The organism is Benzoatithermus flavus, assembly GCF_037908215.1.
Lineage (GTDB): Bacteria > Pseudomonadota > Alphaproteobacteria > Geminicoccales > Geminicoccaceae > Benzoatithermus > Benzoatithermus flavus.
On record NZ_JBBLZC010000007.1, the window covers coordinates 56,147 to 111,452 of the forward strand.

Sequence of the window (55,306 nt, forward strand, 5' to 3'; positions counted from 1 at the left end):
AACGTCTACATCATCGCCGACAGCAATCACGGTTACAAGATGATCGGCGTGGGCGACCTCGTCGCCAGGGAGCTCGTCGGCGAGCGGAGCCGGCTCCTCGAGCCGTTCCGCTTCTCCCGCTACGCCGAAGGCAAGCTGCATCCGGTATCGAACAGCCCGTTCCCATGGAGCTGACGCGCGTCTTCGCGCATCGGCCGCGATCAGGGGGGAGATAGAGATGACGATGTTGCCGGTGGACGAGTACGTCAACGCGCCGGGCCGAGCCGAGCTCGTCCGCGAGGTCCGGAAGAAGATCAACGAGCTCGGCGTCACCTACATCTACTATCAGTTCATCTCGGTGACAGGCCGTATCGTCGGCAAGGGCATTCCGGCCGATCACTGGGAGCGGACGGCCGAGAAGGGCTTCCAGCTCGTCTACGGCTCGACCGCCAACCTGTTCATCGACCGCCACGGCCAGTACATCGGCTACGGCCCCGAAGCCTCGGAACTGATCGGCATCCCCGATCCCGAGACCTTCGTGCAGCTCCCGTGGGACAAGCGGATCGCGCGCGTGTTCTGCGTCTGCTTCCGGAACCGGGAGGAGGACGAGAACCCGGGTGCTCCTCTCACTTCCTGCGCCCGCGGCAACCTCAAGCGCCATCATGCCACGTTCCAGGAGAAACACGGCATGCAGCTCCGGATGGGCTGCGAGCCGGAGATGATGTGGCTGAAGCGCGACGAGGCCGGCAATCCGGCAGGCGGCGCGTCCCGACCCTACTGCTACCACATCGACCAGTTCGAGAGTCTGCGTCCCGTGTCGATGCGGGTGATCGAGTACTGCCGCGCCATGGGCCTCGACATGATCCAGGGCGATCACGAGGACGCGCCCGGCCAGCTCGAGCTCAATTTCACCTACGACGACGCGCTCAGGACGGCCGACCGGCTCGCGACCTACCGCCAGATCTGTGCCCAGGTCGCGCGCGAGTTCGGGCTCATCGCCTGCTTCATGTCGAAGCCCTTCATGGGCGTGTCGGCCAACGGCTGCCACACCAACATCAGCCTGTGGTCGGGCGGCGAGGAGGCGGTGAACCCCTTGGGCAACAGCACGCTGCCGGGCATGGAGGGCGTGTTCACCTACGTCTCGGGCGGCACCAACCACTTCATGCCGGACAGCACCCGCCACCCGAAGAAGCCGGGGCCAGTGGGTCTGCACTGCATCGGCGGCGTCATCGAGCATCTGCCGGCGCTCACCGCCATCGGCTGCTCGACCGTCAACTCCTACCGCCGTCTGTGGGACCAGGGCTTCTGGGCGCCGGTCTACGCCGACTGGGGCTACCAGAACCGCACCTGCGGCCTGCGCGTCTCCGCCCCCGGCCGGTTCGAGTACCGCGCCGTCGACAGCATGGTGAACCCCTACCTCCTGGCCTCGGCGCTGCTGATGGCCTTCGACGACGGCCTCGAGCGTCGGCTCGATCCGGGCGAGCCCGAGAGCCGCAACATCTACCAGGCCATGAAGGAGGGCAAGGACGTCAAGAAGCTGCCGCTGACGCTTGGCGAGGCGCTCGAGCGGCTTGCCGAGGACGAGGTCATCAGGCGGGCCCTGCCCGACGAGATGTTCCGCGTGTTCATGCACTACAAGGGCGACGAGTGGGCCCGCTTCAACGCCACCGTCACCGAATGGGACGTCCAGCGCTACCTGGACTGCCTGCCCTGAGATCGAGGGAGACGAAAGGATGTGCGGGATCGCTGGGCTGATCCACCGCGGCAGAAGCGGTGCGATCGGCAGGGAGATGACCGCGATGCTCCAGGCGCTGAAGCATCGCGGCCCGGATTCGACCGGCTACGCGCTTTACGGCCGGCCGGTCGGGAACGGCTACGTGATGCGCTTCAAGGTGGCCGAGCAGGAGGACACGAAGCAGGGCTTCAAGATCCGCGATCAGATCCGCGAGCGGCGGGCGGAGGTGAACCGGCGCCTGGCCGAGATGGGGGCGCATGTTACCCGCGAGGATGACGCCACCGAGTATGCATTTCGCTACTACTTCGACTACGACGGTGATCTCCGCCGGCTCGTCGATTTCATCGAGGACATCGAGGGCTGCGAGATCCTCTCGGTCGGACACGGGCTCGAGCTGATCAAGGATCTGGGCGACGCCGGCACCGTCGCGAGCCAGTACCGGCTCGAAGGCTTTACCGGCACCCACGCGCTCGGCCATACCCGCATGGCCACGGAATCGGACGTCGACATCCGCTCGGCCCATCCCTACTGGGCCTACCCGTTCAGTGACGTCGCGGTGGTCCACAACGGTCAGCTCACCAACTATTGGAACGGACGGCGCGCCCTCGAGCGGCGCGGGCACCGCTTCATGTCGAACTGCGATTCGGAGCTGATCGCGGTCTATCTTGCCGACCGCATGGACCGTGGCGACACGCTCGAGGAGGCCATGGAGCGCTCGATCGAGGAGCTCGACGGCGTGTTCACCTACCTCGTCGCCACCGCGGACGCGCTCGGCATGGCGAAGGACACGATGGCGGCGAAGCCCATGGTCCTCTACGAGAGCGACGACTTCATCGCCCTCGCCTCGGAGGAGATGGCGATCCGCGCCGTGTTCCCGCACGAGATCGACACGTTCGATCCCTACGAGGGGGAGGTCCGGGTATGGCGGAGCTGAGAGCCGCGCACATCTCCCACGAGATGGGGATGCACACCGAGCAGCTCGGTGGGCGCACGCAGCAGCGCTTCTTCACGCTCGGCGAGACCGAACGGCGCTTCACCTATCCCGGAGCGCCCGAGGTCGACTTCAACAAGCGGCACGAGTTCGATGCCGGGGGCATGGACACCCGCGCCGTCAACCTCGAGATCCGCCGCCTGATGAACGAGGGCTACGGCACGATCGTCGTCCACAATCCGGGGGCCAAGCATTCCCTGGGGGTCGGCATCCTGAACCGGCTCAACCTCTATTTCGAGGGCAGCCTCGGCTATTTCGGCTGCGGCCTGATCGACGGGCCCAACGTCCGCATCAAAGGGCGCGTCGGCTGGTCGTGCGCCGAGAACATGCTGGCCGGCACGGTCGTGATCGAGAAGAACGCCGGCTCCTGCTTCGGGGCGGCGATCCGCGGCGGCGATCTCGTCTGCAAGGGCGACGTGGGCGCGCGCACCGGGATCGACCAGAAGGGCGGGACCATCATCGTCGGCGGGCGCACCGGCGCCTTCTCCGGCTTCATGATGCAGCGCGGCCGGATGGTGATCCTGGGCGATGCCGGGCCCAACCTCGGCGATTCGATGTACGACGGCACGATCTACGTCGGCGGGCGGATCAAGAGCCTGGGCGTGGATGCGGTCGAGGCGGAGATGACCGAGCTCGACTGCGCCTGGCTCGAGCGCAAGCTCCGCCTCTACGGGCTCGAGGCGCCGAAGCCCCTCGAGCAGATGACCAAGATCGTCGCCGGCAAGCAGCTCTGGAACTACGACAATCTGGAGCCCGCCGAGAAGAAGCTGGTGCTCTAGGAGGGCCCCGACATGGCGACCAGACCCCTTCCCCACATCGCGCCGGAGCCGGCGAGGAAGCCCAAGCGCAACACGCACCGCCTGGGCCAGAGCCGGATCTTCACGCCCGAGGTGATCGACGACATCCATATCAAGGCCGAGCTCGGCCGCTACCGGATGCGCGGCTTCTCCTTGTTCAAGAAGATTCCGCACTGGGACGACCTCACCTTCCTGCCGGGTACGCTCACCCGCTTCGTGATCGAAGGCTACCGCGAGAAGTGCGTGACCAGGACGGTGCTGGGCCCGCGCGCCAAGCGCCCGCTCGTCCTCGACATCCCGGTCTACATCACCGGCATGAGCTTCGGCGCCCTGTCGTACGAAGCCAAGATCGCGCTCGCGCGCGGTGCGACCATGGCGGGCACGGCCACCTGCTCGGGCGAGGGCGGCATGATTCCCGACGAGCGGCGCTATTCGATCAAGTGGTATTATCAGTGCATCCAGAGCCGCTACGGCTTCAACCCGCACCATCTGCGCCTCGCCGACGCCTGCGAGTTCTTCATCGGCCAGGGCTGCAAGGTGGGTCTGGGCGGGCATCTCATGGGCCAGAAGGTCACGGATCAGGTGGCCGAGATGCGCTCGCTGCCGGCCGGCATCGACCAGCGCTCGCCCGCACGCCACCCCGACTGGCTCGGGCCGGACGATCTCGCGCTGAAGATCCAGGAGATCCGCGAGGCCACGAACTGGGAGATCCCGATCCAGCTCAAGCTGGGTGCCGCGCGCGTCTATGACGACGTGCGCATGGCCGCCAAGACCGACCCCGACGTGATCTATATCGACGGCATGGAGGGCAGCACGGGGGCGGGCCCGCACATCGCCACCGAAGAGACCGGTGTTCCGGGCATCGCCGCGATCCGCCAGGCGAGGAAGGCGCTGGACGACGTCGGCAAGTCCGGCGAGATCAGCCTGGTCTATGCCGGTGGCATCCGCAACGGCGCCGATGTCGCCAAGGCCCTGGCCTTGGGTGCGGATGCGGTCGCCATCGGCCACGCGGCGCTGATGGCGCTCAACTGCAACAAGGACATCCCCGAGGCCGACTACGAGGCCGAGGTCGGCGTCGAGGCCGGCTACTGCTATCACTGCCATACCGGCCGCTGCCCGGTCGGTGTCGCAACGCAGGACCCGGTGCTGCGGCAGCGGCTCGATCCGGACGAGGCGGCGGAGCGGGTCTACAACTTCCTGCACACGCTCACCATGGAATGCCAGATGATGGCCCGTGCGTGCGGCAAGACCAACGTCCACAGCCTCGAGCCCGAGGATCTGGCGGCGCTCACCATGGAGGCCTCGGCGCTGGCGATGGTGCCGCTCGCCGGCACGCAGCACACGGTCGGCCGGCCCGACATGACCCGCTACTGAGAGGAGGAGAGCCATGGCCGAGATCCGACCGGGGGGAGCGCCCAAGCAGGTGGGCTCCACCTCCGACGACATCGACCACTTCATCAAGTCCGACGGCGTGGAGACCGAGCGCGAGCGGCTGATCGGACAGCACATCGGCTACCGCTACGACGTCAACCTCCTGCCCGACTACCGCCGGCTCACGCCTTTCCTGCGCGAGTACATCGAGGTGATGGGCTGGGACGACCTCAACTGGCTCGAGGACGTCCACATGGGCTACGAGGAGGGTCGCCCTGCCGTTTTCGACCGCAACATCAACGGCTGGGTGCAGGTGCCGCCCGAGATGGAGCTGCCCGACAATCAGCAGGACCGGGACATGCTGGCGCGCGAGCTGCTCATCAAGTTCCAGATGAGCGAGCGCCATCCCCTGGTCGATCTCAAGCGGGCCTACGCCAAGTTCTGAGGCAGCCATGGAGCTCACCCAGGCGCAGATCGACCGGTTCCGGGAGGACGGATTCCTGATCCTGGACCGGTTCCTGGACGAGGCGACGGTCGAGCGCGCCAGGGCGCGCTTTCCGGACCTGTTCGCCGGGCACTTCCCCACCGGGATCCAGCCCGACGAGTGGAACTGGCGCGAGGGCCGGGACCCGCCCGACCTCACGCGTCAGATCTGCAACGGCTGGCGCGCCGATCCCACGGTCGCGGGCATCGTGCTCGCGGCCGAGATCGGGCGCCTCGCCGCCCGGCTCATGGGCTGGCCCGGGGCGCGGATCGCGCAGGACAACGTGATCTGGAAGCCGCCCGGTGCGAAGCCTCTGGGCTTCCATCAGGACGACAGCTACGGCAGGTGGTTCGAGCCTTCGGGCTATCTCACCTGCTGGATGGCGCTGGACGACACCACCGCCGCCGGCGGCACGATCCAGTATGCGCGTGGCTCGCATCGCTGGGAGGTCTCGCCGCCGATCCGGCGCTTCCACGCGCCCGAAGATTGGCTCGAGGACTTCCGCGACGCCGTGCGCCGCGCCGGCCAGAGCGAGCCCGAGCTCGTGCCCGTCGAGGTGCCGGCGGGCGGGGTCGCCTTCCACCACGGCCGCACCTGGCACGGCTCGGACACCAACCACAGCCGGCGGCCGCGCCGCTCGCTGGTGGCACACTGCATCTCCTCGGAAGCGCGCTTCCACCCGACCGAGGTCAGCTACATCTACAGCCGCTACCGCCGGGTGGGAGATCTTACCATGGACGAGAGCTTCTTCCCGATCTTGTGGACCGAGCGGGGCTACCGCACGCCCTGGCTCGATGCGGTGGACCGCGCGGCTTGAGCCCGGACTGGAGCCGCGAGCCGGGCGCCACGGGCGGCTGCTTGTGCGGCGCCGTCCGCTACCGGCTCGATGCGCCGCTACGGCCGATCGTCGCCTGCCACTGCGGCCAGTGCCGTCGCAGCCACGGCACGTTCGGCGCCTACACCGCCGCGCCCGTCTCGGCGCTGTGCCTCGAGGCAGAAGGAGATCTCGCCTGGTATCGCTCCTCCGCCCGCGCCGAGCGCGGCTTCTGCCGTGCCTGCGGCAGCAGCTTGTTCTGGCGGCCGGTGGCGGGGAGCTACGTCGCGGTCGCGGCCGGCAGCCTCGACGACGCCACCGGCCTGGCGCTCGTCGAGCACATCTTCGTCGCCGACAAGCCTGCTTGGTACGAGCTGAGCGATGCGCTGCCCAGGCGCGCGGGCGGCCTCGCTTCGCCGCTCCTCACACCGGCGACGGATCGGCCTCCGCCCGATCCCAGTCCGGCTTGAAGCCGAGGATCGTGATCCCGGGCGGCAGGCGCGGGTTGAACAGGGCATTGTGCCAGTAGGTGGCCTCGAACAGGGGCTCGCCCGCCGTCAACTTCCGCGCCGTGCAGGGCAGGCGGTAGCGCTGGCCGAACTGCTCGAAGGCGAGCTCGCAAGCACCTGCTTCCAGCACGGCCTGCGGAATTGCGCCACCTTCCACGAACAGCGCCGTCAGCTCGTCGCTGAACGCGTGCGGCTTCTGGAAGTAGGTGCCCTGGAGCAGGCGCATCGCCGTCTCCCAGCGCTCGAGCGGCTCCTGGGTGCGCTGCACGATGAAGCGGAGCTCGGGTACCAGCGAATGTTCCGGCAGCCGGTTGAGCACGACCGTGATGGCGCCCAGCGCCCGCCCGCCGACGGACAGGGAAGGTCGCATCCCGGGCGTCGGCCGGCCGTCGCCCTCGCGCACGGCGAGCTGCCGGACCCGGCATTGCCAGCCCAGGAAATGGTGCATCAGCACGATCCGCGTTCCTTCCAGCCGTACCAGCCTGCTGCTCGTCCCGGTCGCCATCCGCTCCTCCCTCGTCGGCGGACCCTGATGCAATTGGTACAGATTTGGTTCGAAGGTGCAATAGAATTGGTTGCGTTCGCCGGACGATCCGGGCAAGGTTCTCGGATCGCAACGCTCGGTACGAAGCGACGGCATCTGGGAGAGCTTGCACGATGTTCGGAGAGAAAACGTGGGGTGGCGAGCCGTTCTGGGGTCTCGGGTTCGAGTGGGATCCGCAATGGCTGCTGAGCGAGGAGCAGAAGGCGCTCCAGGCCCGACTCATCGATCTCTGCCAGTCCACGCTGCGCGCCAACGCGGTCGAGAGCGACAAGAAACTCCTGTTCCCGCGCAAGAACTTCCAGGCTCTGGCCGAGCTCGGCCTTCTCGGGCTGATTGCTCCCAAGGAGCTCGGCGGCATGGGCGAGAGCCACACCTGCGCGGCCATGGTGGTCGAGACCATCGCCCGCTACGGCTGCGCCAGCACCGCCATGTGCTACACCATGCACCTGGGCGCCGTGGCCGCGGCGAGCCTGCGCCATCACGACAACCCGGCCATCAAGGACATCCTGAGCCGGCTCGACAAGGACTGCCTCATCGGCACCCTTTCCTACTCGGATCCCGAGACCGGCGGCCATTTCTGGTATCCCGTCTCCTCGGGCGCGGAGCGCGTCGAGGGTGGCTGGAAGGTGCGCAAGAAGGCATCCTGGACCACCTCGGGCGGCTTTGCCGATTGGTACATCATCCAGACCACGAGCCCCAATTTCGACGGCAACTACGCCAACCTGTCCTGCTTTCTGATCATGGGCGACGAGGTCAGCGCCGACCCTGCGAGCTGGGATGGGCTGGGGCTGCGCGGCAACCAGTCCGGCCCGATGGAGGTGAAGGACAGGATCGTCCCGCTGGACCGCCTCGTGGGCCCGATCGGCGACGGCGCCTCCTCGAACGACGAGTGCGTCGATCCCTTCTTCCTGCTCTGCTCGTCGGCCTGCTGGAACGGCATCTCCTTGGGCCTGATCGACATCGCGAAGGCCCACACCACCCGCAAGACCCATAAGGATGTGGGCCTTCGGGTGTGCGATTATCCCACGATCCAGGACTATGTCGGCGAGGCGATCATCGACACCAACACCAGCCGTGCGCTCACCTTTCAGATGGCGCAGTGCCTGGACCGCCTCACCGACAACTGCGACTGGTCGATCCACCGCGACCCGACCGTCCTGCCGCGCTCGCAGGTCCTGCACTGGATGTGGCAGGTGAAGTTCTCGGCCGCGAAGAACGTGGCGCACGTCGCCGACAAGATGCTGCATGCCTGCGGCGGCACCGCCTACAAGCCGCAGCTCGGCATCGAGCGCTACCTGCGTGACGGCAAGGCCGGCTGGGTGATGGGTCCCTCCAACGAGATCCTGCGCCAGTTCGTCGGCAAGGCTTCGCTCCTGGGTTTCCAGAGCCTCGACTACTGGAACCAGACGATCAACGAGCGGGCGATCGCGAACGAGGTCAAGAAGATGAGCCCGGAGCAGAAGCGGGAGCTGGCCGAGCGGCTGCTGGCCGAGGCCGGCATCGCGGCGCAGGCGGCGGAATAGGGGCGGGGACGGAGGATCCGTGCCGCGTCCGGTCATCGTGGCGGCCGTCCAGCATTGCGCTGGGCTCGACCAAGCCGACAATCTGGCGCGGCTCGCCCATCTCGTCGCCGAGGCGAAGGCCGGCGGCGCCGAGCTGGTCTGCCTGCCCGAGTACTGTGCCACCTATGGCACGGGACCGGGCGGGCTCGTGCTCGGCGAGCGGCCGGAAGTGGAGCACGCCGGCTTCGCTTATCTCCGCCGTCTCGCCCGGCGTCATGCCGTGTGGCTCGCGGTGGGCTCGCTCGCCGTGGCGGGGCCGGACGGGCGGACGGTGAACCGCTCCTTCCTGCTCGATCCCGAAGGCCAGGTGCGCGCCCGCTACGACAAGATCCACCTCTTCGACGTCGATCTCGCGAACGGCGAGCGCTATCGCGAGAGCGAGCGGATCGCGCCCGGCGCTGCCGCCGTGCTCGCGCGCACGCCTTTGGGCCGGATCGGGCTCAGCATCTGCTACGATCTGCGTTTTCCGCAGCTCTACCGGCGTCTTGCCCAGGCCGGCGCCGAGATCCTGCTGGTGCCGGCCGCCTTCACCCGCACCACCGGCCGCGCCCACTGGGAGCCGCTGCTGCGCGCCCGCGCGATCGAGAACGGTGCCTACGTGATCGCGGCCTCGCAGTGCGGGCAGGCGCCGGACGGCGACCTCGCCCGGTTCGGCCACTCGCTCGTGGTGGGTCCCTGGGGCGAGATTCTGGCCGACGCCGGCGAGGAGGAGGGCTTCATCATCGCCGGGCTCGATCTCGAGCGGGTGGCGGAGGCGCGCGCCATGATCCCGGCCCTGCGCCACGACCGCCCGTTCGATCTCGTCGGGGCTTGAGCTGCGGAAGGTTCAGCCCGGCCCGAGCGGAGCCAGGCTCCGGTAACGGCCGCGATAGTAGAGGAGTGGCGCTTTTTCCGGGTCCATCGCCATCCGCCGGACCTGGCCCACGAAGATCACGTGGTCGCCGCCGGCATGGGTGTAGGCGATGCTGCACTCGAAGCTGGCGTGGCAGCCGTCCAGGATCGGGCAGCCATGGTCCCATACCGACCAGGAGACCCCCGACCATTTGTCCTCGCGCGCCCGGGCGAACCGCGCCGACAGATCGGCCTGCTCGGCGGCGAGCACGTTCACGGCGAAGTGCCCGGTCGAGAGAAAGTCCCAGAGCGAGTAGGCGCGCCGGTCCAGCGAGAACAGCACGAGCGGCGGGTCGAGCGAGACGGCGTTGAACGAGTTGGCGGTGACGCCCAGGAGCTGGCCGCGGGCGCCCAGAGCGGTCACGATCGTGACCCCGGTGGCGAAGCAGCCGAGACAGGCGCGCAGCGCGCGCGGATCGAGCCGGGGGGCCGGCGGCTCCTCCCGGTGATCTTCGTCGTATGGTTCTTGCACGATCATGACCGACCTGCCAGATTGGTGTGGATTCACTATCGAATTGGTTGGTATTGGTCGTCAACTGGTCCAAGAAGCGAGGGAGGGCATGACCGAGCCGACCGCGATCGTCTCGCCGCGCCGACCACGGGTGCTGACGCCGGGGCTGACGGCGCTCGATCCGGGCGTGGAGCGTTACGTCGTCCGGGGTGGTGGTGTGCACGCCGTGGCGCTCGAGGCCGGCGATGCGGTGGAGCTCGTCGACCTGCACGGTGGCCAGAGCTGCGAGCTCGTGCTGTTCGCGCCGGACGGCAGCGATGCGCTGGAGGCTCTGGGCCTGCGTGCGGCCGGGCCCGCCGGCGGGATCCAGGCCATCCTCGCGGGTGAAGGCGAGGACGTGCAGCGCGTGCGCGCCGGCCTCGCCCGGCGCGGGCTCGACTTCGGCCGTGTGGGCAGCGCCCGTCTGTTCGGGCCGGAAACGGCCCCTGGCGAGGAGGTCGGCCTGCGAGCGAGCGAAGCCGGCTATCTCGTGGTGGCGGCTCCGGGCGCGCCGATGAGCCCCTGGGAGCAGAGTCCGCCGACCGATCTCCTCCTCTTCATCCGCCGGGCACGGCCGCCGCAGCCCGGCGAGGTGCGCCTGCCCGAGCCTTTGGCCGAGCCGCGGCTCGATCTCCACATCGCTCCCGCTTCGGTCGAGCCTTACGTCGTACGCGCCGGCGAGTACATCCAGATCATCGACATCCAGGGCCGGCAGTGCTCGGATTTCGTCGCCTTCCAGGAACGCGCGCTCGAGCGCGGTCTCGTCCGAGGCCTGGACAACCTCACCACACGCACGCTTCTAGGCGTCGCCTATCCGAGGCCCGGCCTGCTCTCCAAGTTCTTCGACGCCGACATGAACCCGCTCGTCGAGGTGGTGCAGGACACGGTCGGCCGGCACGACAGCTTCAATCTCGCCTGCACGGCGCGCTATTACGAGGACCAGGGTTATTTCGGGCACGTCAACTGCTCGGACAACTTCTCGCGCCAGCTCGCAGCTTACGGCATCGGCGCGCAGAAGGGCTGGCCCGCGATCAACCTGTTCTTCAACACGAACGTCGACGCGAACAGCAACATCTGGTTCGACGAGCCCTGGTCGCGCCCCGGCGATTACGTGCTGCTGCGGGCTTTGACCGACCTGGTGTGCGCCTCTTCGGCCTGCCCGTGCGACATCGACCCGGCGAACGGCTGGGTCCTCACCGACATCCAGGTGCGCGTGTACCCCGAGAAGAACCTGTTCAAGCGAGCCGTGGCCTACCGCATGACGCCCGATGCCCCCGCCGAGCTCACCAAGGAGACCGGTTTCCACCCGCGGACCGCAGCGCTCACGCGCGACTTCGTCGAGTATCGCGGCTATTGGCTGCCGGCCACCTTCGCCCGCAACGGCCCGATCGACGAGTACTGGGCCTGCCGCGAGCGCTGTGTCGCGATCGACCTCTCGCCCCTGCGCAAGTTCGAGGTGCTGGGCCCCGACGCCGAGACGCTCCTGCAGCGGACGCTGACCCGCGACGTGCGGAAGCTCGGGGAGGGGCAGGTCGTCTATGCCGCGATGTGCTACGAGCACGGCGGCATGATCGACGACGGCACCCTGTTCCGCCACGGGCCCAACGCCTTCCGCTGGATCGGCGGCGACGACTATGGCGGGATCTGGCTACAGCAGCAGGCGAAGGATCTGGGCCTCGACGCCCACGTCAAGCCGGCTACGGGACAGATTCACAATCTTTCCGTGCAGGGTCCGTGCTCGCGCGAGATCCTGCGCGAGATCGTCTGGACCCCGCCCGGCCGTGCGGCTCTCGACGAGCTCGGCTGGTTCCGTTTCACCATCGGCCGGATCGGCGGCTTTCAGGGAATCCCGGTCGTGGTCTCGCGCACGGGCTACACGGGTGAACTCGGCTACGAGATCTTCTGCCATCCGAACGATGCGCCCGCGGTCTGGGACGCCGTGATGCGGGCGGGCGAGCCGTTCGGCATCCTGCCCATGGGCCTGAATGCCCTCGACATGGTGCGGATCGAGGCCGGGCTCGCCTTCGCCGGCCACGAGTTCGACAGCACCACCGATCCGTTCGAGGCCGGGATCGGCTTCGTCGTGGCGCGCAAGGACGACGACTGGATCGGCAAGGAGGCGCTGGCACGCCGCAAGGCCAACCCGCGGGCGAGGCTGGTCGGGCTGGCGCTTTCCTCCAACGAGCTTGCGGCCAAGGGCGATCCGGTCTTCCTCGGTCGGGCGCAAGTGGGCCAGGTGACGAGTGCGGTGCGCTCGCCCCTGCTCAAGCAGAGCCTGGCGCTGGCTCGGGTCGACGTCGCCCACGCCGGGATCGGCACGGCGCTCGAGGTCGGCAAGCTCGACGGACTGCAGAAGCGTCTCCCGGCGACCGTGGTGCGGTTCCCGTTCTACGATCCCGAGAAGATCCGCGTGCGCGCCTGATCCGCCTCGTCGCGGCGGCGGCCGATCGAGCCGACCCGTCGATGACGCCATCGTCGACCGGCCGCGACCGGCGATTCGAGCGGCCTCGCCCGCCGCTGCGCCCTCGGCCCACCAGCCAGACGCCCATGACACTGGACAAGTCGCGCCGTTGGTGGCGTCTGCACCCGGCAGTGTCCGCACCACCCGATCGCGAGAATGGTCCCGATGCCCATCCTGCCGTGGCGCCTGCTCACCATCGCTCTGACCCTGGTCGGCACGGGCCTGGCCCTGGCCCCGCTGCTGCTGCCGGGTGCCGAAGGTGCTTCACCGGCCCCGGGCGCAGCGGCCGGCGCGAGCCTTCATGATCCGATCGGCTGGGCCGTGACGCTGGCGGCAGCGCTTGCCGCGCTCGTCCTCGCCGTGCTCGGGCGAGGCCGCGGTGCTGCGGCTTCCGGCTTCGGGCTTCTGGCGACCCTTCTGCTCGCGGCAGCCTGCGCCGTGCCCTGGCTGGACGCGCCGCCCGTCACGGGTGCGGCGCTGCGCGTGGCAGGCCTTGTCGGCCTGATCCTCGCAGCACTCGTGGAGAAGCGGCACGACCCGCTCGCCAACTCCGCCTATACGGCGGCGCGTCGTCTCGGCGTGCCCGAACGGCAGCCCCGTCGGGGCTGAGACCGACCCGGCACCCGGATCGCCCGTACGCTGTCAGGAGATCGCGGTCATGCGGCCGCGGTCGAGCATCCGGCAGAGCATCACCACCGGCACCAGGCCCACGGCGACGATGACGAGCGAGGGCAGGGCGGCGCCGTCCAGCCGCTCGGTCGTGGCGAGCTGGAAGGCTTCGACCGCGAGCGTGTCGAAGTTGAACGGTCGCAGGATCAAGGTCGCCGGCAGCTCCTTCATCACGTCGACGAGCACGATGAGCAGGGCGCTGATCAGGCTCGGCCGCAGGAGCGGCAGGGTCACCCGGCTCGCGACCGCCAGAGGCGCGCAGCCCAAGACGCGGGCGGCATCGCCGAGCGTGGGAGCTATCTTCGCCATCCCGGCCTCGAGCGGGTTGAAGCCGGCCGCGAAGAAGCGGACGAGATAGGCATAGAGCAGGGCCATGACGGTGCCGCTCAGGATCAGGCCCGTGCCGGTGCCGGTCACGGCCTTCACCAGCTGGTCGGCAGCACCGTCGAAGCTGCCGAGCGCGATCACGATGCCCACACCGATCACCGCACCCGGCACCGCATAGCCGAGCGCTGCCGTGCGCAGCAGGCTGCGGGCGACCATGCTGCCCTCGCGGTTGGCGGCGAGGAGCCCCGTGATCGCCATCGCCACTACCACGACGCTCGCAAGCGCGCCGAGCAGGGCCGTGTTGCCGGTGAGGTGCAGAAGCCGGGCGAGGCCGATGCCGTCGCTGGTGCTCCAGGCCATGCCGGCGAGCACGATGGCGGGCAGGACGAAGCCGACGAGCACCGGCAGAAGGCACAGGCCGAAAGCCGCCCAGCCGCGCCAGCCTTCGAGCTCGACCCGTTCTTTGCGGAAGATGTGGGTGGTGTTGTTGGCGAAGCGGCCGCGCCCGCGCGCGCTCCATTCCAGCGCCAGCACGGCGAATACCAGAAGCAGCAGCAGAGAGGCGAGTTGGGCGGCGGCCGCCGGGCTGCCGAGCGCGTACCAGGCGCGGTAGATGCCGGTGGTGAAGGTGCGCAGCTCGAAATAGGCCACCGCACCGAAGTCGGCCAGCGTCTCCATCATGACGAAGGCGATGCCGGCCGCGATCGCCGGCCGGGCGAGCGGCAGACCGACCCGCCGGAAGGCCGCGAACGGCGTGCAGCCGAGCGTGCGGCTGACTTCGAGCGCGCACTGCGACTGCTCGGCGAAGCCGGCGCGTGCCAGCACGTAGACGTAAGGATAGAAGGCCGCTGTCAGCACGAACACCGCCCCGCCGAGGGAGCGGATGTTCGGGAACCAGTAGTCGCGCCAGCCCCAGCCCGTGAGCTCGCGGAGCAGCGTCTGGACCGGTCCAGTCACCTGGAGGAAGTCGGTATAGGCGTAGGCGAGCACGTAGCCCGGCATGGCGAGCGGCAGGACCAGCGCCCAGTTGAGCACGCGCTGGCCGGGGAAGCGGTACATGGTGACGAGCCACGCGGCACCCGTGCCGACCGCGAGCGTGCCGGCACCCACGCCGAGGCACAAGAGCGCGCTGTTGCGCAAGTATTCGCCGAGCACGGTGCTGGCGAGGTGAGTCCACAAGCCCTGGGTCGGCTGGCCGACGAAGCCGAGCAGCGCCAGAAGCGGTGCCGCCACCACGAGGCAGAGCAGGAACGCCAGCAGCGTGCCGGCACCCGGTGCTGCCAGTGCCGTCAGGCTGCGTCGCGTTCCCGGCCCCTCGATACGAGCGGAGGCGGAGGCTGGCTGGTCTGCGGCGATGGACATCGGCTGGGGTCGAACCGTTCCGTGCGTGCGTTCTGGCCGGCAACAGGAGGCGTCGACGCGGGACGCGTCACTGCCGCAAGCTACCGGCAACCATGACGAAGTAAAGCCGAATCGGTCGAGCTTGGAATTGATACAGATCATCCGACCGGCCGGGAGGAGCCCGTGTTCCGGGCGAGTCGGCGCGCATCGCTTCCTGTGGTTGCAGCTTGGCTGCCCGAGCGGATAATCAACCCGCGACACGTGAGCGCATCGGCAGGCAGGGAGATGCGCTCTCCCGCTTCTGGAGAGAGGCATGCGACGACATCACGACATGGGCGGCGAGCCGGCCGGACCGATCGAGCGGCACGAGCACGCCTATGCCCCCTGGGAGAAGAAGGTCGATGCGATCTTGCGCCTGCTGCTCGCCAAGCGCGTCATGACGCTCGACGAGCTGCGCCGCGGCATCGAGGATCTGGGACCGGGCGCCTACGACGAGCTCGGCTATTTCGAGCGCTGGATCGCCTCGATCACGAACGTCCTGCTCGAGAAGGGCGTGCTCCGGGTGCAGGAGCTGGGCGAGGCGATCGCGGCCGCCGAGCGGCGGCACGCCGAAGGAGCGCGACTTTGAGCGCCCGCTTCGCCGAAGGTGCCAGGGTCCGCGTGAAGGCGCTATACCCGCCGGGCCATTGCCGCACGCCTTACTACACCCGCGGCCGCTGCGGCACGGTGCTTCACGTCGTGGACCACCAGCCCGACCCCGAGGAGCTGGCTTACGGCCGGCACGGCCTGCCGAAGCTTCCGGTCTACCGGGTGCGCTTCGCGCTTTCCGAGCTGTGGCCGGGCGACCCCGATCCAGGGCAGGGGGCGGTGGTGGTGGACCTGTTCGAACCCTGGCTCGAGCCCGTGGAGGAAACGCGATGAGCGCGCAGCATCGGCACGACCACGATCATCCGCACCCGAAGCAGCCCGACCTCGAGGACGGACCCTTCACCTACCACATGGCGCTGACCGAGGCGGTGGCGAGTCTGCTCCTCGAGAAAGGCGTGTTCTCGGCCGACGAGCTGCGGGCGTCGCTCGAGCTGATCGACAGCCGTAGCCCGGCGGACGGGGCCAGGGTGGTGGCGCGGGCCTGGGTCGATCCGGGCTTCAAGGCGCGCCTGCTCGAGAACGTGAATGCGGCCGCGGCCGAGCTCGGGATCGATGCCGGCGGCATCCCGATCCGGGCGGTCGAGAACCGGCCGGGCGTCCACAACGTCATCGTCTGCACGCTCTGCTCCTGCTACCCGCGGCTCTTGCTCGGGCCTTCGCCCGACTGGTACAAGTCGCGCGCCTATCGCAGCCGCGTGGTGCGCGAGCCCAGGGCGGTGCTGAGGGAATTCGGCCTCGAGCTTGCGGCCGAGACCGAGATCGTGGTCCACGACAGCACGGCCGAGCTGCGCTACCTCGTTCTGCCCGAGCGCCCGGCCGGCACGGAAGGCTGGAGCGAGGCGGAGCTCGCCGCCATCGTCACCCGCGACTGCATGATCGGCACGGCGGTGCCGCGGCCGGCCGCATGATCCGAGCCGAAGCTGCCGCCCACTTCGATGCCGCGTTCCGGGATCGCCTGCAGGAGCTGCTGCGCTGGCGACGCGACGTGCGTCATTTCCGGCGCGATCCGGTCGATCCCGAGCTGATCGGGTACCTGCTCGACCTCGCCTGTCTCGCACCTTCGGTCGGCCACAGCCAGCCCTGGCGCTTCGTCCTGGTCGATTCGCCGGCAGCACGCGCCGCGGTCCGCGCCAATTTCCTCGCCTGCAACGAGGCGGCGCTCGCTGCTTACGAGGGCGAGCGGGCGGAGCTCTACGCCCGGCTGAAGCTCGCCGGGCTCGACGAGGCGCCGGTGCATCTCGCCGTGTTCTGCGACCACGACACCCGAAGCGGCCTCGGGCTCGGGCGGCGGACCATGCCGGAGATGCTGCCCTACTCGGTCGTGACCGCCGTTCACACGCTCTGGCTCGCGGCGCGCGCCCATGGGCTCGGCCTGGGCTGGGTGTCGATCCTCGACCCGGCGCGCCTTCGCGCCGATCTCGACGTGCCGCCGGCATGGCAGCTCGTCGCCTATCTCTGCCTCGGCTATCCCGAGGCCGAGCACGACCGACCCGAGCTCGAGCGCGTGGGCTGGCAGCAGGTCGATCCGGCCGCACGCGCCGTGCTGCGGCGATAACCCCCGAAAGAAAAAGGCCCCGGGGCGCCCCGGGGCCTTCGTGGCTTCGCGAGAAGCTCCTTCTCGCGACGGCTCAGTGCGAGGCCGCGCCGGCAGCACCCAGGCCGGTCTCGGAGCGGACGTACTGGGCCTCGAACGCGGCGGCCTCGTTCTTCGCGGTCTGGCTGCGGTCGAGGACCGAGAACAGCCAGATGCCCACGAAGGCGATTGCCATCGAGAACAGGGCCGGGTTGTCGTAGGGGAAGGGTGCCGAGCCGGCCGGGTTCATCAGCACCTTCTCCCACACGGTCGGGCCCATGACGACCAGCGCCACGGCCGAGATCAGGCCGAGGAGCCCGCCGATGAGGGCACCCTTCGTGGTCAGGCCGCGCCAGAACATCGACAGCAACAGGACCGGGAAGTTGCAGCTCGCCGCGACGGCGAAGGCGAGGCCGACCATGAACGCGACGTTCTGTTGCTCGAACACGTAGCCGAGATAGATCGCGATGATGCCGAGCACGATGGTCGCGACCTTGGAGACCTTGATCTCCTGCGCCTCGCTGGCGCGGCCGCGCGCGATCACGCTGGCGTAGAGGTCGTGGCTCACCGCCGAGGCGCCGGCGAGCGTGAGGCCCGCGACGACGGCGAGGATGGTGGCGAAGGCCACGGCCGAGATGAAGCCGAGGAACAGGTCACCGCCGACGGCACGGCTGAGATCCACGGCCGCCATGTTGGTGCCGCCGATCAGGTCCTTGATCTTGTCGTAGGTGACGGCACCGTCGGGACCCACGGTGGTTTTGTAGAAGCTCGGGTCGTTCATCAGGAGCGTGATGGCGCCGAACCCGATGATGAAGGTGAGGATGTAGAAGTAGCCGATGAAGCCGGTGGCGTAGAACACGGACTTCCGCGCCGCCTTGGCGTCGGCGACGGTGAAGAAGCGCATCAGGATGTGCGGCAGGCCCGCCGTGCCGAACATGAGGGCAAGGCCGAGCGAGATCGTCTCGAGCGGCTTGCTCACGAGGCTGCCGGGCCGCATGATCGCCGTGCCCTTCGGATGGACCTCGGTCGCGGCCCTGAACAGGGCGCCGGGGCTGTAGCCGAAGTGGTGCAGCACCATGAGCGCCATGAAGGTGGCGCCGCCGAGCAGCATGCAGGCCTTGATGATCTGCACCCAGGTGGTGGCGAGCATGCCGCCGAAGGTGACGTAGAGGATCATCAGCACGCCGACGATGATCAGTGCGTAGAGATAGGGCAGGCCGAACAGGAGCTGGATCAGCTTGCCGGCGCCCACCATCTGCGCGATCAGGTAGAACGCCACCACGGTGAGTGTGCCGATCGCCGAGAGCATGCGGATCGGCGTCTGCTGCAGCCGGTAGGAGGCGACGTCGGCGAAGGTGTACTTGCCGAGATTCCGAAGCCGCTCGGCGATCAGGAACAGGACCACCGGCCAGCCGACCAGCCAGCCGACCGAGTAGATCAGCCCGTCGTAGCCGCTCGTGAACACGAGGCCCGAGATGCCGAGGAACGAGGCCGCCGACATGTAGTCGCCGGCGATGGCGAGGCCGTTCTGGAAGCCGGTGATGCCGCCGCCCGCGGCGTAGAAGTCGGCGGCGGACTTGGTGCGCGAGGCCGCCCACTTCGTGATCCCCATGGTGAGGATCACGAAGATGACGAACATGGCGATCGCGTGCCAGTTGGTCGGCTGGGTCTGGGTGGCGCCCTCGATGGCGCCGGCGGCGAAGACAGGGGCAGCGAGCATCAGGCCGGCGGCGAGACCGGCGAGGCCGCTCATGAGGCGGATCGTGGGCCGCATCACCGGCTCTCCTCGATGATCTGCTGGTTGAGGCTGTCGAAGGTCGTGTTGGCCTTGGCGACGTAGATGCCGGTCAGGACGAAGGCCGAGAGGATGACGAGGATGCCCACCGGGATGCCGATGGTCGTCACCGAGCCCTCGCTGATCGGCGTGCCCAGGAAGCCGGGAGCGAAGGCCACCAGCAGGATGAAGCCGAAGTAGAAGACGAACATCAGGATGGTGAGGTTGCGAGCGAGCGCGTTGCGCCGCTGCACGAGCTCCGCAAATTTGGGATTGCGGCGTATCCGGGCGTAGGCCGCCGGTTCCATGCCTGCCTCCTTCGTGATCGTTGCTCTGGGGTTACAAAGCCGATCTCATCCTAGGGAGGTTCGGCGTGATCGCGTCATGCGGCACGTTGTCGAGCGACGGCTCCGGGGGTGCGGCAGTTTGTCAAGCCGCTGCCGGATCGGGTGCCGACGTGGCACTCCGGCTACGCCGTGCCCGGCTCGCGGCGCCGCTTCGCAGCGCGCTCCTGCTCCTGCCGCCGGCGTCGTGCATTGGCCGCGATCAGGTTCAGGCACTCCACGCCAGCCGAGAAGGCGATGGCGAAATAGAGATAGCCGCGCGGGATGTGGTAGTGGAGCCCGTCCGCCACCAGCGCCATGCCGACCAGGAGCAGGAAGGAAAGGGCCAGCATCTTCACGGTCGGATGCCGGTTGACGAAGGCGCTGACGGGCTCCGAAGCCACCAGCATGACGATGATCGCGATCACCACGGCCGCGATCATCACCGGCAGGTCGTCCGCCATGCCGACGGCGGTGATCACGGAATCGAGCGAGAACACGATGTCGAGCAGGACGATCTGCACGATGGCGGCGAAGAGCGAGGCGGTGCCGGCCTGCGAACCCTCCTCGTGGCCCTCGGCCATCTGGTGGATCTCCATGGTGCCCTTGACCAGAAGGAACAGGCCGCCCCCGCCCAGCACGAGGTCGCGCCAGGTGACCTCGTGATCCAGCACGGTGAACGCAGGCTGGGTGAGGCCGATGATCCAGGCGATGCTGGCAAGAAGGGCGATGCGCATCAAAAGGGCGAGGCCCAGGCCGATCCGCCGGGCCATCTGCTGCTGATGTACCGGCAGCCTGCCGGAGACGATCGAGAGAAAGATGATGTTGTCGATGCCGAGAACGATCTCGAGTGCGGTGAGGGTCAACAGGCTGGCCCAGGCATTGGGGTCGGCCAGAAGCTCGAGCATCGCATCATCATCCTTGCCGGTCGTGACGATGTCCGGGATATAGCGGGCGATCGCACCTCCGACCACCGGTGGGGCCACGCTCGAGGTGACAGCGATGTCACGTTGCCGTCATGATGTTCGCAGCGCCCCGACGTGCCGCGACCGCGAGCGGAAAGCTGCAAGGAGACCACGTCGATGCACGAGAGCCGGTTCCGCCAGGTCGCGGCGGATTTCTTCGTCGCACCCCAGCTCGGCACCGAGGACTTCGCCGCCGCGCGCGCGGCAGGCATCCGCACCGTCATCAACAACCGGCCGGACGGCGAGGCGCCGGATCAGCTCGGTGACGCCGAGGCCCGCGCGCTGGCCGAGGCGGCGGGGCTCGCCTATGCCTTCGTGCCGGTGACGACGGGGAGCATCGGCCCCGACACGGTGGCGGCGTTCGCCGCGGCGGTGGAGCGCAATCTCGGGCCCTATCTCGCCTATTGCCGCTCGGGGACGCGCTCCTGCCACATGTGGGCCTTCATGGCCGCCCGTCGCCGTCCGCCGCAGGAGATCGTGGAAGCCGCGGCCGCCGCCGGCTACGATCTCTCGCCCGTCCTGCCCGTGCTGCGCCGCCTCGCCGGCGAGGGCTGAGCGCCTCAGGAGAGCACGGCGAGCACGAAGCCACCCCAGAACGCAAGCGCCAGCGCGGGGCCGAACGGCAGCGCCGTCTCGGCCCGGAGCTCCCGGCGTTGCAGCACAGCGAGGCCGAGCCCCAGGAGCGCTGCCGCGAGGACGATCAGGGGCAGGCGTTCGGCGCCGAGCCAGGCGCCGGCCGCCGCGAGCAGCTTGGCGTCGCCGAGCCCCAACCCCTCGCGGCCACGCAGCCGCCGGTAAGCGAAGGCGATGCCGGCGAGCGCCAGATAGCCGCCGGCGGCGCCCATGGCCGCGCCGGCGAGCGAGGTGGGCGGAACGAAGCCGAGCAAAGGCTCGCCCCAGGCCGCGAGCAGAAGGCCGGCTCCGACCAGCGGCAGGGTCAGGGCATCGGGCAGGAGCCAGGCGACGAGATCGATCGTGGCAAGCGCCAGCAGCCACCAGCCGAGAACGGTGGCGATCCACGCCTCGGGCGACGGCAGGGCCGCGAAGGAGAGGCCGCCGATGACGGCGGCCGCGAGCTCCACGCAAGGATACCAGAGCCCGAGCGCGGCACCGCAGTAGCGGCAGCGGCCGCGCAAGGCGAGCCAGCTCAGGAGCGGCACGAGGTCCACGACGCACAGCGTCGCGTGGCAGGCCCTGCAGCGCGACCGGCCCGTCCACATGTCGGCCCAGCCCTCGGGCGTGCGCAGCGCCAGCGTGGCGATGAAGCTGCCGACGCAGGCGCCGGCAAGGCCGCCGGCGAGAGGCGCGAGGATGACGGTGCCGTCCAGCGTTGCTCGCCGTCCTCAGCCGGCCGGTGGCTGACGGTAGGGCGCCGTCCGCTGCGGGACGAGCGGCTGCGGCAGCATCCGCGGCTCCGGCTGCGGCGCCGGTCCGGGCAGAGACCCGCCGGGCGACGTTACGTTCGGCATCGCGGGCGCCATCCGCTCCGGACCCAGCGACCGCAGCCGCGAGCGCAGCTCCTCGCTGACGTCGCGCGCATCCTCGGGGTTGCGGATCACCCGCGGCGTGATGAAGACGATGAGCTCCGTCCGTCCGTTGGTGCGGCTGGTCGAGCCGAACAGGTTGCCGATGATCGGAATGTCGCCCAGGATTGGCACCCGGCTGCGACCGCGGCTCTCGTTCTCCTGAATGAGGCCGCCCAGGACCACGGTCTGGCCGCTCTGCACGTTGACTCGGCTCGTGACCTTGCGCTGGGTGAAGGTCGGCGTCGGCGCGGACGGAGTGCCGCCCTGCGACTCGACGCGGCTGACCTCTTGCGCGATCTCGAGCGAGACGGCCTGGTTGGAATTGATCCGCGGCCGGACCTGCAGGATCACGCCAGTGTTGCGGTACTCGATCGAGTTGATCACCGGGGCGTTGGCCTCGAACACGCCCTGAGCGCTGCGCGTCGTGACCGGAACCTCCTGACCCACGGTGAGCATGGCCTCGCTGTTGTCCTGCACCACGACCGAGGGCGAGGACAGCACCTTGACGTCGGTGATCTGCGACAGGGCGTCGATCGTGATGTTGCTGCTGCCGGGGGTGAAGACGAAGTTGAAGCCCGGCACGTTCAAGGCCGGCAGGAGCGCCGCCGTGCTGCCGCCGGTGCTCGGGATCGTGCTGTTCTGCGTGAAGCCGCCCTTGACGGCACCGTTCTGGAGAAAGAACTGGACACCATAGCGCAGATCGTCGTTGAGCGTCACCTCGGCGATCGTGGCCTCGATCAGCACCTGCCAGGGCGCCGTGTCGAGCCGGAGCAGCGTCGCCTCGATCTGCGAGTAGACGGGCGGGGTGGCCCGGATCAAGAGCGCGTTGTTGGCCTTGCTGGCCGCGATCCTGACCGGTCCGCCGGTCGGCGCGGCTTCGGACCCGGATGGCGGCGTCGCGCCGCCGGCTCCGGGTGCTCCACCGATGCCGCCGGCCGCCTCGCCGCCGCCCGTGTCCTCGCCCGGCGGTGGCGGGCTGCCCGGCGGGCTGCCCGGCTGAGGCGTGCTCCCGAGGGTGGTCGTGGCCGAGGCCAGGCTCGGCCCGGGCTCCGACGTGCCGCCGCCACCGCCGCCGAACGCCTCGTTGAGAAGCTTCGCGACATCCTCGGCGGAGCGGTGCTTCAGGTAGTAGACGTAGAACTGCGGCCCCACCACCTCGCCGTGGTCGAGCCGCGCCACCCAGCGGCTCACCTCCCGGATCTGATCGGGATCGGTGCCGATTGCGAGCACGGCGTTGAGGCGTGCGATCGGCAGAAAGCGCATGAGCGAGGGCTCGGCCCCGGTCGGATCGAACGGCGAGAAGATCGCCTGCAGCTCGGGGATGACGGCCTCGGCGGTGGTCCGCTGCAAGGGGAACAGGCCGATGGACTTGCCCGCCATCCAGTCGACGTCGAGGTCGGCCAGAGTGTCGACCACGTTCTGCCGCTCGGTCGAGGTGCCGCTGAACAGGATCGCGTTGCGGCCGGGATCGATGCGGATGTCCTCGGGCGAGGCGACGAGCGGCTGGATGAACTGGGCGGCTGCGGTCGCGGAGATATTGCGCAAGGGCACGATCGTGAGCCCGTAGCCGGGACGGACCGGCACGGGCCTGCCGCCGATCGGCACGACCTCGGAGCGGCCGATCGCGGCGTCCACCGGCATGATCTGGTAGGTCCCGGCACCCGTGTCGACGAGCGAGGCGCCATTCGAGCGCAGCACGGTCTCGAGGACGGCCAGCAGGTCCTTCTCGGCGATGGGCGCGCTGCTCGAGAGCGTCACCTGTCCTTGGACGTCGGGATTGATCGAGTAGGTCTTGCCCAGGATGTCGCCGAGGATGACCTTCGCCACCTCGCGGATCTCGGCGCCGTCGAAGTTGAGTTGCACGCCCTCGGCGGTGCGCTGCGCCTGCGCGGTGCCGCCCTGCCTCGCCCGCGCGGTCGGCGTGCGGCCGGGATAGATCTGGGCCTGCAGCGGCGGCTCGGCCGGCTTGACCGCGGTTCCGGCAAGGGGCTCGTTGGGCGGAACGTCGCCGGGCACGGCGGGCGGCGGCTCGAACGATACGCGGTTCAGCGTGTCGTTGATGTTGGACCTTCGGGAAGGCTCCACGCAGCTCGTGAGCGCGGCGGCCAGGAGTAGGGGCGTGAGCGCATGGCGCAGGCAGAACTCGAGGCGCATGTGTTCCGACAGGTCCTCACCGCTTGGTAAAGGCGCGGTCGAGCGTGGCATCCGTAGGCGAAGACGAGCACCGGCGGCCGTGCGGCCTCGGAAGCTGCCGGAGGCTAGTACACTCATCTCATCAACGGGTAAACCCTCGCCCCCATGCTACTATAATGCGTCTTCCGGCCAACCGCAATCGCTTCATGGGCTATCGAGAACCGGTTGTTAAGAAAATATACCTATGATATAGGACCGGCAATGATCCGATGCGAGGTCTGCCGACATGATACCGGTCCTGCGTCGCGGCGCTCACGGGGACGAGGTCGAGCTGCTGCAGAAAAACCTTAGCGCCGCCGGGTTCAGCCCCGGTCGGATCGACGGGCGTTTCGGGCCGGCGACCGAGGCGGCGCTGCTCGCCTTCCAGCGGTCGCGCGGCCTGCTTCCCGACGGAGTCGCGGGGCCCGTCACCTGGCATGCGCTCAATGGCCGCGGCGACGGCCGGCTTCCCGACGTCACGGCGAGCGTGACGATCGGCTTCGTGGCGGAGCTGTTTCCGTTCGCACCGCTCGGGGTCATCCGCCGCCATCTGCCGGCCGTGCTCACGGGCCTCAGGGCTTTCGCGCTCACCGACAGATCGATGGTGCTAATGGCGCTGGCCACGATCCGGGCGGAAAGCGAGGGCTTCGCCCCGGTCGAGGAGGCGGTCTCCCGCTTCAACACCTCGCCCGAGGGCCACCCGTTCGACCTTTACGACTACCGCGCCGATCTCGGCAACGAGGGCCCGCCCGACGGCAGGCGCTATCGCGGTCGCGGCTTCGTGCAGCTCACCGGCCGCGCCAACTACCGCACCTACGGCGAGGCCCTGGGCCTCGGCACGGGCCTCGTGCTGGAGCCCGAGCGGGCGCTCGAGCCGGCGCTCGCGGGCCGGCTGCTCGGCGCCTTCCTCGCCGAGCGGCGCCGGCCGATCGGGGAAGCGCTGGCCGAGGGCGATCTCGCCCGCGCCCGCCGGCTGGTCAACGGCGGCACGCACGGCCTCGACCGGTTCACCGATGCCTGGCGCATCGGCGACCGCCTGCTCGACGATCCGGCCGCGCCCGCCCCTGCCGGCACGGCACGGGGCCGCGCGGCCCGACGTCAGCGCGGAGCCGCGGCCTCGATGGCGGCGGCCCGCGCGGTCACGGCGGCGATGTCGGGATAGGCCCGCGCGTTCACGATCAGGTCGCGCGCGAGCTCGAGGTTGCGCCGCTCGCAGGACGCGCGCAGGTCGGGGTCGGCGATGCGCTCCATGTCGGCGTTGTGGGCGAGACCCAGGGTCCGGCGGATCATGGACGTGCCCGCATAGCCCAGCGCATCCTCGAACAGGCGGCGCATGTAGGCGGCCTGCGCGATCCGGAGCGAGGCCCGGCCTTCGGATCCGTCGAACAATGCCCGCGGATAGGCGTCGCCGGTAGGATAGGACGTCCACAGCTCGACGAAGCGCTTCTCGAAGCCCGACCAGACCTGCTCGGCCGTCGCGAGGATCCAGCGGCGGTAGGCCTCGCGCTCGCCGGGCCGGCACTCGTGGCCGCGCTGGCTGAAGAAGCTCATGAGCAGGTTGCCGATCAGCTTGCCGACGTCGAAGCCCATCGGTCCTACGAAGGCGAACTCCGGGTCGATCACCTTGGTGTCGTCCTCGGTCACCATGATCGAGCCGGTATGGAGGTCGCCGTGCAGCAGCGCCTGCGTCTCGCTCATGAACTTGAGCTTCAAGGCCGAGACGGCGCGCTTGAGCTCGGCATCCTCGCGGATCGTCCTGGCCGCGTCGTCGAGCTGCGGGCTCGTCCAGCGATTGCGGTCGCAGATCATGTAGGGATCGGTGAAGATCAGATCCTCCGTGATCTTGCACAGCTCGGTGTTGCCGCAGAACGCCGCCACGATCTCCTTCTTCTCGGCCGCAGGCAGCGCCATGTCGGAGGTGAAGTAGAGCGTCTTGGCAAGATACTCCGCAATCTGCTCGGCGAAGGTGGGATAGACGACGCCCTCGATCATGCCGCGCCGCATGATGACGTGCGGATGGCAACGCTCCATCACGAACAGGTAGAGCTTCTCGTCGTAGTGCAGGACCTCGGGGATCTGCCGCGGCGCATGGCGGGACTGGATCACGGCCGCCTGATGCTCGAACCAAGCGCGCTTGAGGTCCAAGGGCCAGCTCTCGCCGACGAGGCGCACGTAAGGCAGGGCCTGCTTGACGCAGATGTCGCCGTCCGGCCCCTCGACGATGAAGACGAGGTTGAGGTTGCCGTCGCCGACCTCGCTCACCCGCCAGCTTTCGGGATCGCCGCCGAGCCGGCGCCGGATCGCCGGCAGCCCGGCGAGATAGGCCGCCAATGTCCTGTCATCGAGGGCGCGATAGCCTTCGGGGATGCTGAGGGCCAAGACACCGTCCTCCCGTTTCTCGGGCCGGGCCGCGGCCGGCGCGGCCGTCCGTCTCGGGAAGCGCTCCTAGCGCACGAAGCCGGCTGCCGGCAAACCCCGGATGTGCCGGCACTGCAAGGGCTGGACCTCGCCGGCAAAACTTGCCAGCCTCACGAGGGTGAGGTTCCAGCGGACAAGGCCATCGATGCGCCGTGCGCTTGCCGTGCTGTTCTCGCTCTTCCTGCTGGCGGCTCCGGCCCTGGCGGCGGAGCCGGTGGCCGAGGACGACTACGCCAAGGGGCTCGAGCTGTTCCGCGCCGGCCGGTACGAGGCAGCGCTGCCCTACTTCGAGAGCGCGCTCGACCTCGCCAAGTCCCGCTACGGCGCCGACAGCCCGGCGATCGCGCCGGAGCTCAACAACCTCGCCGAGGTCTACCGTCTCACGGGGCGCCTCGGCGAGGCCGAGAAGCTCTACAAGCGCGCGATCGAGCTCGACGAGCGAGGCGGCGGCGAGGGCTCCGGGCTCGCCACGAGCCTCAACAACCTCGCCCTCGTCTATCGCGCGCAGAAGAAGTACGACGAGGCCGAGAAGCTCTACAACCGCTCGCTCGGCCTGCTCGAGAAGTCCTTGGGGCCGAATCATCCGGATGTGGCGCGGGCGCTGAACAATCTCGCCGTGCTCTACCGCACGAAGGGCGAGCCCGAGCGTGCGCGGCCGCTGCAGCAGCGGGCGCTCGCGATCGCCGAGAGCACGCTCGGCCGCGATCATCCGACCACCGAGGTGCTGCGCCGCAACCTCGCCGCGCTCGACAAGGGCGCCGCTCCGGCGAGGAGCCCCGCTGCCGCTCCGTCGCCGGCCGCGCCCGTCGACGAGGCGATGGCGAAGCCGGTGGCCGCGAAGCCGCCCGTCATCTCGGCGATGCCGCCACCGCCACCCGCAGCCGGGACGGCGCCGCCCCCGGCCGAGACCGCGGCAGCACCGGCAGCTCCCCCCGACGAGAAGCCCCCGCCGCCGGCGGCTGGCAACGGCGCCTTCGCGCTCCAGCTCGCGGCCGTGCCCGATCCCGCCCAAGTCGATGCCGAATGGAAGCGGCTCAAGGCACGCTATCCGGCGCTGAAGGAGCTCGATCTCCGGGCGCCGCAGACGGTCGAGGTGCCGGGCAAGGGGACCTTCTACCGCATCATCGCCGGCTCGTTCGCCTCCAGGGCCGATGCGGAGGCGATGTGCGCGCGCCTGCGTCAGGCCGGAGCCGCGTGCCGGCTCGCGCGGCCATGAGCCGCATCCGGTCGAGAGCGCTGCTCGCCCGGCTCGCCGATCAGTTCGCGGCGGCGGTCGCCGACGGCAGCGAGGTTCACGACCTGCCGGGCTTTCGCGTCCATCTCTGGCGCGAGGCCGACCCGTTCTACCGCAACGTCGCCATTCCGACCGGCCGTGCCGGCGACCTACAGGCCGGCGACCTACAGTCGGCGATCGGCGCCATGACGGCGCTGTTCGAGGCCCACGGGCGCATCCCGCGGCTCGAGTTCTTCGCGGAGCTCTGGCCGGGGCTCGCCGAGGCGCTCGAGGCCGAAGGCTTCACGCTCGAGCGGCGCTCGCCCGTTCTCGTCCTGGACGCGAGCCGGGCACCCGCACCGGCGGCAGCACCTCGGCTGCTCGATGCCGGCACGCCCACGGCGCTTCTGGGCGCCTTCCTCGCCGGTGCTGCGGCTGCCTTCGCGGAGCCCGCCACGACGCCGGCACCCGGCGAGCTCGAGCGGTTCGCGCAGGGCCTGCGGCAAGGCGGGCTCGCCGCCGCGGCGGTGCTGACCGCCGCCGGCGAGCCCGTGAGCGGGGCCAGCCTGATCCGCACCGGGCCGGTCGCCGAGCTCGCGGGCGTGTGGACCATGCCCGGCTGGCGCCGCCGTGGCCTGGCTCGGGCGGTCTGCGCCTCTCTCCTGGCACGCTTCTTCGCCACGGGCGGCGAGATCGCCTGGCTGTCGGCGGGCGATGCCGCGAGCGAGGCGCTCTACCGGAGCCTCGGCTTTCTGCCCTGCGGCACCCAGCTCAACTACGCCCGGCTGCCGTCGGCGGCCGCCCGGCCGACAGGATCGGCGCTGGCGCTGCCGGGCTCCGGCGCTTGACTCGCCGCGACACGCTCACCACTATCTGCCGCGCGTGGTGATTTGCGCCGACCGGCTTGCGGCCACGTTAAACAAACGGCTAAAAGGTCGGGATCGCTCGCGAGCCCGGCTTTCGTCTTGGCCGGGCCTTTTTGTTTGGAGCGACGGCACGCGATGCCCATCAAGATTCCGAACGACCTGCCCGCTTTCGAGAAGCTGCAACAGGAGGGTGTCAGGCTCATCGGCGAGAACGAGGCGCTCCGCCAGGACATCCGGCCGATGCAGATCGCCCTCCTCAATCTCATGCCGGAAAAGCCCAAGACCGAGACGCAGCTCGCCCGCCTCCTGGGCGCCACCCCGCTTCAGGTCGAGCTGACGCTGCTCACCACCTCGACCTACCGCCCGAACACGGTGCCCCTCTCGCATCTGCAGGCCTTCTACAAGACCTGGGACGAGGTCAGGGACCGCAAGTTCGACGGGCTGATCGTCACCGGCGCTCCGGTCGAGATGCTGCCGTTCGAGGAGGTGAAGTACTGGCGCGAGCTGACCGAGATCCTGGACTGGTCGCGCACCAACGTCCACACCTCGTTCCACATCTGCTGGGGTGCGCAGGCCGCCCTCTACCATTTTCACGGCGTGCCCAAGCACATCCTGCCGACCAAGCGCTTCGGCGTCTACACCCACTACGTCATCGAGCGCCGCGACGCGCAGCGTCCGCCGCTCATGCGCGGCTTCGACGACTATTTCCTGGTCCCGGTCTCGCGCCACACCGAGGTGCGGGCGGCCGATCTGCCCAAGGATGCCGGCCTCGAGATCCTGGCCGTGTCCAATGCCGCGGGCTTGTGCCTGCTCCACGAGCCGGAGCACCGCACGGTCTACATGTTCAACCATCTCGAGTACGACACCTATACGCTGCACGACGAGTACTGCCGCGACAAGGCCACGCGCGCCGACGTCTCGCTGCCGGTGAACTACTATCCCGACGACGATCCGGACAAGCCGCCCCGGAACTGCTGGCGGGCCTATGCCCATCTCCTGTTCGGCAACTGGATCAACGAGATGTACCAGACGACCCCTTACGAGCTCGAGCGCATCGGCACGGTCGCCCAGCCGCAGGCGGCCTGAATCAGGCCGTCTGCTCGCGATACCAGTAGCGATAGGCGAGCTCGGGGGCGAAGGGGCGGTAGAGGGCGAGCGCCGCCGCGTTGTCGTCCTCGACCTGGAGATAGATCCGCTTCGCCCCGACCGCCTTCGCCCAGGCCACGAGGCGTCGGAACAGGGCCCGGCCATAGCCTCGGCCGCGGAAGGGGACGCCCGTGCGCATGGTGAAGATGCCGGCGAGATCGCCGTCGACGACGCACAGGCCCCCGGCCGCCGGCTCCTGGCCCCGGGTCAGCACGCCGAACACGTGGGGCTTTCTGATCCGGGCGAACAGCTCGGCCCGCGCGCGGCGGATCTCGGGCCCCCAATGCGGGTCGCAGACCGCGTTCATGACGAGCGGGGTGGGGCGGGTCTGAAGCTCGAACGCGCCGCGCTCGGGCGGCTCGACCGAAGCGGCGTCGACGAGGAGGACGGATACCGGTGCCGCGAGCCGGTAGCCCCTGTCCGCCAGCACGGCGTCGAGCCGGGCCGGTGCCGCGAGCTCGGTGAGCTGGAAGCAGGCGGGCAGATCGCGCGCCGCGTACCAGACCTCGACCCGGGCGATCGCCTTGTCGAGGTCGGCCCCTTGTGCGAACGCCAGGGTCCGGACCGAGTTGATGCGCCGCGTGCGCCCGCCGCCGGCCCGAAGCAGCCAGCCCTCGCACCAAGCGGTCTCCCTGGGCGGCCAGGCCCAGAGCGCCGCCTGCTCGATCCGCTCGACCATCCGCCGGTCGGTCATCGCACCTCCGCTTCGGGCGGGATCAGGACCCGCTGGCGGGTGCGACCGTGCTGGCAGGTCGAAGCCGGGTCAACACGAAGGACTCAGGCCGCGCGCAAGCCCAGGCCGAAGCCCACGAGGCGCGATGCCGGTCCTTCGGTGCCCGCCTGCCCGCCGCGGGTGGTCGCGACCCAGTCGAACACGTCGAGCCGGCCGGCACGGGCGGCATCGCGGGCGATGGCGCGAAGATCGGCGCGGTGCAGGCCCAGATCGGCGAGCTCCCGGTCGTCGAGGCGGGCGAGGGCGCGGTAGGTTTCCCGCTCATGCAGGAAACGGATGAGGCGGCCGTAGAGGCGATGCAGCAGGTCCATGGGATCAGGTCTCCGTAGTCCGTCGACGGCGAAGCGACGCCCGCCGCGTCGGGAGTGGTCGAAAGACCGCACGTGGCGGCCGATCTCCCCGATCCTCCGTTCTCTTCGATGATCCGTTGCCCGATAGATGTGGCTTCGGGGGCGGTCCTACCATTGCTTATGCTGCAATGCAGCATTGCGCCTGCCGGTTATCGGGCCGCTCGGCGCCGGGAAGCCGGCCCGCAGCGTCGTATCGTACCGGGTAGTGCGCTGCTGACGGTCCAATCATCGGCGGTTACCGCTTTGTGCCGAACGACCATCGAGATGCTGCTTGCGGGTCCCGGCGCCAGCGCGCTAAGCCTGATGATGCTATGGGTGGGAACGGCGGGGGAGGCTCCGCATCCTCTGCATAGCGGCGAGGTGGAGGCGACATGACAACGAACTTCCGGACGGCGCCGGCGGCGGTCCGGCTTTCTCGGCGTACGGTTCTCAAGGCGGGTGCCGTGGCTGCCGGCGCCGTCGCTGCACCGGCCATCGTCAGCCCGCGAGTCCTGGCCTCCTCGGGCGAGGTCAACGTCCTGTTCTGGTCGGACGAGCTGCCGAGCTCGCTGATCGACAGTTTCACCCAGAAGACCGGGATCAAGGTCAACTTCACCGGCTTCGGCTCCAACGAGGAGCTCTTGAACAAGCTCAAGGCCAGCAAGGGCCGCGGCTACGACCTCGTGGCGCCCACCATGAACCGGGCGCCGCAGTGGGCCGAGCTCGAGCTTCTGCAACCCATCGACATGAAGAAGGTCCCGATCGGCAACCTGAATTCCGGCATGCTCGAGAAGGGCAGCGCCATCTGGGACTTCGGCAAGGGCTCGACCTGGCTGCCGCATCTCTGGGGCACGGAAGGCATCGCCTGGCGCACCGACAAGTGGCAGCCCAAGGGCGAGTTCCCGAGCTACGGCGACATCTGGGCCGACGAGAACGCCGGCAAGACCATGGGCCGGGCGCACTCCATGCTGCTCTGCGCCGGCCTCTACCTCGAGCGCATCGGCGAGATGGCGCCGGGCTCGATCTGGTCGGCCTACGAGAGCGAGGAGAAGATGCGCCCGGTCTGGGAGAAGCTGACGGACTGGGCGATTCGGCGCAAGAAGAACATCAAGATCATCTGGAACGATGCCGACACCCAGAAGAACGGCCTGATGAACGAGGGCGTCATCGTCGCCCAAACCTGGGACGGCCCGCCGCTGGCGCTCAAGACCGCGGGCGAGCCCGTCATGTACCGGGCACCCATCGAAGGCGCCATGGCCTGGGTCGACGGCATGTCGATTCCGGTCGGGGCCGAGAACGTCGAGCAGGCCTATGCCCTCATCGCGCATGCGCTCGACCCGCAGGTGGCCGGCAAGGCGATCGACACGCACGGCTACAACTCGCCCGTGATCGGTGCCGAGAAGTACGCCAACGCGACCTACGCCAAGAACTTCGCCGACGCCTATCCGGGCGATGCCTTGAAGAAGCTCAACCCCTGGCCGGCCGAGGCGCCCTGGTACGCGGACATCCGCGCGCAGTACGTCAACAAGTTCCTGAGCGCCTGAAGCCGGGAAGGCCCTCCGAGCCGGGCGGCTCCGGGGGCCTTCCCGACGATCGGGGCAGCGTCGTTCCGCGGGACGACAGAGGCGACGGGAAACGCTCGATGGTCGCTGGCTTCGGTGTCGAGCTCGAGAACGTCTGGGTCCAGTTCGACAGCTTCGTCGCCGTCAGGAACGCCAACGTCAGGATCGAGCCCGGCGAGTTCTTCAGCTTCCTCGGCCCCTCGGGCTGCGGCAAGACCACGATCCTGCGCACGATCTCGGGCTTCCTCGAGCCTTCGCGCGGGGTGGTGCGGATCGGTGGCCGCGACATGGCCGGCATCGGCCCCAACCGCCGCCCGACGGCGCTGATCTTCCAGAACCTCGCCCTCTTCCCGCTCATGCGGGTGTGGGAGAACATCGCCTTCGCCCTCGAGGTGAGAGGGGCCGGCGTCGCCGAGCGGCGCCGGCGCGCGGAGCAGCTCCTGGAGCTGATCGCCCTTCCCGGGCAGGGCGACAAGCTCGTTCACGAGCTCTCGGGCGGCCAGAAGCAGCGGGTCGCGATCGCCCGCGCCTTGTGCGCCGAACCGCAGGTGCTGCTGCTCGACGAGCCGCTTTCGGCGCTCGACCTGAAGCTGCGTCAGCACATGCGCACCGAGCTGCGCGCGATCCAGAGGCAGGTCGGCCTCACCTTCGTTTACATCACCCACGACCAGGGCGAAGCGCTCGCCATGTCCGACCACGTCGCGGTGATGCGCGAGGGCGTCATCGAGCAGATCGCCGACGGCCGCACGCTCTACGACGACCCGGCGACTACTTTTGTGGCGTCCTTCGTCGGCGAGAACAACGCTTTTCCCGGCCGGGTCACGGCCGAGGCCGACGGCATGGCGGTGATCGAGACCGCGGTAGGACATCTGCGGGCGCGCATCGCCACCGCCGCGCGCGGGCAGCTCGCTCCGGGCGATCGGGCCATGGTGTTCGTGCGCCCCGAAGCGCTGGCCGTCGCCGGTCCCGGCGTCCTCCCCGGCGAAGGCCGCATCGCCGGCCGCGTCACCGCCGAGGAGTTCGATGGGCCGAGCTATCACCTCTTCCTCGAAGGTCCCGGCGGAACGCCGATCAAGACCTCGCTCGTGAACCATGGCATCGGCCGCAGCAGCTCGATCGGTGCCACGCTCACGCTCGCCTTCGACCCGATGAAGGCCGTAGCGCTCCCGGCCGGCGAGCTCGCCCAGGAGGAGTGAGAAGGGTGAAGCCGCTCGCCTGGACGAGGCAGTTCGTGGAGCGCAACGGCTGGCCGCTCGCCGCCTACATCGTGCTCGCGGTGAGCTTCTGGGTGCTCGTCCTCATCGTCCTGCCGCAGCTCGTCATGGTCGACTTCTCGCTGCGCTTCGATCTGCCGCCGGCGAAGCAGGGCGGGCCCGAGGACGTCTGGACGCTCGCGAACTACCGCTACTTCCTGTTCGGCCCGCCCGGCGATCCTCTGGGCTGGAACTATGTCGACCTCGCGGTCTTCGCCCGCACGCTGATTGCGGCCGTGTTCGTCACCCTGTTCGACCTCGCGATCTGCTACCCGATCGCCTACTATCTCGCGCAAGCCGCGAGCGTCCGCGCGGCCAGGATGCTCGCGGTGGCGCTGGTGATTCCCTACTGGGTCAACGAGATCCTGCGCGCCTTCGCCTTTCGCATCATCTTCGGCACGGGTGGGCTCATCAATACCCTCCTGCTGACGATCGGGCTCGTCGACCAGCCGATCGACTTCATCCGCGCCAACGTGGCGCTCTATGCTGGCCTCAGTTACGCCTACGTGCTCTTGATGGTGTTCCCGATCTACAACGCGATCGAGAGCCTCGATCGCAACCAGATCGAGGCGGCGCGCGATCTCGGCGCTCCCTGGTGGCGCATCCACTGGCGGGTGGTGATCCCGTTCGCGAAGCCCGGCATCACCTCGGGCTGCACGATGGTGTTCATGCTGGCGGCGGGCGCGCTCGCCGCACCCCAGATCCTGGGCGGCCCCTCCTCCTTGTGGTTCACCCAGATCATCTACCGGACCTTCTTCGAGAGCGTGAACTGGCCGCGCGGGGCGGCCTATGCCGTCATCCTGCTCGTGGTCTGCACGCTCCTCGTCCTTCTCGTCATGCGGCTGTTCAAGGTCCGGCTCGGCGAGGTGGGCCGGTGAGCGCGCGACGGCGGGCAAACGGCCTCACCCGTCTGGCCGTCGGCGCCTATCTCGCCCTGTTCTTCACCTATCTCTTCGGGCCGCTCGTGATCATGTCGATCACGGCCTTCAACAGCTCCGCCTTCCCACGGCTCTATCCCTGGGAGTGCCTGACCTTCGAGTGGTTCGCGAAGCTCGTCGGCGACCAGCGCCTGATGACGGGGCTCCGGAACAGCCTCGTCATCGGTGCCGGCGTGGTGGTACTCTCGGTACTCCTGGGCCTCGCGGGCTCGCTGCTGCTGACCCAGATCTGGCCGCGCGCGCGCTCCGCCTACTACACGCTGGTCACCGCCCCCATTCTGATGCCCGGCGTCGTGATCGGCATCTCGACCGTGCTGTTCTGGGACCGGCTCGCGCACGCGATCGGTGCGAGCTACGGCAGTGCGCTTTACAACGGCATCTTCCTCACCATCCTCGGCCAGTCCTGCTTCATCGCCTCCTACTGCATGCTGGTGTTCGTGGCCCGGCTGCAGCGGTTCGACCTACAGCTTCTCGATGCGGCCCTCGATCTCGGCGCCACCAACGTGCAGGCCTTCCGCAAGATCCTCCTGCCGTTCCTGAAGCCCGCGATCTTCTCGGCCGCGGTGATCGCGTTCCTCGCGAGCTTCGAGAACTACAACACCTCGGTCTTCACCATCTCCCACTACAACACCTTCACGATCGAGGTGGCGCAAAAAGTGCGCCTGGGAATCGATCCTTCGATCAGCGCTCTTGCCGTCATCGTCATCGTGCTGACGCTGTTCGCCGCACTCGCGCGCGAGGCCTGGATGCGGCGTGCCGAGCAGCGGCGGGCAGAGGGGCCGGTTCCGGGCGGCATCGTCGGCGCCGTCGCCGGCAACCCGGCTGCGGTGCTCGCGACCTTCCTGCTGGTGGCGGTCGCCGGTGTCGCGGTCTTCGCCGCGCGGCACGATCCTTCTACCTGCAAGGCGGCAGCACTCGAGGAGCGGCTCGAGCGGCAGCGCCGGCTCGAGGAAGAGGCCAGGCAGAGGCGGCCGGCCGAGGTCGCGCCTGCCACTCCCGCAGCGCCGACGGGCCAGGTCCAGAATCCCGGCCGCGGCATGTTCGGGGACATCTTCACCGCACCGGGCAGCCCGCCGGCCTCGCCTGCGCCGCCACCGGCGCCGGAAACGAGAAACCCCGGCCAGGACGCCTTCGGCGACATCTTCACCGCCCCCGGAGCCCGGCCGCCGCCGCAGCAGCCCTGAGAGGCGGTTTCCACAATCACCCTTGGTCGAGGTTGCTTCAGGCGCAGCCCTTGACCGCCGCCGCGAGCGCGCTCTCCAGGTCCGCGATCAGGTCGTCCGCATCCTCCACCCCTACCGAGAGCCGCAGCAGGTTGGGCGGTGCTGGCGAGCCCGGACCCTCGATCGAGGCGCGATGCTCGAGCAGGCTCTCCACCCCGCCGAGCGAGGTCGCGCGTTTCCAGAGGCGGACGTTGGCGGCCGTCGCGAGCGCCGCCCGCTCGCCGCCCCGGACCAGGATCGAGAGCATTCCGCCGAAGCCGCCCTGCATCTGGCGCGCGGCCAGGGTATGGCCTTTATGGGTAGGCAGGCCGGGGTAGAGGACGCGCTCGATCCCGGGGTGGTGCTGGAGGCGGGCAGCGAGGTGCATGGCGTTGCCGCAGGAAGCGCGCACGCGCAGGTGGAGCGTGCGCAGGCCGCGGGTGAGAAGCCACGCCTCGAACGGGCCGAGGATGGCGCCCTGGTCGTGCCGGATCGTGCGGACGCGGGACCAGAGCTCCTCGTCGGCGCGCCTGGTGACCAGCGCGCCCGCGACCACGTCGCTGTGGCCGTTCAGGTACTTGGTCGCGGAGTGCATGACGAGGTCGGCGCCGAGCTCCAGCGGGCGGGTCAGGAGCGGCGTCGGCACGGTGTTGTCGACGGCGACGAGAGCACCCGCCGCGTGCGCGAGGTCGGCGAGGGCCGCGATGTCGCTCACCGCCCAGGTCGGGTTGGCGGGCGTCTCGAGCCAGAGGAGGCGCGTGCGGCCCGGGCGCAGGGCGGCGCGCACGGCCTCGGGCTCGGTCGTGTCGACCAGCTCCACCTCCAGTCCCCAGGCCGTGGCAGTCTCGAGCAGCCACTTGCGCAGGCCCCAATAGATCACGCGAGGGGCCACCACGTGGTCGCCGGGCCGCAGCGCCTGGAACACCGCCGTCGCCGCCGCCATGCCGGAGGAGAACAGCAGCGCCTCGGCCCCGCTCTCGAGCGCCGCGAGCACGGCCTCGGCCGGCGCGTAGGTCGGGTTGCGGTCGCGGGCGTAGTCGAAGCCGCGGCGGTACGCGTTGTCCGGGTCGCGCAGGAAGGTCGTGCTCGGCTGGAGAGGCGGGATGACGCCGCCGGTGGCCGGGTCGTCGGCGCCGGCGGCGTGGGCCAGCAGGGTTTCGGGCTTGAGCCCCGTCATGCTCGTTCTCCTGTGCGGCCTTGGTCAGGTCGGGATCAGCGCCGCCACGGCGCGGTCGGAAGCGCGGTCGCTCGCGGCGAGCCCGGCGGCCACGCCCGCGCGGTCCGCAGCACTCCGGTTCTGGCTCATCTTGCGCTTGCCCTCGATGCGCGTGATCGGCAGCCGCAGGCCGACGATCCCCCGAAGTTGCGCACGGATGAAGGTCTCGGGCGCATCGGTGACGGCCCAGGGCTCGGCGCGGGGCTGCTCGTGCAGGTCGGTCAGTCGCGTGACGAGCTCGAGCAGGCGGTCCGGGTCCTCGAAGAACTCGGCCGGGCCGTAGGCGTGGACGGCGACGTAGTTCCAGGTCGGCACGACCTTCTGGTGCTCCCGTTTCGATGGATACCAGGAGGGGCTGACATAGGCATCCGGCCCCATGAAGAGCGCCATGGCGTCGCCCGTCGGCGGCAGCTTCCATTGCGGGTTCGCGCGGGCCAGATGGCCGTAGAGCGTACCGTAGGGGCCTTCCTCCGGTACCAGGAGGAGCGGCAGGGGGGTCGCGATCAATCCCCCGGCGGTGGCGGTGATGAGGTTCGCGAGGCGCGCTTCCCGCATCGTCCCGTGCAGGGCGGCGAGGTCGTCCTCACGAAAGGCGGGCGGAACATACATCGGCGTGGCTCCTGGATCGACCTGAACCATGCCCCGGAACCGATCCACGAAAAACAGCCAGTTTCCGTCGAAAGGACTGGGCCGGTTCGCCGTCATGGCGCCGGATGCCCGGGCGCCGGCACGGACACCCGAAGGATCCCCGAGGCGAGCAAAGGCCGGATCGTCTCGGGTCGGCTCCGGTGCCCGGTGACACCGGCGATCACCGCCGGTCGGGCCACGGGCTTGGCGCGTGTTGGAACGAGGTCCAAGCGCTTGACGAAGCTCGGCTCCTCCCATGCCGCTGGCCAGCGGAAGGTCTTCTTCAAGATCTTAGGTCGAGGTTCGCGGCACCTTCTAGGCCGTGGCGGCCGGCGAGCAGCCTTTCGAGGACGTTGCCGAGCTGGTCCGGCGTCACTGGCTTGTAGGCGATGGCGATGTCGTGCCTCATGGCATCCCGCGCGCACTCGGGGCCGGTCTCGCCCGTCACCAGAATGCCCGGGATCTTGGCGCCGAAGCGCTCGCGGATTTTGACGATCGCCTCGGTGCCGACGCGGTGCTCGCGCAGGCGATAGTCGGCCAGCACCACGTCGGGCCGCTGCCCCTTGGCCTCGAGGTTCGCGAGCGCCTGCTCGGTCGAGCCGGCCGCCAGGACCTCGTACCCCCAGTCCTCGAGCATCGTCTCGAGACCCAGGAGCACGATGGCATCGTCGTCCACGAGCACGGCGAGCCGCCCGGCACCCTGCCCTGGTCCTGCCGCTGGCGGCTTCGGCACAGCACCCGCGGCCTTGCCCAGCGGCACCTCGAGGCTGAAGACCGAGCCCTCGCCTTTGACCGAGCGGACGTCCACCTTGTGGCCGAGCAGGGTCGACAGGCGCTGGACGATGGCGAGCCCGAGCCCGAGCCCCTGGTTGCGGTCGCGCTCCGGGTTGCCGACCTGGTAGAACTCCTCCCAGATGTGCCGGAGGTGTTCCGCGGAGATGCCGATGCCGGTGTCGTGGACCTCGACCCGCAGATGCTCGCCGGCTCTGGTGCAGACGACCTTGATCCGACCCCGCTCCGTGTAGCGCACGGCGTTCTCGAGCAGGTTGCGCAGCATGCGGCCGAGCAGCGTCGGATCGCTGCGGACATAGGCGTCGCAGGGCTCGATCTCGAACGCGAGGCCCTTGGCCGCCGCCACCTGCGCATAGGCGTCCCCCACCTGATCGAGGACCTGCCGGATCGGGAAGTCCTCGATCACGGGCTCGATCAGCCCGGCATCGAGCCGCGACACGTCGAGCAGGCTGTCGAGCAGGCCCTTGAGCGCATCGAGGCCGCGCCGGAGATGGAGCAGCCGCTCGCGGCCGCGCTGATCCACGATGTAGCGCTCGAGCGATTCCGCGAACAGGAACAGGGACTGCATCGGCTGACGCAGATCGTGGCTCGCGGCGGCCAGGAACTTGCTCTTGGCGAGGTTGGCCCGCTCGGCCTCGGCCCGCGCCTCCTCGGCCTCGGCCTTGGCGTGCTCGGCATCGTCACGGGCCGCGCGCAAGGTCTCCTCGTAGAGCTTCTGGTCGTGGATGTCGGTCATCGAGCCGAACCATTTCACGATCCGGCCTTTGGTGTCGTGCAGCGGCAGCGCCCGCGCGAGGTGCCAGCGATAGCTGCCGTCTCGGCGACGGAGACGGAACTCGACGTCCAGGGCTCGCCCTGCCGCACGCGCTTCCTCCCACTCGGCCAAGGCTTCCGGCACATCGTCGGGATGCACGAAGGCGCTCCAGCTCCAGCCCGTCCCTGCCTCGGCGCCATCGGCGCCGATGTAATCGGTCCAGCGGCTGTTGAGATAATCCACGTTCCCGTCCGGCTCTGCCGTCCAGACGATCTGCGGGATGCTCTCGGCCATGAAGCGGTAGCGGCGCTCGCTCTCCGCCAGCGCCTCCCTGGCCTGCCGGCGCTCGGTGACGTCCTGGAAGTAGACCGCCACCCCGCCTTCTTCCGAAGGGAAGGCGCGGACGGCATACCAGGCCCGGAGCGGTGCGTAGAACGCCTCGAACTCGACGGGGGTTCGTTCGGCCGCTACTTTGTGGAGCTGCTCCCAGAAGGCCGTAGCCTCGGCTTCCAGAAACACGTTCCAAAGACTCCGGCCGGTGACGTCCTGGCCGCCAGCGATCAGATCGCGCGCCCGGTGATTGATGAAGGTGATGCACCACGTGCGATCGACCTCGTACACGCAGTCCGTGGTGCTCTCGAGAATGGCCACGGTGCGCTGCTCGGCCGCACGCGCCGCCTCGAGCTGCAGCGCACGCTGTTCCGCCGCCTGCTGCCGTCGATAGGCGCGGGTCAAGGACCAGCCGAAGGTCACCGCGAGCGTCAGCGCCAGCAGGCCGCCGCCGATCACCGCGGCCATGTTCCGCCAGAGCGGCTTCTGGATCAGAGCCGCCGGCGCAGCGACCAGAACCGTCCAGCCGGTCGTGGCCGAGCTCGCCACCGCGGTGTAGACGTCCTCGCCCGTCAGCGCGTGCGCGAAGAAGAAGTTCTCGTTCCTGCCCAGGCCTTCCGCCACCGACGGATCGGGGCGCGCGCCGAGGGCCGGGTCCATGGGATCGTCGGAGAGCGTGCGGGCGACGAGCCGTCCGTCCGCGTCGATCACGACGATCTGCCAGCCCGGGATCACGCCCTGATCGCGGAGCGCCCGGTTCACCGTCCAGGCGCGGACATAAGCGGTGAGCACGCGCTCCACGCCTTGGCTGCCCAGCAGCGGCACGCTTACCGCCACCACCGGCTCGCTGCGGCGTTCCGGGTCGACGAGAATGCCGCTCACCTGCGGCTCGCCGTAGGTGAACACCGTCTGCGTGTCGACGGCGCCCTCGTCCGGCAGCCGGTAGTCCTCCCGGGCGATCCGGGTCGGGCCATCGGGCCCGGCGAGCTCCAGCGCCATCCAGTCGGGCTGCAGGGCGAGGAGGCGCTGTGCCTGACCCGCGAACGCCTCCTGATCGCCGGCAGCGAGCGGATCCGACGTGGTGAGCGCCTCGAGCGCGATCCGAATCGTATCGATACGGGCCTCGACGGCTCGCTGGGCCGCCCCCGTCGCCTGCTCGATCACGCCCGCGAAAGACCGCGCCTGCTCCTTCTCGAACAGGACCACCATGGCAGCCGCGAAGATCACCAGTGGCAGCGCGGTCGCCAGGATGAGAGAGAACAGTCGGAAGCGCATCAGGATGTGCTAACAGTGCGCCGCGAGGCGTTGGTCGCTTTGCTCGATGGCTGATGACACGCTCAGCGCTCGATTGGGACAGGCGGACACGTATTCAAGTATTGGAGTGCGGGCATGGGTGACCACCAACGGTTATGGGGAGCGCGTGGCACCTTGTGGGTGGCCATCGTGCTCGGATTTTCCATCCTCACATGCCGCGCGGCTCCTGCCGAGACGACGTTACAGCGCATCCTGCGCACGGGTGAGGTGCGCATCGGCTATGCCGGCGAGGTGCCCTTCGGCTTTCGCACCCCGAACGGGCGTGTGACCGGCGAGGCGCCGGAGATCGCGCGCGTGATGTTCGCCCGCATGGGCGTGCCTTTCATCACCGCCGTGCAGACCGAGTTCCGTGCGTTGATCCGCGAGCTCAGGGCGGGCCGCTTCGACGTGATCGCGGCCGGGATGACGATCGTGCCGGAGCGCTGCCGTGAGATCGCCTTCTCCGAGCCGACCTATCGGACGAGCGTCGGCTTTCTCGTGCGAGCCGGCAATCCCAGAAGGGTGGACGGCTACGAGGACATCGCGCACAATCCTTCGTTGCGGCTGGGCGTGGTCGCGGGCACGATCGAGCTGGCCGACGCTCTGGCATCGGGGGTGGACGACGAGCAGCTCATGATCTTTCCCGATGCCCTGACCGCGGCCAGCGCCGTCAAGATCGGGCGGGTGGACGCCTACGCCGCCACCCTGCTGACGGTGCGGGCGCTCGCCGAGCGTGATCGAAGACGCCTTGCCCGCGCGCAGCCCGACCGCAGCCCGATCGACATCGGTTGGAACGGCCGCCGCTACTACGGCGGCTTCGGGTTCAGGAAGGAGGATGGCGATCTTCGGGATGCCTTCAACCGGCAGCTCGCGGCCTTCATCGGCACGCCCGAGCATCTGACGCTGATCGGCCGCTTCGGCTTCGGTCCCGAGAACCTGCCCGACAGGCGGACCGCCGATCTGTGCCAGCCTTGAGCGCCTGTGGCCCGGCATGTCTGCTGCGGATCGCGCGGCCGCCCGCGGCGATGGGACCGGACAGCCGCTCGAGCCCGTCGTCGAGCGGCGATCGCATCGCTCCTCAGGGCCTGGCCTCGAACCAGGTCGAGCCGTCCCAGACGAGCAGCGTGCCCTTGCGCTCGTCGAAGCCGACCTGCCAGTCCTTGCCTTCATAAGCCCGGCTCAGGACGATCGGGTAGCCGTCGCCCTTGCGCCAGCGGCCCTCGATCACTCCGCCGGGCGTGGCCCAGGCATAGCTGCCGTTGTCGTAGATGTTGAGCCGGTGGAGGATGCCCGTGCCGGGCGAGACGACGAGCTTGTCGTAGGTCTGCGCGGGCTGCGAGACGACATAGGCGGTGCCGGGGACGTAGAGGTTCCAGGTGCGGAAGAAGAAGGCGGCATCGACGGTGGCCCGGTCCCGGTCGACAGCCTGCCGCGACGGTGCGCGGCTCTGGTCGGGCTCGATCGTCTGCGCTTGGTAAGGCTCGATCGTCTGGGCCTGAAAGGGCTCGATCTCGTCCGCCGGGGCGACATGCGGCAGGCCCGTGGCGAGGAAGCCGGCGAGCCAGGCAGCCGGCAGCGCTGCATGTTTCCGCATCGGCGCATGGGCGAAGGTCGGCTTCATCGGAAGTTGCTCATGATGGATGGCGATGCGCTCCGAGCATGCGGCAGCCGGCGAGGGGCGTCAACCGGCCGTGACGTCGTGGCGCGCCGGGCGAGCCGCACCGTCTTGTCGCTGGCCCGATCGCGCGCCATCCTGTTGTCTCGAAGGAGGCAGGTCGATGGGCCTCTCGGCGGAGCAGATCGCACGGTACCGGCAGGACGGATTCCTCGTGATCGAGGGCTTCGTGCCCGAGGCGGCGTGCGATCGCCTGCGCAGCCGGATGGCGGAGCTGCTGGTCGGGTTCGATCCCAGAGGCGTGCGAACGGTGTTCTCGACCGAGGACCAGCGCCATGCCCAGGAAGACTGGTTCCTCGATTCCGGCGACAAGATCCGGTTCTTCCTCGAGCCCGGCGCGCTCGATGCCGCAGGCGAACTGCGGCGGCCTCTGCCGCTTTCCGTCAACAAGGTCGGCCATGCGCTGCACGACCTCGATCCTTTGTTCGACGCGTTCTCGCGCCAGCCCGTGATCGAGGCGGTGGCGCGCGCCGTCGGGCTCGAGGAGCCGCTCCTCCTGCAGTCGATGTACATTTTCAAGCAACCCCGGATCGGCGGCGAGGTGGCTTGTCATCAGGACAGCACCTTCCTCCACACCGAGCCCCTGAGCTGCACCGGCTTCTGGTTCGCGCTCGAGGACGCCACCGAGGAGAACGGCTGCCTGTGGGCCGAGCCGGGCGGGCATCGCCGGCCGCTGCGTCAGCGCTTCGTGCGTACCGGCCGAACGACCTGGATGGAGATCTTGGACCCGGCACCCCTGCCGACCGCAGGGCTGGTACCCCTGCCGGCGCCCAAAGGCTCGCTCGTGCTGCTGCACGGCTCGCTGCCGCACCGCAGCGGGCCGAACCTGTCCGACCGCTCCCGCCATGCTTACGCGCTGCATCTGATCGACGGGACGTGCCGCTACAGCGAGAGCAACTGGCTGCGGCGCGCGCCGACGATGCCGCTGCGCGGCTTCCCCCGTCCGGCGGATCATTGAGATGTGCTGCCGATTGGGGCAGCATGAAGAATGGGGAAGAAAAACGGAATCGACGGGCGAAACGGACATGGCCGAAGGTCAGGAAAGGCGCGGGCAGGCGCGGAACGTGCTGGGCGAGCCCTTGGCCGAGTGCTGCACATCGCCCATGACCGGCTTCTATCGCACCGGCTGCTGCGAGACCGGTCCGGAGGATATCGGTGCGCACGTGATCTGTGCGCAGGTGACCGAGGAGTTCCTGCTGTTCTCGGCGGCGCGCGGCAACGATCTCGTGACCCCCGCACCGGAGCTCGGCTTTCCCGGTCTGAAGCCGGGCGACCGGTGGTGCGTCACCGCCGCGCGCTGGCAGGAAGCCCTGGACGCCGGGGTGGCGCCGCCGGTGGTGCTGGCGGCGACCCACGAGCGGGCGCTCGAGTTCGTGAGTCTCGAGGATCTGAAGCGCCTGGCGCTCGATCTGGTCTGAGCCCGTCCGTCGTCGAACGTGCGTGCAGGACGGCCGGCCTTTCCTGTATGAGGCAGACGAGACAAGCGAGGGGGGAGGTGCCCATGCCCATAGGCTGGCTCAAGACCAGGTTCGGCAGCTTCAAGGCGCGCGTGCTCGCCGAGCTGGCCGACGAGCTCGAGACGGAGATGAGCGAGGACCTCGTCGAGGCGCTGGCGGCGGCATCGGCGATGATCGCGTTCGCGGACGGGGTGCCCAGCCCCGACGAGCGCGAGGAGCTCCTCTCCGTGTTCGAGGAGGAGGATCGCCTCACCGACGTCGATCTCGACGATCTGTTCGATGCGTTCGACGACTATGCCGAGCGGTTCGAGGAGGACAGGGCTGCCGCCGAGAGCGAGGTGCTGACGGTGGTGAGCGTGTTCGACGACCAGCCCGAGCTCGGCCGGCTGATCCTGCGCGGTGCCCTGGCCGTGGCGAGCAGCGACGGGACGCTGAGCCCGGCCGAGGAGAAGGCGCTCGGCCGCCTGTGCGACGTGCTCGGCCTCGAGGTCGACGAGCTCAAGAAGCCCGTGCAGCGGCGGCACGACGAGCCCGACGACACGGAGCACGACGAGGATTAGGCTGCCCGTATGGCATCGGAGCCTCGGCTCCGTCCCGATCTCCGGCTTCCCCCGATCGGCGCGTCGCCATTCTGTCTGCGGCGTGCGCCTCGACAGTATCTCCTTGCCTCGTTAAATAGCTGGTCACCATCGGCCTGGGTTCCGCCATGGGCCGGGGAACGTCTCAGGGGTCGAGATGGCCCGAGAAGCCATTGGCGGCGCATGTCCCGGGTGCGGCGCCTCGTATTCACCAGACGCTCGTTTCTGCAGCGCCTGTGGTGCTGCCCTGTCGTCGCATTCCGGCGCCATGGCGCCGTTCCTGGCAGAAAGGCCGGCTCCCTACCGCCCGGAGAACTGGCGCAAGGGCGAGCGCAAGCTCGTCACCGTGCTGTTCGCCGACATCCGCGGCTCGCTGCAGCTCATCCAGGCGCTGGACGTCGAGCAGGCGCAGCACCTCCTGGACGAGGTGACCACACGCCTCGCCGCGGCCGTGCACCGCTACGGCGGCACCGTCTGTCAGGTCCTCGGCGATGGCATCATGGCGCTGTTCGGAGCACCCTGCGCGCTCGAGGATCACGCCGACCGCGCCTGCCTCGCCGCCCTCGACATGGTCGAGGACATCCATGAGCTCCGGGTCGACGGCATCGACGCCGGCGCGGTCGCGCTCAGGATCGGCATCTGCTCGGACGAGGTCGTCGTCCGGGCCATCGTGAGCGATCTCGTTTCACACTACAGCGCTGTCGGCACCGCAGTGCACGTCGCGAGCCGGTTGCAGCAGATGGCGACACCCGGCATCCCGCGCCTGGCGGCCAAGACGCGGCGCATGCTGGTCCGGGGCTTCGAGCTCGAGAGTCTCGGGCCGCGGCCCGTGGCCGGGCTCGCCGAGCCGCTCGAGCTGTTCGATCTGATCGGGCCCGAGCCGCCCGGCGAGCCCGGCGGGAGTCTGCGGAACCGGAGCGAGGCGACGCCGCTCGTCGGCCGCACCCGCGAGATGGCCGTCCTTCTGGCCGAGGCCGAGCGCGCCTTGAATCGGCGCGGTCGGCTCGTCTTCGTCCAGGGCGAGCCGGGCATGGGCAAGTCGCGCCTTGCCCGCGAGCTTCTGGCGCAGGAGCCCCTGCGTGGCTGGCGCCGCGGCGTTGCCGCTCCGGCTCTGGGCCTGCCCGCACCCTGGCAGCTTCTGGCCCGGCTTCTGGGCTCGCTCTTGGGGGTGAGTGCCGGCCGTGACGCCGATGCGACCTGTCGGGCGCTCACGGAGAGCCTGACCCGGCTCGACGAGAGTCTGAAGGCGCTGGCCGTCCCGCTCACCGCCTGCTTCGGGCTCGCCCCGGATGCCGCCTCGTGGAGCGAGCTCGATCCACGCCAGCGGCGCGAGCGCATCCGGCAGAGCCTGCTCACGCTGCTGCGGCGACTTTCGATCGAGAACCCGGTCGTCCTCGTGGCCGAGGACCTGCACGAGGCCGATCACGAGACCCTGGCCTTCCTGGAGCTCCTGGCCCAGGAGATCGGCTCGATGCGGCTTCTGGTCGTCGCCACGGCTCGCCCGCCTTTGACGCCGGCCTGGCTCGGGAAGCCGGATGTTCTCACGCTCCGCCTCGAGCCGCTTTCGACCGCGAGCGCCGCGGGGCTTCTCGAGGCCCTGCTCGGTGCCGCTGCGGTCGGGGCGCCGCTGCGGGCGGAGCTGATCCGCCGCGCGGGCGGCAATCCGTTCTTCCTCGAGGAGCTGGCGCGCGCCGTGGCCGCCAGCCCCGGAGACGATGGCAGCCGTCAGGGGCTCGATGTCGCCGCCCTGCCGGGTTCCGTGCAGGTGGTCCTCAACGCCCGTATCGATCGCCTGCCCTGGGGCCAGCGCATCTTGCTCCGAGCGGCTTCGGTCCTGGGCGAGCTGATCGATCTCGACCTCTTGCGCGAGCTCGATCCCGAAGCCGGGGACGAGCTCGTGCCCTGGCTCGAGGCGCTGTGCGCCGCGGGCTTTCTCGCCTTCGATCCCGGGGCCGGCTGCTACCGCTTCCGGCATACCCTCACCCGCGAGGCGGCTTACAGCGGCCTCCTGCGTCGGCAGCGGATCGAGCTGCATCGCCGTGTCGTGCGCAAGCTCGAGGAGGAGGACGAGCGCGCGCGCGATGCCGGAGCCCTGGCCCGGATCGCCTACCACGCGTTCTTCGCCGAGCTTTGGGAGCGAGCATTCGATGCCTATCGCGACCTCGCCGAACGGGCCCTGGCGCGTTCGGCCGTGGCGGACGCGCTCTTCGCCTGCGGCCGGGCCGACATGGCGCTGCGGCAGCTCGATCCCACCGGTCCGTCGAGCCGCCTGGTCGACCTGCGGCTCCTTCAGGCGGAGGCGCACTTCGCCGCTGGCGACCATGCCGCCGTGGCACCCCGGGTCGAGGAGGCGCGCATCGCCGCCGTGCGGCTGAACGACCAGCGGCGCGTGGTGCGCGCCCTCTCGATGAGCACGCTCGCTCATTGGGCGCGAGGCGATCTCGCCGCGAGTGTGACGATCGGGCGCGAGGCGCTCGCCACCGCGACGGTGCTGGGCGATTTCGAGCTTCGGGTCAACACGGCCTTCAGGCTCGCCACCTTCCTCATCGCGCGGGGCGAGTACGAGGCCAGTGTCGGGCCGCTCGAGTGGGTGATCGACGCCATCCCGGCCGACGGCGGCCACGAGCGCTTCGGTCTCACCATGGTGGCGGGCGTGGCCGCCCGCGCGGCGCTCGCCCGTGCCCTGGCCGAGCTCGACATGCCCGAACGGGTGCTGCTTCTGTCGGACGAGGCCATGGCGATGGCCGCCGCGATCGGTCACGGCTTCACGACGATCTTCGCCGCGCAGGAGATCGGCCTCGCCTTCCTGCGGCTGGACGATCCGGATCGCGCCGCGCTGGCACTCGAGCCCGGCTATGCGCTCTGCCGCGAGGCGCCGTCCCACATCCTGTTTCCGGCCACCGCCGCCGAGCTGGGTTATGCCAGGGTCCTCCAGGGCGAGCGGGGCACGGGCTTCCGGCTGCTCGAGGCCGCAGTCGCCGCCGACGAGCAGAACCGGCTCGATTCGCAGCGCGGTCAGCGAATCGGCTTTCTCGCCGCCGCCTGCCTGATCGGCGGCGATGCCGAGCGGGCCGAGCGTCTCGCCGAGCGGGCCCTGGCCCTGGCCCGCCGCCACGGCGAGCGTGGCGACGAAGGCTGGCTGCTGCTGCTGCGGGCGGCCGTCGCTCTCCACGGTGATGCCGCGGCGGCGGCCGCGGCATCCTATCTGAGCGAGGCGCGGGATCTCGCCGAGGAGCTCGGCATGCGCAGGCTCTTGTGCCGGTGCGACGCCGCCCGGAGCCGCCGCCATGACGGCGTCACGGCCGGCGGTCCGGCCGGGGGCGCCCCCCGTGATTTGTGGGAATTCTCACAGACGGGCACCGCGATCGCTGGAAGCGTGCTCGCGGGCGGACTTGCCGGTGCCGGCACGGCGGCTGGCCTCGTGCAGAAGGGCAGATCATCCTAGATGGCTTACGACGCTTGGCTGCGGAATCCCGGAAGCGATCCCGACCGGTGCTTCATCACCGACGACGTCGAGGAGGACGGGTTCTACATCGAAGACTTCGCCCGGCGCGACCGGGACGATCGCGAGCACCGGCTGAGCCGCATCGCGCGGGAGATCGATCGCGTCACGAGCCTCTACGGCTTTCCCCCGGTCTGGCGCGAGACCGAGGGCCGCGGCATCAAGGTGGCGGTGATCGACACCGGGATCGATCCCGACCACCCCGCCTTCATGCCGGCCGCGGACTGCCCGATGGCGCCGCCGCGCAACGAGGGTGACGAGCCTTACGGACCCGCGATCGTGCTGATGCGCGCGTTCAGGGAAGGCCGGCTGGTCGGCGAGGGCTCGGACGCCGTCCGCGACCGCAACGGCCACGGCACGCACTGCGCCGGCATCGTCGCCGCCCGCCCCTTGCGCGACGTCCCGTTCGGCGGCATCGCGCCCCGCGCCCAGCTCCTGATCTACAAGGTCGCCGAGGACGACGGCTCGGCGCGGATGAGCGACGTGGCGCTCGCGATCAACGATGCCGTGGACGAGGGGGCCGACATCGTCTCGCTCTCGCTCCAGGGCGAGCGGCCGTCGGACGCGCTCTTCGCCGCCGTGCACCGGCTCCTGTTCCATCGCCGTATGATCGTCTGCGCCGCCGGCAACGGCGGCCAGCTCCGTCCGTTCAACATCGGCTATCCGGCGCGCATGGGCGGTGTGATCACCGTGGGGGCGACGACCCGGATGGGCAACCCGGCCGACTTCTCCTCGAGCGGCGGCGAGATCGACTTCTGCGGCCCCGGCGAGCGGGTCTGGTCCACCTGGATCGACCGCAGTTACCGCAACCTGAGCGGCACCTCGATGGCCGCACCCTGGGTCGCCGGCATCTCGGCCCTGATCCTCGCCAAGCATCGCGCCTTCAAGGCGGGGCCGGACACCGGCAACGAGACGCCGGTGCGCAACAACGAGGATCTGCGCGACCACCTCCTGCGGATGGCGGCGCATCCCAGCACCCACGACTGCCGGACGGGCTACGGCACGCTCTACCCGGCGATCTACTTCTGCGCCGGCCCTGCCGGCAGGGTCGGCTGACCCGGCGATGCGAGGGAGGAAGACGGCATGGCGAAGCTCAAGGGCGTGCTCCTGCACGGCGCCGACGGAGCGCTCTATCTGATCGAAGGCGGCCTGCGCGCTTGCCGCATCGATCCCGACGATCCGGCACGGCGCGACGACCCGGCCTACCGGGCGATGATCGAGCGCGTGCGGGAACGGCTCGCCGACGAGGCGCAACTCGGCGAGCTCGAGGCGAAGCTGCCGCCGCCGCCGGGCGACGATCCGAACCTGCGCTCGCGCATCCTGCAGGCACTCAACGTCGAGATCGACCGCAGCGACGAGGGCGACATCCTGACGATCGAGAGCACCGGCACCTTCCGCGGCTTCTGATCCCGGCACGACCCCGAGAAGGCCGGCCGCTGGCTGGGAGGCGTTCCTTGCGCGAGAGTTCCGGCAGCCCGAAGCGGTACTGGCTCGGTACGCACCGGATCGTCGATCCGGAGGCGACGGTCGAGCGGGTGCGCGGCCTCCTGCCCGCCTTCGGTATCACGCGCATCGCCGACGTCACCGGCCTCGACCGGATCGGCATCCCCGTCGCGATCGTGGTCCGGCCCAACGGCCGGGCACTCGCCGTCGCCCAGGGCAAGGGCGTCACCCGCCCGGCCGCCCAAGCCTCGGGCCTCATGGAATCGATCGAGGCCTGGCACGCCGAGCAGCTCGTCCTGCCGACCCTGTTCAACAGCATCGAGGAGCTGCGCTACACGCACCCCCTGATCGATCTCGCCCGCCTGCCGCGGCGGCGGGGCAGCCGGATCGACCCCCACCAGCGCCTGCTCTGGGTCGAGGGGCGCGACCTTCTCGCCGAGGGCGGAGCCGCCTTGTGGCTGCCGCGCGATCTCGTCAGCACCGACTACACCCTGCCGCCGCCGCCCGGCGCCGGCTGCTTCTGCGCCAGCAGCAACGGCCTCGCCTCGGGCAACGACCGCGCCGAGGCGCTGGTGCAGGCCTTGTGCGAGGTGATCGAGCGCGACGCCATGGCGCTCTGGCGTGCCGCCCCGGCGGAGCGCCGCGCCGCCACCCGCATCGATGCGGGCGAGGTGGACGACCCCGTCTGCCGCGACCTTCTGGCTGCGCTCGAGGCCGCCGACATCGCCGTCGGCATCTGGGACGTCACGAGCGACACCGGCGTCGCCGCGTTCCACGTCGAGCTGGCCGAGAGCGGCAGCCGGCTGCCGCTGTTCTCGCCCATCGTGGCTTCCGGCAGCGGCTGCCATCCCGCCCGTGGCGTGGCACTGGCGCGAGCGCTCACCGAGGCGGCCCAGTCGCGCCTCACCGGCATCGCCGGCAGCCGCGACGACATCGATCCGCGCATCTACCAGCCGGACGGATGGCAGCACGCCGCCTGGCTCGATGCCGTGAGCACGGCCGAGCCGCAGCGTCCGTTCGCGGCGGTGCCCGATGCCGTCCACCCCACTGCCGAGGCGGACCTCGCCTTCCTGCTCGCCCGCCTGCGCGCCATCGGCATCCGCCAGGCCGCTGCCGTCGATCTCAGCCGCGAGGAGCTGTTCGGCCTGCCGGTCGTGCGTGTCGTGGTGCCGGGCCTCGAGACCGACCCGCGCCATCCGTTCTACGTGCCGGGGCCGCGCGCCCGCGCCGCCGCTGCGGGAGGCCGCGCGTGATCCCGGTCGTTTTTCTGGGCCCGAGCCTCGCCCGCGCCGATGCCGAGGCGGTGCTGCCCGCGGACTACCGCCCGCCCGTGCGCCAGGGCGACGTGTATCGCGCCGTGCGCGACGGCGCCCGGCTGATCGGCATCGTCGACGGCTGTTTCCACGACGTGCCTTCGGTCTGGCACAAGGAGATCCTGTTCGCGCTCCACGAGGGTGCCGCGGTCATGGGTGCGGCCAGCATGGGCGCCTTGCGGGCGGCCGAGCTCCACGCCTTCGGCATGGAGGGCGTGGGCGCCGTCTTCGAGGCCTTCCGCGACGGCAGGCTCACCGACGACGACGAGGTCGCGGTCCAGCACGGGCCGGCCGAGCTGGGCTATCCGGCCCTGAGCGAGGCCCTCGTCAACATCCGGGCGACGCTCGCCGCCGCCGAGCGGGCCGGCGTGATCGACGGAGCGCTGCGGGCGGAGCTCGAGAGCCTGGGCAAGGCGCTGTTCTACCCCGAGCGGAGCTGGGGCGCGCTCCTCGCCGGCGCCCGCGCCCGTGCGCTCCCGGCGGAACCCTTGTCGACCCTCGAAGCCTGGCTGCCGGCGAACCGGGTCAACCAGAAGCGCAGCGATGCCCTGGCCCTGCTCGAGGCTCTGCGCCACCGCACTGCGCAGCCGGCGCGCCCCGCCCCGCGCTTTCGCTTCGAGCCGACCGAGATCTGGCAGCGCTTCGTCGAGCAGCAGAACCGGCCGGGCTGATCGGCGACGCGTGGGACCTTCGGCGAGCGAGCGGTGTTGTTCGCTCGTTTTGGGCATCTTCGACGGAAGGGCAGCATCATGGCAGGCAAGCGGGTTCTGATCGTCACCACCTCGCACGACCGGATGGGCGCCACGGGTCATCCGACCGGTGTATGGCTCGAGGAGCTGGCGGTTCCTTACTACGCGCTCCTGGATGGCGGGGTCGAGGTCGTGCTCGCCTCGGTGCGCGGCGGCAAGGTCCCGTTCGATCCGCGCAGCCTCCCGGCCGAGGCCGGGAAGGGGTCGGGCGAGGAGCCCGCCTCCGGGCAGGAGGTGCCGCCCGCCGTGCGCCGCTTCCTCGCCGACGAGCGTGCCATGACGGCAGCGGCGGGTACGCCCGCGATCGACACGATCGACGGTGCCGGCTTCGATGCCGTCTTCCTTCCCGGCGGGCACGGCACGATGTGGGACCTGCCCGAGAGCGAGGCCCTCGCCCGGCTGGTCGGCAGCCTTTTCGATCAGGGCAGGATCGTGGCGGCGGTCTGCCACGGGCCGGCGGGGCTGGTCTCGGCCAGGCGGCGCGACGGTCGGCCCATCGTCGAAGGCAGGCGCGTCAACGGCTTCACCAACAGCGAGGAGCAGGCCGTGGGCTTGGCCGCGGTCGTGCCGTTCCTGCTCGAGGACCGGCTGAAGGCGCTGGGCGGGCGCTTCGAGCGCGGGCCGGACTGGCAGCCCTACGCCGTCCGCGACGGCAACCTGATCACCGGCCAGAATCCGCAATCCTCCGCCCTCGTGGCGCAGCACGTGCTGACGGCGGTGGCGAGCGGCCCGCTTCCGGGCGGCGGCTGAGAGCGCCTCAGTCGCGGAACGCTTCGTCCACCGGCACGCGCCAGCCCTGCACGAGCCGGTTGGTCTCGTTGGCCATGCCGACGACGGCGATCAGCTCCCCCAGCATGCCGTCGCTCATGCCCTTCTTGCGTGCCGCCGCCGTGTGGCTCGCGATGCAGTACTCGCAGCCGTTGGTGATGCTGACGGCGATGTAGATCAGCTCCTTCGTCAGCGCGTCGAGCTCGCCCGGCCGCATCACCTCCTTGATGGAATCCCAGGTGCGCCGCAGGCTCTCCGGGTGATGCGCGAGATATTTCCAGAAATTGTTGACGTCGGGTACGCCGCGCGCGGCCTTGATCTCGTCGAACACCGCGCGCACCTCGGGCGAGGCGTCCGCGTACTCGATCGGCTTGACCATTCTTCTCTCCGGCGGTTGGGCTTCAGACGGGGTGCATGCGCGAGAGCTTGTCGGCGAGCCGGGTCGGCTCCGGCAGGCGCCAGCGCGTCGTGGTCGCGAGCACGAGCTCGACCGCCCGCTCGAGCCCGATCCGGTGTCCGACCGAGACGTAGAGCGGGCTGACGCCGTCGCGGGTGCGCACGACCGCGCCGATGATCTCGCCCTTGTGGGTCAAGGGCACGCGGCTGCCCTTCGTGCAGGCGGGCTCGTCGTGCTGCCCGATCAGGCGCGACTTCGCCACCCCGATCGTCGGCACGTCCAGCAGCACGCCGAGATGGGCGGCGATGCCGAGCCGGCGCGGATGGGCGATGCCCTGGCCATCCACCATGACGAGGTCGGGTGCGCGGTCGAGCAGCGAGAGGGCCGCCAGCACGGCCGGGATCTCGCGGAAGGAGAGATAGCCCGGAACGTAGGGAAAGCCCGTCGGAACGGCGGCAAGGGCACTCTCGACGAGCTCGAGGCCGGACCCGTCGACCAGCGCCACCGCGGCCCAGGTGAGGCCGGTGCGCTCGGCGACGTGGACGTCCACGCCCGCGATCAGGCCGGGTGCTTCGGGACCACCGGTCGTGACCACCTCATCGCACAGCCGTTCCTGTAGCGCGCGTGCTTCGGCGATGGTCGTGGGCCAGCCGGGCGGCAGGTCCGTCCTCATGCCGGTCCCAGCACCCAGGCGCCGTAGCCCACGACCATCGCCCGCCCGCCGGCCGTGTCGCCGGAATTGCGCAGGTCGAGCCGCTGGATCCCGAGGCCCCGCTCGCGGGCGAGCCGAAGCAGGCCTGCGACCGCAAGCCAGCCGCAGGCATCGTCCGAGCCGAGCGCCTCGGCGTCGAGTGCTTCGATCCGGGCGGCGGTCGCGGCATCGAGTCGGGTCGCGGTGGCGTGGTCGTGGTAGTGCGAGAGATCGGAGCTGACCACGACGAGCGTGGCGTCGTCCCACAGCCGCTCCAGCACGGCCGCGACCTCGGCAGGCGTGGCATCGCCCACGACGAGCGGCACCAGGAGGAAGCCGTGCGGGAGAGTGCGCTGCAGGAACGGCAGCTCCACCTCGAGCGCGTGTTCGGGCGCATGCGGCCGGTCCGCCCCGACCACCGCCGGCAGGCCCGCCACGGCCGCCACCGCCTCGCGATCGACGGCGATCTCGCCCAAGGGCGTGCGAAAGGCGGTATGGTTCGGCACGGCGATGCCCCGGAACGGCACGTAATGCGCCGGACCGATCACCACGACCCGCCTCGGCGCCGCTCCCTGCCAGCAGCGGAACGCGCTGGCCGCGACCGGCCCGGAATAGACGTAGCCCGCATGGGGTGCGATCACGGCCGCAGCCGGAAAGCGCAGGCGAGGCGGGCTCGCAGCCGCCAGCAGGCGATCGACCGTCTCCGCGAGGACCACGGGCTCGACAGGATAGAAGCGGCCGGCCACCGCCGGCGGACGAATCGTCATGGCTCCGGCTACCTCGCGTGGGGTCGAAGGGCCATATGAAGGATAACCCGTCTTCCGGCCGTCCGACCATGACCGACCTCGACCACGAGCGCCATCCGGCACGCCACTGGCACGTGCTTCCCGACGGCCGCATCCAGTGCGACGTCTGCCCCAGGTTCTGCAAGCTTCACGATGGCCAACGGGGCTTGTGCTTCGTGCGGGCGCGCGACGGCGACCGGCTGGTGCTCACGACCTATGGCCGCTCCTCGGGCTTCTGCATCGACCCGATCGAGAAGAAGCCGCTGGCCCACTTCCTCCCCGGCACGCCCGTGCTCTCCTTCGGCACGGCCGGGTGCAATCTGACCTGCAAGTTCTGCCAGAACTGGGACATCTCGAAAGCGAGAGCCTTCGACCGCCTCATGGACCGGGCCGACCCGGAAGCCATCGCCGAGGCCGCTCTGCGCACGGGCTGCCGTTCCGTGGCCTACACCTACAACGACCCCGTGATCTTTCTGGAATATGCGGTCGATGTGGCCAGAGCCTGCCGGGCGCGCGGAATCAAGAACGTCGCCGTGACCGCGGGCTATGTCTGCGCCGAGGCGCGCAACGAGCTGTTCGAGCTCATGGACGCCGCCAACGTCGATCTCAAGGCATTCACCGAAGGCTTCTACCATCGCCTGTGCACGGCCTCGCTCGAGCCCGTGAAGGAGACGCTGGTCTGGCTGAAGCACGAGACGGGCGTGTGGCTCGAGCTCACGACCCTGCTCATCCCGGACGAGAACGACGGCGACGCCGAGATCGAGGATCTCAGCCGTTGGGTGAAGGAAGCGCTCGGCCCCGACGTGCCGCTCCACTTCACGGCCTTCCACCCCGACTGGAAGATGCTGGACAAGGCACCCACGTCCAAGACGACGCTGCAACGGGCGCGAGCGATCGCCCGCCGGCAGGGCCTGCGCTACGTCTATACCGGCAACATCCGCGACCCCGAAGGGCAGAGCACGCGCTGCCATGGCTGCGGCACCCTTCTGATCGGGCGCGACTGGCACGAGATCACCTCCTGGACGCTCGACGCGGCCGGCCGCTGCCGGGCGTGCGGCGAGGCTTGCGCCGGCGTGTTCGAGCCCCGGCCCGGCGACTGGGGCAGCCGGCGTCAGCCGGTGACGATCCAGCGTCACCGGGGGGCCACGGCGCGATCCGCCTCCTCGGCCAGCGCCGCCAGCGCCGGTGCCACGGCGACGGGATAGCGCCAGCCCGCCTCGAGCCGCCGCAGAGGCTCCGGCAGACGCGCCAACTGTTCCGTTGCCCGCGCTCGGGCTTCGGCGAGGCCGGGGAGCGTGCCCACGCGCTGCCCGCTGCGCAGGACGGGAAC

The 55,306-nt window shown here is 69.8% G+C and carries 55 protein-coding genes, 1 pseudogene and 1 riboswitch (2 of these 57 cut by a window edge); of the genes and pseudogenes, 37 read left to right on the forward strand and 19 right to left on the reverse strand.

Annotated features, from left to right (window positions below; all coding sequences use genetic code 11):
- The 8 genes in view from U1T56_RS08830 to U1T56_RS08865 are tightly spaced (at most 49 nt apart) and all read left to right on the forward strand, a layout consistent with a single transcriptional unit that may run on beyond the window.
- Positions 1-174: the 3' end of an NAD(P)/FAD-dependent oxidoreductase gene (locus U1T56_RS08830; protein WP_418159093.1), read on the forward strand. 1,173 nt of this gene lie to the left of the window's left edge; 174 of the gene's 1,347 nt are visible here — the last part of the coding sequence; its start codon lies off the left edge, out of view; the stop codon is at positions 172-174.
- Positions 175-223: 49 nt separating this feature from the next.
- On the forward strand, positions 224-1,693 hold the full coding sequence (locus U1T56_RS08835) for a glutamine synthetase family protein (protein WP_418159224.1): 1,470 nt from the start codon (positions 224-226) through the stop codon (positions 1,691-1,693).
- 19 nt (positions 1,694-1,712) lie between these two features.
- On the forward strand, positions 1,713-2,648 hold the full coding sequence (locus U1T56_RS08840; protein ID WP_418159094.1) for a class II glutamine amidotransferase domain-containing protein: 936 nt from the start codon (positions 1,713-1,715) through the stop codon (positions 2,646-2,648).
- The gene (locus U1T56_RS08845; RefSeq protein ID WP_418159095.1) at positions 2,636-3,484 is read left to right on the forward strand and encodes a GltB/FmdC/FwdC-like GXGXG domain-containing protein; all 849 of its coding nucleotides are present in this window, start codon (positions 2,636-2,638) and stop codon (positions 3,482-3,484) included. The genes U1T56_RS08840 and U1T56_RS08845 overlap by 13 nt, the downstream gene beginning before the upstream one ends.
- 12 nt (positions 3,485-3,496) lie before the next feature.
- Positions 3,497-4,876: an FMN-binding glutamate synthase family protein gene (locus U1T56_RS08850; protein WP_418159096.1), complete on the forward strand. Its 1,380-nt coding sequence runs from the start codon at positions 3,497-3,499 to the stop codon at positions 4,874-4,876.
- Positions 4,877-4,889: 13 nt separating this feature from the next.
- Positions 4,890-5,318, forward strand: coding sequence for a hypothetical protein (locus tag U1T56_RS08855; RefSeq protein ID WP_418159097.1), 429 nt, complete (start codon positions 4,890-4,892; stop codon positions 5,316-5,318).
- 7 nt (positions 5,319-5,325) lie between these two features.
- Positions 5,326-6,174, forward strand: coding sequence for a phytanoyl-CoA dioxygenase family protein (locus U1T56_RS08860; protein WP_418159098.1), 849 nt, complete (start codon positions 5,326-5,328; stop codon positions 6,172-6,174).
- A complete protein-coding gene (locus tag U1T56_RS08865) occupies positions 6,171-6,641 on the forward strand; it encodes a GFA family protein (protein ID WP_418159099.1) in 471 nt (156 codons plus the stop codon). The genes U1T56_RS08860 and U1T56_RS08865 overlap by 4 nt, the downstream gene beginning before the upstream one ends.
- On the opposite strand, the gene U1T56_RS08870 is transcribed toward U1T56_RS08865, so the two are convergent.
- A complete protein-coding gene (locus U1T56_RS08870; protein ID WP_418159100.1) occupies positions 6,595-7,185 on the reverse strand; it encodes a hypothetical protein in 591 nt (196 codons plus the stop codon). The two genes, U1T56_RS08865 and U1T56_RS08870, sit on opposite strands and share 47 nt — an antisense overlap.
- Before the next feature lie 152 nt (positions 7,186-7,337).
- Between U1T56_RS08870 and U1T56_RS08875 the strand changes: the two genes are divergently transcribed.
- Together U1T56_RS08875 and U1T56_RS08880 are read left to right on the forward strand one after the other, a co-directional pair.
- Positions 7,338-8,747, forward strand: coding sequence for an acyl-CoA dehydrogenase family protein (locus U1T56_RS08875; RefSeq protein ID WP_418159101.1), 1,410 nt, complete (start codon positions 7,338-7,340; stop codon positions 8,745-8,747).
- 19 nt (positions 8,748-8,766) lie between these two features.
- The gene (locus U1T56_RS08880; protein WP_418159102.1) at positions 8,767-9,600 is read left to right on the forward strand and encodes a carbon-nitrogen hydrolase family protein; all 834 of its coding nucleotides are present in this window, start codon (positions 8,767-8,769) and stop codon (positions 9,598-9,600) included.
- A gap of 12 nt (positions 9,601-9,612) precedes the next feature.
- Here the strand turns inward: U1T56_RS08880 and U1T56_RS08885 are convergent, their stop codons facing one another.
- Entirely contained in the window at positions 9,613-10,155 is a 543-nt protein-coding gene (locus U1T56_RS08885) for a flavin reductase family protein (RefSeq protein ID WP_418159103.1), read from the reverse strand.
- An 82-nt stretch (positions 10,156-10,237) separates the two neighbouring features.
- On the opposite strand from U1T56_RS08885, the gene U1T56_RS08890 reads away from it, so the two are divergent.
- Positions 10,238-12,589, forward strand: coding sequence for a DUF1989 domain-containing protein (locus U1T56_RS08890; protein ID WP_418159104.1), 2,352 nt, complete (start codon positions 10,238-10,240; stop codon positions 12,587-12,589).
- A 204-nt stretch (positions 12,590-12,793) separates the two neighbouring features.
- On the forward strand, positions 12,794-13,237 hold the full coding sequence (locus U1T56_RS08895) for a hypothetical protein (protein ID WP_418159105.1): 444 nt from the start codon (positions 12,794-12,796) through the stop codon (positions 13,235-13,237).
- Positions 13,238-13,270: 33 nt separating this feature from the next.
- On the opposite strand, the gene U1T56_RS08900 is transcribed toward U1T56_RS08895, so the two are convergent.
- Positions 13,271-14,986, reverse strand: coding sequence for an ABC transporter permease (locus tag U1T56_RS08900; RefSeq protein ID WP_418159106.1), 1,716 nt, complete (start codon positions 14,984-14,986; stop codon positions 13,271-13,273).
- A 292-nt stretch (positions 14,987-15,278) separates the two neighbouring features.
- Between U1T56_RS08900 and U1T56_RS08905 the strand changes: the two genes are divergently transcribed.
- From U1T56_RS08905 to bluB, 4 genes are read left to right on the forward strand one after another with little or no spacing between them, the layout of a single operon-like run.
- Complete coding sequence (locus tag U1T56_RS08905; RefSeq protein WP_418159107.1) at positions 15,279-15,593, forward strand: hypothetical protein; 315 nt, start codon at positions 15,279-15,281, stop codon at positions 15,591-15,593.
- On the forward strand, positions 15,590-15,886 hold the full coding sequence (locus U1T56_RS08910) for an SH3-like domain-containing protein (protein ID WP_418159108.1): 297 nt from the start codon (positions 15,590-15,592) through the stop codon (positions 15,884-15,886). The genes U1T56_RS08905 and U1T56_RS08910 overlap by 4 nt, the downstream gene beginning before the upstream one ends.
- Positions 15,883-16,521 carry a nitrile hydratase subunit alpha gene (locus tag U1T56_RS08915; protein ID WP_418159109.1) on the forward strand — a complete coding sequence of 213 codons (639 nt, stop codon included), beginning with the start codon at positions 15,883-15,885 and terminating at the stop codon, positions 16,519-16,521. Before U1T56_RS08910 ends, U1T56_RS08915 begins: the two co-directional genes overlap by 4 nt.
- Positions 16,518-17,168: a 5,6-dimethylbenzimidazole synthase gene (gene bluB / locus U1T56_RS08920; RefSeq protein ID WP_418159110.1), complete on the forward strand. Its 651-nt coding sequence runs from the start codon at positions 16,518-16,520 to the stop codon at positions 17,166-17,168. The genes U1T56_RS08915 and bluB overlap by 4 nt, the downstream gene beginning before the upstream one ends.
- 73 nt (positions 17,169-17,241) lie before the next feature.
- Here the strand turns inward: bluB and U1T56_RS08925 are convergent, their stop codons facing one another.
- The 3 genes from U1T56_RS08925 to U1T56_RS08935 form a co-directional block, all read right to left on the reverse strand.
- Entirely contained in the window at positions 17,242-18,960 is a 1,719-nt protein-coding gene (locus U1T56_RS08925) for a cation acetate symporter (RefSeq protein WP_418159111.1), read from the reverse strand.
- Positions 18,960-19,268 carry a DUF485 domain-containing protein gene (locus U1T56_RS08930; protein ID WP_418159112.1) on the reverse strand — a complete coding sequence of 103 codons (309 nt, stop codon included), beginning with the start codon at positions 19,266-19,268 and terminating at the stop codon, positions 18,960-18,962. The genes U1T56_RS08925 and U1T56_RS08930 overlap by 1 nt, the downstream gene beginning before the upstream one ends.
- A gap of 161 nt (positions 19,269-19,429) precedes the next feature.
- Entirely contained in the window at positions 19,430-20,191 is a 762-nt protein-coding gene (locus U1T56_RS08935; RefSeq protein ID WP_418159225.1) for a TerC family protein, read from the reverse strand.
- 174 nt (positions 20,192-20,365) lie between these two features.
- On the opposite strand from U1T56_RS08935, the gene U1T56_RS08940 reads away from it, so the two are divergent.
- Entirely contained in the window at positions 20,366-20,803 is a 438-nt protein-coding gene (locus tag U1T56_RS08940; RefSeq protein ID WP_418159113.1) for a protein tyrosine phosphatase family protein, read from the forward strand.
- 5 nt (positions 20,804-20,808) lie between these two features.
- Here the strand turns inward: U1T56_RS08940 and U1T56_RS08945 are convergent, their stop codons facing one another.
- Positions 20,809-21,576 (reverse strand): prepilin peptidase, encoded by a 768-nt coding sequence (locus tag U1T56_RS08945; protein WP_418159226.1) that lies wholly within the window; start codon positions 21,574-21,576, stop codon positions 20,809-20,811.
- A gap of 15 nt (positions 21,577-21,591) precedes the next feature.
- Positions 21,592-23,928 carry a type II secretion system secretin GspD gene (gene gspD / locus U1T56_RS08950; protein ID WP_418159114.1) on the reverse strand — a complete coding sequence of 779 codons (2,337 nt, stop codon included), beginning with the start codon at positions 23,926-23,928 and terminating at the stop codon, positions 21,592-21,594.
- 265 nt (positions 23,929-24,193) lie between these two features.
- On the opposite strand from gspD, the gene U1T56_RS08955 reads away from it, so the two are divergent.
- Positions 24,194-25,108, forward strand: coding sequence for a peptidoglycan-binding protein (locus U1T56_RS08955; protein WP_418159115.1), 915 nt, complete (start codon positions 24,194-24,196; stop codon positions 25,106-25,108).
- On the opposite strand, the gene mtnK is transcribed toward U1T56_RS08955, so the two are convergent.
- The gene (gene mtnK / locus U1T56_RS08960) at positions 25,045-26,325 is read right to left on the reverse strand and encodes an S-methyl-5-thioribose kinase (protein WP_418159116.1); all 1,281 of its coding nucleotides are present in this window, start codon (positions 26,323-26,325) and stop codon (positions 25,045-25,047) included. The two genes, U1T56_RS08955 and mtnK, sit on opposite strands and share 64 nt — an antisense overlap.
- 184 nt (positions 26,326-26,509) lie before the next feature.
- On the opposite strand from mtnK, the gene U1T56_RS08965 reads away from it, so the two are divergent.
- The 3 genes from U1T56_RS08965 to U1T56_RS08975 all read left to right on the forward strand — a co-directional run bounded on the left by U1T56_RS08965 (position 26,510) and on the right by U1T56_RS08975 (position 29,529).
- Positions 26,510-27,580, forward strand: coding sequence for an SPOR domain-containing protein (locus U1T56_RS08965; protein WP_418159117.1), 1,071 nt, complete (start codon positions 26,510-26,512; stop codon positions 27,578-27,580).
- A complete protein-coding gene (locus U1T56_RS08970) occupies positions 27,577-28,425 on the forward strand; it encodes a GNAT family N-acetyltransferase (RefSeq protein WP_418159118.1) in 849 nt (282 codons plus the stop codon). The genes U1T56_RS08965 and U1T56_RS08970 overlap by 4 nt, the downstream gene beginning before the upstream one ends.
- Before the next feature lie 24 nt (positions 28,426-28,449).
- Positions 28,450-28,528: riboswitch (SAM riboswitch) on the forward strand.
- Between the two features lie 50 nt (positions 28,529-28,578).
- Positions 28,579-29,529: a homoserine O-succinyltransferase gene (locus U1T56_RS08975; RefSeq protein WP_418159119.1), complete on the forward strand. Its 951-nt coding sequence runs from the start codon at positions 28,579-28,581 to the stop codon at positions 29,527-29,529.
- Between the two features lies 1 nt (position 29,530).
- Here U1T56_RS08975 and U1T56_RS08980 read toward each other — a convergent pair whose 3' ends face one another.
- Both U1T56_RS08980 and U1T56_RS08985 read right to left on the reverse strand, forming a co-directional pair.
- Positions 29,531-30,283: a GNAT family N-acetyltransferase gene (locus U1T56_RS08980; RefSeq protein ID WP_418159120.1), complete on the reverse strand. Its 753-nt coding sequence runs from the start codon at positions 30,281-30,283 to the stop codon at positions 29,531-29,533.
- A gap of 83 nt (positions 30,284-30,366) precedes the next feature.
- A complete protein-coding gene (locus tag U1T56_RS08985) occupies positions 30,367-30,633 on the reverse strand; it encodes a DUF1127 domain-containing protein (RefSeq protein ID WP_418159121.1) in 267 nt (88 codons plus the stop codon).
- Between the two features lie 410 nt (positions 30,634-31,043).
- On the opposite strand from U1T56_RS08985, the gene U1T56_RS08990 reads away from it, so the two are divergent.
- From U1T56_RS08990 to U1T56_RS09005, 4 genes are all read left to right on the forward strand, one after another.
- Entirely contained in the window at positions 31,044-32,195 is a 1,152-nt protein-coding gene (locus U1T56_RS08990; RefSeq protein WP_418159122.1) for an extracellular solute-binding protein, read from the forward strand.
- Positions 32,196-32,293: 98 nt separating this feature from the next.
- Positions 32,294-33,409 carry an ABC transporter ATP-binding protein gene (locus tag U1T56_RS08995; protein ID WP_418159123.1) on the forward strand — a complete coding sequence of 372 codons (1,116 nt, stop codon included), beginning with the start codon at positions 32,294-32,296 and terminating at the stop codon, positions 33,407-33,409.
- Between the two features lie 5 nt (positions 33,410-33,414).
- Entirely contained in the window at positions 33,415-34,344 is a 930-nt protein-coding gene (locus U1T56_RS09000; protein ID WP_418159124.1) for an ABC transporter permease, read from the forward strand.
- Entirely contained in the window at positions 34,341-35,588 is a 1,248-nt protein-coding gene (locus U1T56_RS09005; RefSeq protein ID WP_418159125.1) for an ABC transporter permease, read from the forward strand. The genes U1T56_RS09000 and U1T56_RS09005 overlap by 4 nt, the downstream gene beginning before the upstream one ends.
- A 37-nt stretch (positions 35,589-35,625) precedes the next feature.
- Here the strand turns inward: U1T56_RS09005 and U1T56_RS09010 are convergent, their stop codons facing one another.
- From U1T56_RS09010 to U1T56_RS09020, 3 genes are all read right to left on the reverse strand, one after another.
- Positions 35,626-36,783, reverse strand: a complete 1,158-nt coding sequence (locus tag U1T56_RS09010) for a trans-sulfuration enzyme family protein (protein ID WP_418159126.1) — start codon at positions 36,781-36,783, stop codon at positions 35,626-35,628.
- Between the two features lie 24 nt (positions 36,784-36,807).
- Entirely contained in the window at positions 36,808-37,431 is a 624-nt protein-coding gene (locus U1T56_RS09015; protein WP_418159127.1) for an FMN-binding negative transcriptional regulator, read from the reverse strand.
- 301 nt (positions 37,432-37,732) lie between these two features.
- Positions 37,733-40,600, reverse strand: a complete 2,868-nt coding sequence (locus U1T56_RS09020; RefSeq protein ID WP_418159128.1) for a hybrid sensor histidine kinase/response regulator — start codon at positions 40,598-40,600, stop codon at positions 37,733-37,735.
- 114 nt (positions 40,601-40,714) lie between these two features.
- Between U1T56_RS09020 and ehuB the strand changes: the two genes are divergently transcribed.
- Positions 40,715-41,593, forward strand: coding sequence for an ectoine/hydroxyectoine ABC transporter substrate-binding protein EhuB (ehuB, locus tag U1T56_RS09025; protein ID WP_418159129.1), 879 nt, complete (start codon positions 40,715-40,717; stop codon positions 41,591-41,593).
- Positions 41,594-41,696: 103 nt separating this feature from the next.
- Here ehuB and U1T56_RS09030 read toward each other — a convergent pair whose 3' ends face one another.
- Positions 41,697-42,239: a hypothetical protein gene (locus U1T56_RS09030; protein WP_418159130.1), complete on the reverse strand. Its 543-nt coding sequence runs from the start codon at positions 42,237-42,239 to the stop codon at positions 41,697-41,699.
- A 157-nt stretch (positions 42,240-42,396) separates the two neighbouring features.
- Here U1T56_RS09030 and U1T56_RS09035 point away from each other — a divergent pair, with 157 nt between their 5' ends.
- From U1T56_RS09035 to U1T56_RS09080, 10 genes and pseudogenes are all read left to right on the forward strand, one after another.
- Positions 42,397-43,251 (forward strand): phytanoyl-CoA dioxygenase family protein, encoded by an 855-nt coding sequence (locus U1T56_RS09035; protein ID WP_418159131.1) that lies wholly within the window; start codon positions 42,397-42,399, stop codon positions 43,249-43,251.
- A gap of 67 nt (positions 43,252-43,318) precedes the next feature.
- On the forward strand, positions 43,319-43,711 hold the full coding sequence (locus tag U1T56_RS09040; protein ID WP_418159132.1) for a DUF2237 family protein: 393 nt from the start codon (positions 43,319-43,321) through the stop codon (positions 43,709-43,711).
- An 83-nt stretch (positions 43,712-43,794) separates the two neighbouring features.
- Positions 43,795-44,310: a TerB family tellurite resistance protein gene (locus tag U1T56_RS09045; protein ID WP_418159133.1), complete on the forward strand. Its 516-nt coding sequence runs from the start codon at positions 43,795-43,797 to the stop codon at positions 44,308-44,310.
- Positions 44,311-44,485: 175 nt separating this feature from the next.
- A pseudogene (locus tag U1T56_RS09050) lies at positions 44,486-44,572 on the forward strand (zinc-ribbon domain-containing protein); the annotation flags it as partial.
- A 24-nt stretch (positions 44,573-44,596) separates the two neighbouring features.
- Positions 44,597-47,773, forward strand: coding sequence for an ATP-binding protein (locus U1T56_RS09055; protein WP_418159227.1), 3,177 nt, complete (start codon positions 44,597-44,599; stop codon positions 47,771-47,773).
- Complete coding sequence (locus tag U1T56_RS09060; protein ID WP_418159134.1) at positions 47,774-48,886, forward strand: S8 family peptidase; 1,113 nt, start codon at positions 47,774-47,776, stop codon at positions 48,884-48,886.
- A gap of 27 nt (positions 48,887-48,913) precedes the next feature.
- A complete protein-coding gene (locus tag U1T56_RS09065; protein WP_418159135.1) occupies positions 48,914-49,237 on the forward strand; it encodes a hypothetical protein in 324 nt (107 codons plus the stop codon).
- 47 nt (positions 49,238-49,284) lie between these two features.
- Positions 49,285-50,526 (forward strand): YcaO-like family protein, encoded by a 1,242-nt coding sequence (locus tag U1T56_RS09070; protein WP_418159136.1) that lies wholly within the window; start codon positions 49,285-49,287, stop codon positions 50,524-50,526.
- Positions 50,523-51,257 (forward strand): TfuA-like protein, encoded by a 735-nt coding sequence (locus U1T56_RS09075; protein ID WP_418159137.1) that lies wholly within the window; start codon positions 50,523-50,525, stop codon positions 51,255-51,257. The genes U1T56_RS09070 and U1T56_RS09075 overlap by 4 nt, the downstream gene beginning before the upstream one ends.
- 78 nt (positions 51,258-51,335) lie before the next feature.
- Positions 51,336-52,085 (forward strand): type 1 glutamine amidotransferase domain-containing protein, encoded by a 750-nt coding sequence (locus U1T56_RS09080; RefSeq protein ID WP_418159138.1) that lies wholly within the window; start codon positions 51,336-51,338, stop codon positions 52,083-52,085.
- Between the two features lie 7 nt (positions 52,086-52,092).
- Here U1T56_RS09080 and U1T56_RS09085 read toward each other — a convergent pair whose 3' ends face one another.
- The 3 genes from U1T56_RS09085 to amrB are packed head-to-tail and all read right to left on the reverse strand — an operon-like array spanning position 52,093 to position 53,958.
- Positions 52,093-52,482 (reverse strand): carboxymuconolactone decarboxylase family protein, encoded by a 390-nt coding sequence (locus U1T56_RS09085; protein ID WP_418159139.1) that lies wholly within the window; start codon positions 52,480-52,482, stop codon positions 52,093-52,095.
- A gap of 22 nt (positions 52,483-52,504) precedes the next feature.
- Positions 52,505-53,173, reverse strand: a complete 669-nt coding sequence (gene nfi, locus U1T56_RS09090) for a deoxyribonuclease V (RefSeq protein WP_418159140.1) — start codon at positions 53,171-53,173, stop codon at positions 52,505-52,507.
- Positions 53,170-53,958 (reverse strand): AmmeMemoRadiSam system protein B, encoded by a 789-nt coding sequence (gene amrB / locus U1T56_RS09095; protein ID WP_418159141.1) that lies wholly within the window; start codon positions 53,956-53,958, stop codon positions 53,170-53,172. Before amrB ends, nfi begins: the two co-directional genes overlap by 4 nt.
- A 68-nt stretch (positions 53,959-54,026) precedes the next feature.
- Here amrB and amrS point away from each other — a divergent pair, with 68 nt between their 5' ends.
- On the forward strand, positions 54,027-55,181 hold the full coding sequence (gene amrS, locus U1T56_RS09100) for an AmmeMemoRadiSam system radical SAM enzyme (protein ID WP_418159228.1): 1,155 nt from the start codon (positions 54,027-54,029) through the stop codon (positions 55,179-55,181).
- Here amrS and U1T56_RS09105 read toward each other — a convergent pair.
- Positions 55,109-55,306, reverse strand: partial view of a nicotinate phosphoribosyltransferase gene (locus tag U1T56_RS09105; protein WP_418159142.1) — the final stretch only. The gene runs 1,167 nt beyond the window's last position; the window shows 198 of its 1,365 coding nt (coding positions 1,168-1,365); its start codon lies off the right edge, out of view; its stop codon occupies positions 55,109-55,111. The two genes, amrS and U1T56_RS09105, sit on opposite strands and share 73 nt — an antisense overlap.

Coding starts and splice junctions, on each gene's coding strand:
- U1T56_RS08835 (WP_418159224.1), top strand. CDS start 224: ATGTTGCCGGTGGACGAGTACGTCAACGCGCCGGGCCGAGCCGAGCTC.
- U1T56_RS08840 (WP_418159094.1), top strand. CDS start 1,713: ATGTGCGGGATCGCTGGGCTGATCCACCGCGGCAGAAGCGGTGCGATC.
- U1T56_RS08845 (WP_418159095.1), top strand. CDS start 2,636: ATGGCGGAGCTGAGAGCCGCGCACATCTCCCACGAGATGGGGATGCAC.
- U1T56_RS08850 (WP_418159096.1), top strand. CDS start 3,497: ATGGCGACCAGACCCCTTCCCCACATCGCGCCGGAGCCGGCGAGGAAG.
- U1T56_RS08855 (WP_418159097.1), top strand. CDS start 4,890: ATGGCCGAGATCCGACCGGGGGGAGCGCCCAAGCAGGTGGGCTCCACC.
- U1T56_RS08860 (WP_418159098.1), top strand. CDS start 5,326: ATGGAGCTCACCCAGGCGCAGATCGACCGGTTCCGGGAGGACGGATTC.
- U1T56_RS08870 (WP_418159100.1), bottom strand. CDS start 7,185: ATGGCGACCGGGACGAGCAGCAGGCTGGTACGGCTGGAAGGAACGCGG.
- U1T56_RS08875 (WP_418159101.1), top strand. CDS start 7,338: ATGTTCGGAGAGAAAACGTGGGGTGGCGAGCCGTTCTGGGGTCTCGGG.
- U1T56_RS08885 (WP_418159103.1), bottom strand. CDS start 10,155: ATGATCGTGCAAGAACCATACGACGAAGATCACCGGGAGGAGCCGCCG.
- U1T56_RS08890 (WP_418159104.1), top strand. CDS start 10,238: ATGACCGAGCCGACCGCGATCGTCTCGCCGCGCCGACCACGGGTGCTG.
- U1T56_RS08895 (WP_418159105.1), top strand. CDS start 12,794: ATGCCCATCCTGCCGTGGCGCCTGCTCACCATCGCTCTGACCCTGGTC.
- U1T56_RS08900 (WP_418159106.1), bottom strand. CDS start 14,986: ATGTCCATCGCCGCAGACCAGCCAGCCTCCGCCTCCGCTCGTATCGAG.
- U1T56_RS08905 (WP_418159107.1), top strand. CDS start 15,279: ATGCGACGACATCACGACATGGGCGGCGAGCCGGCCGGACCGATCGAG.
- U1T56_RS08915 (WP_418159109.1), top strand. CDS start 15,883: ATGAGCGCGCAGCATCGGCACGACCACGATCATCCGCACCCGAAGCAG.
- bluB (WP_418159110.1), top strand. CDS start 16,518: ATGATCCGAGCCGAAGCTGCCGCCCACTTCGATGCCGCGTTCCGGGAT.
- U1T56_RS08925 (WP_418159111.1), bottom strand. CDS start 18,960: ATGCGGCCCACGATCCGCCTCATGAGCGGCCTCGCCGGTCTCGCCGCC.
- U1T56_RS08930 (WP_418159112.1), bottom strand. CDS start 19,268: ATGGAACCGGCGGCCTACGCCCGGATACGCCGCAATCCCAAATTTGCG.
- U1T56_RS08935 (WP_418159225.1), bottom strand. CDS start 20,191: ATGCTCGAGCTTCTGGCCGACCCCAATGCCTGGGCCAGCCTGTTGACC.
- U1T56_RS08940 (WP_418159113.1), top strand. CDS start 20,366: ATGCACGAGAGCCGGTTCCGCCAGGTCGCGGCGGATTTCTTCGTCGCA.
- gspD (WP_418159114.1), bottom strand. CDS start 23,928: ATGCGCCTCGAGTTCTGCCTGCGCCATGCGCTCACGCCCCTACTCCTG.
- U1T56_RS08955 (WP_418159115.1), top strand. CDS start 24,194: ATGATACCGGTCCTGCGTCGCGGCGCTCACGGGGACGAGGTCGAGCTG.
- U1T56_RS08965 (WP_418159117.1), top strand. CDS start 26,510: ATGCGCCGTGCGCTTGCCGTGCTGTTCTCGCTCTTCCTGCTGGCGGCT.
- U1T56_RS08970 (WP_418159118.1), top strand. CDS start 27,577: ATGAGCCGCATCCGGTCGAGAGCGCTGCTCGCCCGGCTCGCCGATCAG.
- U1T56_RS08975 (WP_418159119.1), top strand. CDS start 28,579: ATGCCCATCAAGATTCCGAACGACCTGCCCGCTTTCGAGAAGCTGCAA.
- U1T56_RS08980 (WP_418159120.1), bottom strand. CDS start 30,283: ATGACCGACCGGCGGATGGTCGAGCGGATCGAGCAGGCGGCGCTCTGG.
- U1T56_RS08985 (WP_418159121.1), bottom strand. CDS start 30,633: ATGGACCTGCTGCATCGCCTCTACGGCCGCCTCATCCGTTTCCTGCAT.
- U1T56_RS08990 (WP_418159122.1), top strand. CDS start 31,044: ATGACAACGAACTTCCGGACGGCGCCGGCGGCGGTCCGGCTTTCTCGG.
- U1T56_RS08995 (WP_418159123.1), top strand. CDS start 32,294: ATGGTCGCTGGCTTCGGTGTCGAGCTCGAGAACGTCTGGGTCCAGTTC.
- U1T56_RS09010 (WP_418159126.1), bottom strand. CDS start 36,783: ATGACGGGGCTCAAGCCCGAAACCCTGCTGGCCCACGCCGCCGGCGCC.
- U1T56_RS09015 (WP_418159127.1), bottom strand. CDS start 37,431: ATGTATGTTCCGCCCGCCTTTCGTGAGGACGACCTCGCCGCCCTGCAC.
- U1T56_RS09020 (WP_418159128.1), bottom strand. CDS start 40,600: ATGCGCTTCCGACTGTTCTCTCTCATCCTGGCGACCGCGCTGCCACTG.
- ehuB (WP_418159129.1), top strand. CDS start 40,715: ATGGGTGACCACCAACGGTTATGGGGAGCGCGTGGCACCTTGTGGGTG.
- U1T56_RS09030 (WP_418159130.1), bottom strand. CDS start 42,239: ATGAAGCCGACCTTCGCCCATGCGCCGATGCGGAAACATGCAGCGCTG.
- U1T56_RS09035 (WP_418159131.1), top strand. CDS start 42,397: ATGGGCCTCTCGGCGGAGCAGATCGCACGGTACCGGCAGGACGGATTC.
- U1T56_RS09040 (WP_418159132.1), top strand. CDS start 43,319: ATGGCCGAAGGTCAGGAAAGGCGCGGGCAGGCGCGGAACGTGCTGGGC.
- U1T56_RS09045 (WP_418159133.1), top strand. CDS start 43,795: ATGCCCATAGGCTGGCTCAAGACCAGGTTCGGCAGCTTCAAGGCGCGC.
- U1T56_RS09055 (WP_418159227.1), top strand. CDS start 44,597: ATGGCGCCGTTCCTGGCAGAAAGGCCGGCTCCCTACCGCCCGGAGAAC.
- U1T56_RS09060 (WP_418159134.1), top strand. CDS start 47,774: ATGGCTTACGACGCTTGGCTGCGGAATCCCGGAAGCGATCCCGACCGG.
- U1T56_RS09065 (WP_418159135.1), top strand. CDS start 48,914: ATGGCGAAGCTCAAGGGCGTGCTCCTGCACGGCGCCGACGGAGCGCTC.
- U1T56_RS09080 (WP_418159138.1), top strand. CDS start 51,336: ATGGCAGGCAAGCGGGTTCTGATCGTCACCACCTCGCACGACCGGATG.
- U1T56_RS09085 (WP_418159139.1), bottom strand. CDS start 52,482: ATGGTCAAGCCGATCGAGTACGCGGACGCCTCGCCCGAGGTGCGCGCG.
- nfi (WP_418159140.1), bottom strand. CDS start 53,173: ATGAGGACGGACCTGCCGCCCGGCTGGCCCACGACCATCGCCGAAGCA.
- amrB (WP_418159141.1), bottom strand. CDS start 53,958: ATGACGATTCGTCCGCCGGCGGTGGCCGGCCGCTTCTATCCTGTCGAG.
- amrS (WP_418159228.1), top strand. CDS start 54,027: ATGACCGACCTCGACCACGAGCGCCATCCGGCACGCCACTGGCACGTG.